Below are 57,671 nucleotides of genomic sequence, written 5' to 3'. Positions count from 1 at the left end.
AATGGTGTAGCAGGCCGGTCTTGGTTAATCCGATTTTGTCGGCGATGTCTTGGATGGATCCCGCCCGGTATCCGGACGTGGAGAAAACTTCGAACGCCGCCGTCAAAATTTCCTGGCGGCGCTCCTTTGTCTTGGCGTAGCTGCCGCGACGGCGCCGTTCGTTTGCGACACCACTTGTCGCTGTTTCAGTCATCTGGAAACTCTAACAACCTTGGCCGCAGGCCGGCTAAGCACGGCCTTGCCTCGTGTGGCACGTCACATTGGTCAATTTCCGGTTACCTCAAACAAAAACCTACCATGTGGTCTGTTTTCGTGCTACGGTCTTTCCCAATGGCAGTCCATGGTGGACGGTCACTGACCGTGAAAGGGACCAAAGATGTTCCGACCTAAGCGAATGGCTGCAGTTGTTGCCGCCGTTGCCCTGAGCCTCACCGGCTGCTCTGCCGGGGGAGACTCCTCTAGCGAGCAGACCTCGCAAACACTGACCCTGGGTACGCTCATGGCGCCCAAGTCCTTCGCGGCTGCTGACTCCGACTTCGCCAACGTGTCGCCGTTCTACCAGGCCGTTTACGACACCCTGCTTCGCATGGAGCCAGACGGCACACTGGTGCCGATGCTGGCCACTGAGTGGACGTACAACGAGGACAAGACCGTCCTGACCCTGAAGCTGCGCGATGATGTGAAGTTCACCGACGACACCGCATTTAGTGCGGATGCCGCCAAGCAGAACCTTGAACGGTTCAAGGCGGGAACATCAGCAGACGCGCAGTTCCTGGCCGCCCTGCAGACCGCTGAGGCAGTGGACGCCACCACGCTGAAGCTGACTCTGTCGGCTCCTGACCCGGCGTTCCTGGGCTACCTGTCCAAGGATGCGTCGTTTATGCAGAGCCCGGCTTCCTTCGGAAACGCTGATATCGCCACCAACCCCGTCGGCTCCGGACCTTACGTCCTGGACACCGCCGCCACGGTGACCGGCACGTCCTACACCTACAAGAGCAATCCTGACTACTGGGCCAAAGACCTCCGGCACTACGACAACCTGGTCCTGAACGTCTACCCGGAACAGACCTCATTGCTGAGCGCCGTCAAGTCCGGGACGCTCAATGGCTCCCTCATTGACATCGCAATGATCCAGGAAGCCGAAGCTGCTGGCTACAAGAACAATGCATTCGAAGGCAACTGGGTTGGGTTGATGCTCTTTGACCGTGCGGGTACAACCAATCCCGCACTCAAGGACGTCCGCGTCCGGCAGGCCTTGAACTATTCCTTCGACACAAAGTCCCTGTTGGATGCCGTGAACCAAGGTCGCGGCACGCCCACTACCCAGGTGTTCCCGCCGTCGTCGGACGCGTACGACGAGTCCCTGGACTCCCGCTACCCCTACGACCCCGCCAAGGCCAAGGCGCTCTTGGCAGAGGCCGGCTACGCGAACGGGTTTAACCTGCAAATGCCGTCCACACCGCTCGTCAATAGCTCGATTTTTGCGTTGATCACCCAGCAACTCAAGGATGTCGGAGTGAACGTCGAGACCATCGATGCAGGCAACAACTTCATTGCCGACCTGCTGTCAGCAAAATACGCCGCAAGTTACATGATTCTGGAGCAGCAGTCGGACTGGCAGCTGATCAACATGAAAATTGCTCCGAACTCGGCTTGGAACCCCTACAAATACGCCGATCCCAAGGTCGACGAACTGGTGAAGAAAGTCAACGTTGGTTCCGAGGATGAGCAGAAGTCGGCTGCGAAGGAACTGAACAAGTACATCGTGGAGCAGGCCTGGTTTGCTCCCTGGTACCGGCCGCAGAACAGCTTTGTGACTGACGCCAAGACCAACGTGGAGCTGCAGACGGGCAACGTCTACCCCTACATCTGGTCCTTCACCCCCGCCTCCTAGCGGACAGCTGCCGGACCGGGCCGCACAACTGCGGCCCGGTCCGGCAGCCTCAGGAACCCTCCCAAAGGATTTTCGAATGTACCGATTCGTGCTGCGGCGCCTGTTGTCCGGCGTCCTGTTGCTGTTCGTCATTACCACGGTCGCCTACCTGCTGCTCTATGCAGGGGGCGGAAATATCGCGCGCCGCCTCGTGGGCCCCACCGCCAGCGACGCTCAGGTTGCCCTGAAGGCCAGCCAGCTGGGCCTGGACCGCCCGCTCCCTGTCCAGTACTGGGACTGGCTGACCGGCGCCCTGACGGGTGACCTTGGCCGGTCCTGGTTCAACGGCCAGCTCGTCAGTGCAGGTGTCAGCAGCCGGCTCTCAGTCACCCTCTCCCTGGTCCTGGGCGCGGTGATCATTGCGGCTGTGATTTCCGTGGTCATCGGTGTGTGGGCTGCGGTCCGCCGCGGCTGGGTTGACCGGGTGGTCCAGTTTGTTGGAGTGCTTGGTTTTGCCATCCCCGGCTTCCTGATTGCACTGGGGCTGGTTTCCCTGTTCGCACTGAACCTCAAATGGTTCAAGGCCACCGGTTACGTGCCTATTACGACGTCGTTCGGCGGCTGGGCAGCGACTGTCACCTTGCCGATCATCGCCCTGTCCATCGGCTGCATCGCCGCCGTGGTCCAGCAGGTGCGCGGCTCGCTGATCGATGCACTCCGCCAGGACTACGTCCGGACGCTGCGGGCCCGCGGCCTGTCCTTCAACCGCGTGGTCTACAGGCATGTCCTGCGCAACGCCGGCGGCCCGGCCCTGGCCGTGCTCGCCGTGCAGTTCATCGGGCTCCTCGGCGGCGCCGTCATCGTGGAACAGATCTTCGCACTGCCCGGCCTCGGGCAGATCACCGTGGCCGCCACCGGCCAGGGTGACATCCCGGTCGTGATGGGAGTCGTCGTCGCCACGGCGGCAATCGTGGTGGCCGTCAACCTCATCATCGACCTCGCCCAGGGCTGGCTCAATCCGAAAGTTCGGCTGTCATGATCGAAACTCCCCTCGCACTGCCCGTCACGGCAGCCAAGGTTTCCCTTTTCCGGAAGCTCCTAACCCATCCCACGGGCGCAGCCTCCCTGCTTGTCCTGTTCCTGGTGGCACTGGCCTCGATCCTGGCGCCGTTGCTGGCAACCCACGACCCCAACACTGCAATCCTGAAGGATGTGCTGGCCAAAACCGGCTCCGAACACCTCCTTGGCGCCGACAGCGCAGGCCGCGACGTCCTCAGCCGGCTGCTGTTCGCCGGCCAGTTCAGCCTCGCCGGCGCCCTGCTGGCCCTCGCCGTGGCGCTGGTCCTCGGGGTCACTGCCGGCCTGATCGCCGGATATTACGGCGGCTGGTTCGATTCGGTCTCCTCCTGGCTCACGGGCCTGATGATGGCACTTCCGGGCATGGTGGTGCTGCTGGCAGCCCGCGCTGTGGTGGGCCCGTCCATGTGGCTGTCCATGATGATCTTCGGCGTCCTGCTCTCACCCGCCTTCTTCCGTCTGGTCTACGCCTCAGTCACCGCTGTCCGCAACGAGCTCTATGTGGACGCCGCACGGGTCTCCGGACTCAGCGACTTCAGGATCATCGGCCGGCACATCCTGTCCGTGGTCCGGGCGCCTGTCATCATCCAGTCCGCCATGGTCCTGGGCATTGCCATCGCCATCCAGGCCGGCCTTGAGTTCCTGGGCCTGGGGGACCGGAACATCCCCACCTGGGGAAGCATGCTCAACGACGGCTTCATCAATATCTTCAAGTCACCCACGCTGGTCCTGTGGCCCGCCCTGATCATCGGTCTGGTCTGCATCGCCCTGACCCTGCTCGCGAACGCGATGCGCGATGAACTGGAACGCAGCAGCGGCCCGGTCAAGAAGAGCCGCAAGGCTGCGGCAGCTGCTGCCATCGCTGACGCCGAGGGTGCGGCTGAGAAGCGCGGTGCTGCCGCCGTCGTCCATCCCGAAGAACCGGGCGCAGACAAAGGCGAGCTGCTGCTGGAAGTCACCGATCTTGGCGTCGGCTACGACCAGCCCGACGGTTCAACCACCCACGTGGTCAACCATGTGAACCTGACAGTTCGACGCGGCGAGGTGCACGGCCTGGTGGGCGAATCGGGTTCCGGCAAGACGCAGACCGCGTTTTCCATCCTCCGGCTCCTGCCGCAGGGCGGACGCATCACCGGTGGATCCATCTCCTTCGAGGGCAAGGACCTGGCACATCTCTCCGAAAAGGAAATGACCAAGGTCCGCGGGAAGCGCATCGCGTACATTCCGCAGGAGCCGATGTCCAACCTGGACGGCGCATTCACCATCGGCAGCCAGTTGATGGAGCCGATGCGGGTCTGCCTTGGCATCTCCAAGGCCGAAGCCCGCAAACGGGCCCTGGAGCTGCTAGCCAAGGTGGGCATTCCCAACCCCGAGCGCACCTTCAACGCGTACCCGCACCAGATCTCCGGCGGCATGGCCCAGCGCGTCCTCATCGCCGGCGCCGTCTCCTGCGAACCTGACCTGCTGATCGCCGACGAACCCACCACGGCCCTGGATGTCACCGTGCAGGCCGAGGTCCTGAACCTGCTCCGCGAGCTCCAGGACGAACTGAACATGGGCGTCATCCTGGTGACCCACAACTTCGGTGTGGTGGCCGACCTCTGCGACCGCGTCTCGGTCATGCAGTCCGGCCGCGTCGTGGAGACCGGACCCGTCCGGGCCATCTTCAACGATGCCCGGCACCCGTACACGCGCCAGCTGCTGGACGCGATCCTCGAAGATACCGCACCCCGCGGGCAGTACACCCTCAAGGAACTGAAAGATGTGGCGTCATGACCGAAACTTTGCTCAACGTCAAGGACGTGGTGGTCGAATACCCGCTCAAGGGCTTCCGCAAAGAACCGTTCAAGGCCCTCAAAGGCGTCTCCCTGGACATCCGGCCCGGCGAGACCGTGGGCCTGGTGGGCGAATCCGGTTCCGGCAAGACCACGCTGGGCCGCGCGGTCCTGGGCCTGGCTCCTGTGACCGGCGGCAGCATCAGCTACCGCGGCGAGGCAATCTCCAAGGCAAGCCGCGCCAAGCGCAAGGAACTGAGCCATGAGATCCAGGTGGTCTTCCAGGACCCGTACACCTCGCTGAACCCGTCGATGACCATCGAGCAGATACTCACCGAACCGCTCACCGTCCGCAAAGTGGACCGCCAGGCCGCGAACAAGCGGGTGGCCGACCTCCTGGACCAGGTCCGGCTGCCACAGGGCGCCGCCCACCGGCTGCCGCGGGAGTTCTCCGGCGGCCAGCGTCAGCGCGTGGCCATCGCCCGGGCCCTGGCCCTGGACCCGAAGCTCATCGTCTGCGACGAACCCGTCTCAGCCCTTGACCTCTCCACCCAGGCGCGCGTGATGGAACTCTTCATCGAGATCCAGGAACGCACCGGCGTCGCCTACCTCTTTGTCTCCCACGACCTCGCCGTGGTGCGGCACCTCAGCCACCGGGTCGCCGTGATGTACCACGGCGAGATCGTTGAATGGGGCGACGGCGAACAGGTCACCGGAGCACCCGAACACCCCTACACCCAACGGCTCTTCATGGCCGCGCCCATCCCGGACCCCGACCGGCAGGCCCAACACCGCACCGACAGGCTCCGGCTCCTGGAACTCCAGAACCAGCAGGACCTTCAGGCCGGCGCCGCCTGACCCCGCGTCCGCGACAGCGTCCAGCCGCCGCAGCACAACCAATCGATACGACAGCCGTCGGACCAGCCCAGAAAGCCACCATGGAAACCCTCACCACAGAAACGCGCACCACTGACGAGCGCGCCACCGACGCCCGGCTCCAAGCACTCCTGGCGGAACTGACCCTCGAAGAGAAGGTCCAGCTCCTGACCGGCCGGGATTTCTGGACCACCTGGCCGCTGGAGAAGATCGGCTTGCGCCGCATGCTGTTCTCCGACGGCCCCACCGGTGTCCGCGGCGAGGTCTGGGACGAACGCCAGCCGTCCATGAATTTCCCCTCCGCCGCGGCCATCAGCTCCTCCTGGGACCCGGCCATCGCGGACCGGCTCGGTGCCGCCTCCGCCGTCGAGGCCCGCCGCAAGGGCGTCGACGTCGTGCTCGGCCCCACCATCAACCTCCACCGCTCACCCCTGGGCGGTCGGCACTTCGAGGCCTTCAGCGAGGACCCGGTCCTGACAGCGGAACTTGCCGCCGCCTACGTCACGGGCGTGCAGCGCAACGGCGTGGGCGCCACCCCGAAGCACTACATCGCCAACGACTCCGAAACTGATCGCTTCACCGTGGACGTCAAGGTAGGGGACCGGGCCCTGCGGGAGCTCTACCTGCTCGCGTTCGAGAAGGCCATCGTCGAATCGAAGGCGTGGCTGGTGATGAGCGCCTACAACTCGATCAATGGTGCAACTGCCACCGAAAACGACCTGCTGGAAACCCCGCTGAACAGCGAATGGGGCTTCGACGGCGTGGTGATCAGCGACTGGACCGCCGTGCGCAGCGTCAACAGCGCCAACGCCTCCCAGGACCTGGCCATGCCCGGTCCGGACGGACCCTGGGGCGAAGCCCTGGCGGTGGCCGTGAAGTCCGGCCAGGTCCAGGAGGTCGCGATCGACCGTAAGGTGCTGCGGATCCTGCAGCTCGCCGCCCGCGTCGGCGCCCTGGAAGGCTTCGAGCCCGTGGCCGCCGAACCGGCGGACCGGGAGGACCCCATCGCCTTCGCCCGCGAGGTCTCCGCGGCCGGCACCGTGATGGTGAAGAACGACGGCGTGCTGCCGCTGGACCCTGCTGTGGTCCGGACGGTCGCGGTGATCGGCCACAACGCCCGCTATGCCCGCACCCAGGGCGGCGGCTCCGCCACTGTTGTCCCGGAAAAGATCATCACCCCGCTTGACGGGATCCGTTCCGCCTTCGGCGCCGACAACGTCACGTACAGTGTTGGCGCCGTGGTGCAGGAAGGCATCGCCGAGCTGCCGCTGGAACAGCTCACCAACCCGGTCACCGGAACCCCTGGACTCCGTGTCCGGTTTCTGGACGCGAACGGCGAGGAGCTCTTCGCCGAGGACCGCCGCTCCACCGCCCTGGTGTGGTTCGGCGGTGACGCACCTATTGCAGCGTCCTCCATGGTCCAGTTCCACACCATCTACACACCGGACGAAACGGGTACGGTCCGGCTGGGCTTCTCCACCGTGGGCCATGGCCGCATCTTCGTCAATGGAATCCTCGCGCACGAAGCGACGGTCGAGGCGGTAGGAACGGATTTGGGGGCCGCGTTGCTGGCCCCGCCCGCGGTTTCGGTGCCGGTGAAGGTGTGTGAGGGTATCCCGATGCAACTCCGTGTGGAGCTCACGACGGACAGCGTCGGCGCATTATCCAATACGCTCGGAATCACCATCGGTGTCGAAGCTTACGACGCCGACCCTGACTCCCTGATCAAGGACGCAGTGGAGGCTGCCCGCGCAGCCGAGATCGCCGTCGTCGTTGTGGGCACCAACTCCCGCGTCGAATCCGAAGGCTACGACCGGACCTCCCTGGAACTGCCCGGCCTGCAGGACCGCCTGGTCCACGCCATCGCCGCCGTCAACCCCCGCACCATCGTGATCGTGAACTCCGGCTCCCCGGTCCTGCTGCCCTGGCGCGACGAAGTCGCCGCGACCCTGATCGGCTACTTCGGCGGCCAGGAATTCGGCCACGCCCTAACCGACATCCTCACCGGCGCCACCGAACCCGGCGGCCGCCTGCCCACGACCTGGCCCGCCACCCAGGAAGACGTCCCCGTCATCAACGTCACCCCTGGCCAGGACGGGACCCTGACCTACGATGAAGGCATCCACATCGGCTACCGCGCCTGGCTCAAAGCCGGCACCACCCCGGCCTACGAATTCGGCTACGGCCTCGGCTACACCACCTGGACCACCGACAGCGTGGACGCACCCGCAGAAACGACCCCCGGCGCCGTCGTGCCCCTCAGCGTTGCCCTGACCAACACTGGGGCACGCGCCGGCAAAAATGTGGTCCAAGTCTACGCCGAAAAGCCCGGCTCCGCCGTCGACCGCCCGGTCCGTTGGCTCGTCGCATCCACCCCCATCTGGGCCGAACCCGGCGAAACCGCCACCGCATTCCTGGACGTCCCCACCCGGCTTCTGGCCTACTGGGACAACGGCTGGACCTACGAACCCGGCGTCTACACACTCCGCATCGGCACCTCAGTCAGCGAACTTCCGCTGCAGGCCACGCTGGAACTGGTCCAAAACTAGCTCCTGCTCAAGGAAGGAAAAGACGAGACAGATGCCCGAGACAGGCACGCAAAATTCAAGTACGTCGATCGCCAGTCAGCTGATTCGCGAGTTGGAGCTGAATGGCCCCCGCCCTGATCCTCGAACTGACACGGACCACCAGTCGCTTGTGTCCATATACCCCGAGCTTGGCGCAATATCGGCAGTCGATATTACTGTCCCGACTCCGGACGGAGGAGTTCCGGGACGTCTGTACCGAGCTCCCGGCGAGGCCCTTGCGGGCTTCGTCTGGGTGCACGGCGGCGCCTTCATCGCCGGAGACCTGGACATGCCCGAGGCTCACTGGGTGAGCTTGTACCTGGCGTCCCACGGCATTTCGGTTCTGTCACTTGACTATCGCAAGGCCCTTCACGGTTTGAAGTACCCCGCACCGTCGAATGATGTGCGGGCCGGGTGGCTGTGGGCCACTGAAAATCTCAGCGAGTTAGGATTGGCAACTGCTGATGACCTTCACCTGGGTGGTGCGAGCGCCGGGGCTGCCCTGACTGCCGCGCTCACCGCACGGCTCGGGGACGATGCCGGGCAGATGCCGGCATCGTTGTTGCTCGCTTATCCTCTCGTTCATGCAAAGCTTCCGCCGCTCAGCGAGGAGATTGTGAAGAAGATGGAAGGCGTTCCTTCTGACCTCGTATTCGGGCCGGACTTCATCCGCGACATCAATCTCAACTTCGCGGGGAGCGAGGACATCTTCAGCGACCCCCACGCATTCGCCGGAAGCGGCGACCTCAACGGGTTTCCGCCTGTCTACATCATCAATTCAGAGGCCGACACGCTTCGTGCCTCGGGCGAACTTTTCGCCGCCCAACTGGAGTCTGCAGGAGTGCACGTCCGTATCGAGATGGAACCGGGGAGTATGCACGGGCACCTGGACCACCCCCATTCAGTGCCAGCCAGGAATTCAGTTGAGCGGATGCGCCGCTGGCTCCATAACGATCGGCGACTCGGACTGGGCCCAATCGTTGGCACAATCCAGAACTAGAGAAAGGCCCTCAGTGATGTCAGCCGTCACGGCTCCCACGCACAACCATTCCACAGGCACCACCGCTCCCGGGTTCGAGGACGTACGCGCCGAGTTTGACGGCTACCTGGCCGACGACCCTAACTACAGCGCCCAGTTGGCCGTGTATTGGAAAGGCCAACTGGTAGTGAATCTGGCCGGAGGGGACGGACTAAGAAACGACACCCTGACTGGTACCTTTTCCGCAACAAAAGGCGTGGCGGCGATTGCCTTGGGCACTTTGATCCGATCCGGTGCGCTCGACCTGGATCAAACTGTGGTCCACTATTGGCCGGAGTTCGCAACCCATGGGAAGGAAAAGATCCTTGTCCGTCAGCTCTTGTCGCACCAGGCGGGGCTCGTAAATGTGGATGCCGGACTTGAAAATGAGGACATCCTGGACTCGCGGCGTGCTGCGCCCAAGCTAGCGGCACAACGGCCATATTGGCGCCCAGGGACAGCGTTCGGCTACCACGGCCTCACCATAGGAACCTTCATGGAAGAACTGGTGAGGCGCATAACTGGCCAGTCCCTGCAAGAACTCTATGAGGACAGCATCCGCGCACCCCGTGACATCGACTTTTGGCTCGCACTGCCGCCGTCACAGGAGGACAGGTACGAAGCTCTACGTCCAGCGCATCCCACCGCCGAACAGCTGGCAATGATCAGCCAAAGTCCGACGTCGCCGGACGGACTGGGCGCCCTGATGTTCAATGGTGTCAACAATCTCGTACCACCGAACCTCGGGCCCTACTCACCCAATCTGCGGGAAGTGCGCGCCGCCGGACCCGCCGCCCTTGGCGGCGTCGGATCGGCGAGGGGGCTCGCACAAGTTTATGCAGCAGCCATTGGACTGCTGGGGGAGGCTCTCCTTGACCCCGATACTGTCGCAGAGATGGGACAGCAGCAGGTGTGGGGAGTCGATCGTGTCCTGAATTTCCCGACGGCGTTCGGGGTTGTTTTCATGAAGCCTCATCCCGGCAGTGATTTTGGCAGCTTCCGGGCCTTTGGCCACGATGGAGCCGGCGGAGCGCTGGGGTACGCTGACCCCCTTTACGACGTCAGCTTCGGCTACATCCCGCTTCAAATGCAACTTCCAGGCGGCGCGGATACGAGGGCGCTGCATCTTTCGCAGACCGTGCGAACTGCCATACGCCAAAGCTAATGGCACGGGAGCCATGGCGGCCTGCGGACTTGGCTCCGCGGCATGTCAGGCACTCCCGTCGCTTGCGGGGAGCACTGCCGTGGCGTAGGCGTGGCTGGTCTGGACGATGCCGGTGACGGTGTCGAGTTCGGTCGCATTCCGTGGCCCGTAGATCATGACCATTCCGCGGGCGAGGCGGATGCCCGCGAGGGGGTGGGCGACGGCCCATCCCTTGGCGATTGCGTCGCGGCTCAGCGCCAGCGGCAGTGCCAGATGCAGAGAACCGTCGTAGTCGGGGTGGAGGTGTGCGAACTCGCCAACTTGTGGCACGAGGAACGCATCAAGCGGCGCCCCCGGGCCCCGTTCGACCATGAAGCCAGATGCGCCGGGTACGGAGATGGCTGACTGACGGGCGGTTACCCCTGGCAAGGCCGTGATGCTGCTATGGAGCTGCTCTCGGATATGGAGGGGGCTGTTGTCGGAGCGTTGCTCCTGGGGAATCGACCAGGAAACTTCGGGCCGGGTACCTTGGCGAGATGGAAGTTTGCCGTCTGGAAGGGTACTCCAGGTGCCGTGGCCAGCAGGCAGAATGCTGCGGGTGGCAAGGAAATTCAGACGTTCTGCGATCCAGCCGCCAAGCTCGGCAATGGTGGTGTTGGTGAGCCCGTGGCCGCCGGGGTCGCGGCGTGCGTAGGCGGGTGCGCCGGAATCGCCGAGCAGGTAGGTCCAAGTACGGTCCAGCAGTTCGCGGGGGATGACTGTGTCCGTGTCGCCTTGGGCTATAAAGACCGGCACTCCGGCCAGGCGCGCAGGTGAGGTTGGGACCCCGGCGTCGAACGGTAACGTTCCGTACAGGATTGCAGCGCCGGCGAAGCGCTGCGGATCGGCCAGAAGCAGACCACCGGCGAACGCGGCGCCGCCGCTGAAGCCAACGAGTATGACCTGGCGGCCCGCGGGCGCCACGTCGTCGAGCCACTCTCGGAACCAGGCCATGGTCTGAGTGAGGGACTCCGCGACCGGACGGCCGATTCCACGGTTGGCGAACCAGGCGTATCCGCCTCCGGCGGGGATCGGTGCGCGGACGGCTGCGTACGATGGTCCGGGTGGCAGGTGTCCCGCTAGGCCAATGATGCCGGTCTCGTCGGCGCCGCGTCCGTGCAATAGGACCACAAGGGGACGGTCGGGGGCGTCAGGGCTGTGCCAGACGACGGTAGGTTTGCCGAAATCGTCATTCATGAGTTGTCCTCCTCAGTGCTGGCTGTGGCGATGCGGCCGGCGGTGGGCACGCCGGACCATCGGGCCAGTTCGGCGTCGAGCTCCAGCGGCTCGACGGGAGCGGTGTTCTCGTACTCGCCCCAATGCTGCCGGGGAAGCATCCACATAAGTTCGAACTCGTTGCCGTCCGGATCTGCGCCGTAGATGCTCTTGGTGGCGCCATGGCTGACCGGTGTATGCGCCGGCGTCCGTCAAGGTCCCGCGGGCCTCGGCGAGCTCATCGATGGTGTCCAGCTGCCACGCGAGGTGGTAGAGCCCGACGCCGCCACGCACCGTAGGCGCCGCGGCGGCGCCTACGCCGAAGAGGCCGAGGTCGTGGTGGTTGCCGGAGCGGGGCAGCCGCAGGAATGCAGCGTTCGCAGCCGGTTCGCGGGCGACCACTTCCATGCTGAAGACGTGGGTGTAGAAGCGCTCGGCCCGGTCAAGGTCGGTGACGAATAGTACGGCGTGGTTCAGCCGGACGGGGGAGACTGGCATCGGAGGTAATTCTTTCTCTGTTTGGGGCCATGAGCGTGCCTCGGGAGCCGGCCAGAATGAAGGCGGGGGGCTCCCGGTGATGCGATGCTGCGGGGTTGGGCTGACCGTCGGGTCATGCCTGGACGGCGAATCCTCCAGTCCAAGAGATCTTCTCGCCGGCCGCGAGGGCGATCTGAAGGAAGCCCTTTGCCTCCAGCTCACGTGCCCGTCGCAGTGAGCCGGCATCAATGGCGCGCAGGCCGCCGGCAGTGATGACCTCCGCGAGCCGGGATTTCGCGTCGGCGTCGTCCCCGGCGATCAGCACAGTGGTGGGTTGCCCGGCGATCTCGCCCGCGGCCAGGGTGGCCGCGAAGGTGGTGTTGAATGCCTTCACCACGTGGGAGTTCGGAAGCGCGGCCTGGATCTCGGCAGCGGCCGAGGAATCAGCCGGCACGGTCAGGGAGTCGAAGGTTTCAAAGTTCAACGGGTTGGTGATGTCCACGATGATCTTGCCGGCGAGCTGGCCAGCACGTTGGGCCAGGATCTCCTGCACGGCGGGGTAGGGAACGGCCAGGACGACAATCTCACCGGTGACCGCCTGGGCAGTGTCCTCGCTGCCGAGGACCTGGACGGTGTTGCCGCCTTTTTCAACGATGCCGGCGATGGCCGTGCCCATGTTGCCTGTTCCGAGGATGCTTACAGTGGTCATTACGGTCTCCTTCGTTTCGAACCCCAGTTGGTTGAGGCTTCAACTAAATAGTAGCGGCTAAAGTTAGTTGTCGCAACAACAAACTTCGGAGAGAATGGAGCCATGGAAACGAACTGGCTTACAAAAGACGAATTGGCTGCCTGGGTGCGGCTGTATACGGTGGTCGAGCTGCTGCCCAATGTGTTGGACTCCCAGCTGCGCCGTGACGCGGACCTGACCAGTTTTGAGTACTACGTGCTCGCGATGCTCTCCGAAGCCCCTGACCGGACCCTGCGAATGACCGCCCTGGCGGCCCAGACCAGCGCCACGCTGCCCCGCCTGTCCCACGTCGTCAAGCGGCTCGAGGCGCGCGGTCTAATGGAGCGCTTTCCCTGCCCCGAGGACCGGCGTGCAACCAACGCCCGCATCACCAATGATGGATGGCGCATAATCCTGGAAGCCGCGCCGGGCCATGTGGCAAACGTCCGCAGTCACGTCATTGACGCCCTCACTCCCGAACAGCTCGGCCAGCTCCGGGGGATCGCCGATGCCCTCCTGGGGAAGCTGGATCCTGATGCGGCTATGGCGCCCCTCTATCGCCGTCATGACGTGACTGCATGAGCCCCCTCGCCAGTCCCGCTCAGAAAATACTGCGCACAGTCGACAAATTAGTTGACGCAACAAGCATTGACCCTTAGGGTGGTACTTGAAACATCAACTAAACTTCCGAAGGCCGGGCTTGAACCGCCCCCTTCAGGAAGCCAAGACAAAAGGAACGATCCCATGACTTCTCCGGTCTATCCCGCTGCCACGCAGTCCAATCTCGCCCGTACAGTCCTGCGCCTGGCCGTGGGCGTTGTCTTCTTTGCCCACGGCTGGCAGAAGATCTTCGAATACACCATCCCGGGCACGCAGGCCGCTTTCGTTCAGATGGGGGTACCGGCTGCTCAGCTGGTTGCTCCCGCCATCGGCTTTCTGGAACTCCTTGGGGGCGCCGCCATCATTCTTGGCGTACTGGTCCGCCCAGTGGCCGCCCTCCTGGCACTGGACATGCTCGGCGCCCTGTTCCTGGTCCACGCGCCGGCCGGCATCTTCGCTGACAAAGGCGGATACGAACTCGTGCTCGTCCTCGCGGCCGGCGCGGCAGCCCTCGCCATCGTCGGGGCAGGCCGGTTCTCCATCGACGCCCTGGTCTTCGGCCGCAGCCAGAACCGCACCATCGCAGCCCTGGCCTAAGCAGCAGGCAGCCTGAAGACAAAGCACGGCGCCCGGAACCCGCACAAACGGGTGCCGGGCGCCGTTCTTGGTTACCGACTCGATCGGATGATTCTGAGCGTGTCCTCCTTGCACCATGTGGAGCCGTGAAATGAGGCATGGAGGGATTTGGCTAAACTGCCTGGGCTCCTTTGATCGCCTGCATGACGCGGTCTGTTACCTCGTCGATGCCGCCGATGCCGTCAACCTGGGTCAGGATGCCGCGCTCGGCATACTTGGCCACAACGGCCTCGGTCTGCTCGTGGTACAGGTCCAGCCGGTGGCGGATTACAGCTTCGTTGTCGTCGCTCCGGACGGTCTCCTTGGCACGGCCGAGGAGCCGGTGGACGAGTTCCTCGTCGTCGGCAGTGAGCTGCAGGACGACGTCGAGCTTCTCTTCACTGTTGGCGAGGATCCCGTCGAGGTAGTCCACCTGCGCCGTGGTGCGCGGGTAACCGTCCAGGAGGAAGCCGCCTTCGACGTCGGACTCGCTGAGGCGGTCACGGACCATCTTGTTGGTGACGCTGTCCGGAACAAAGTCCCCGTTGTCCATGTACTTCTTCGCCTCGATACCAAGCGGAGTTTCGCCCTTGACGTTGGCGCGGAAGATGTCGCCGGTGGAAATGGCCACGACGCCGAGGCGCTCGGAAATGCATTCTGCTTGCGTGCCTTTTCCCGAGCCGGGAGGTCCAATAATTAGAATTTTCGTCATCGCAAAAGCCCTTCGTAGTGACGTTGCCGCGGCTGCGCCCTGGAGCTGCTAAATCCATTTCGGTGCCGGGGGCACCTCGGGCAACCCGAGCGGTGCCCCGGTCGCACTATTTGGTGCGCCGGCTGTGCCTGTTGCGGTGACGCCGTCTGTTCCGCGGCCTGTTGCCCAGCGGACCACGCCGGCAAGAGTTCCGGAGACCACCAGGGGTGCCTCGGGGCCGTCGCTGCCGAACTCCAGTTCCGGTTGCTGGTCCGTGACCCGGACCAGCAACCCGGTGTCGGTGCCGCGGGTTGCCCAGGCGGAGGTGATGTCCGTGAGCAGGCGTGTCAGGACCGGGACCGGGATGTCGGTGAATGTGGCGCCGTTGTCCAGGTCAACGGCGTGGGTCCAGACTTCGCGGGTGCGCATCCACACGGTTTCTTCGGCCGGGACGGTCCGGCCCTGGGCTGTTTTGACCTTGTGGAGCCATGCCTCGGCGGGCAGGTCGCGCCATTCCACGTTCAGGTGCACCGCTGAGTGGTCAAAGAGGTGCCGCAACGCAATCGGCGGCAGGGTTGCCCCGAAATTGATTTCGTGGTCCCGGATCTCGGGGGAGGCGTACATGGGTGTTTCCACCCCGGTGGCCGCCCACTCAATGAGCCGTGCGATGGCCCGGGCGTTGTAGCCGATGTGCGCGGTCACGTGGCGGCGGGTCCAGCCCGGCAGCAGCGAGGGCCCGTCGAGGTCCGCGTCCGAGAGCTCGTTGAGCTTTCGTGCGAAGAACGCGGTCCCGCGACGGGCCTGCAGCAGCGATTCGAGCAGCTGCGGGTCCGTCGTTTGGTCGTGGCGTGCGACCATCAGGATTCCTTGACCACGCGGTTGTTCAGCTGGCCCAGGCCCTCGATTGTGGTGACCAGGATCTGGCCTTCCTGCAGGTAACGCTTGGGATCCTGGGCGTGGCCCACACCGCCCGGGGTACCGGTTGCAATGACGTCGCCCGGGTTCAGCGTGATGATGGTGGAGATATAGGAGACCAGGAACTCCGGGGTGAAGACGACGTCGTTGGTGGGCGTGGACTGCTGGATCTCGCCGTCGACCGCGGTGGTCATGAGGCCGCCGCTGAACTCGTCCTTGGTGACTAGGGCCGGTCCGAACGGGGTGGACTTTTCCCAGGTCTTGCCCTGCAGCCACTGGATGGTGCGGAACTGGTAGTCGCGCATCGACACGTCGTTCAGCACGGCGTAACCGGCGATGTGGGCGGGCGCGTCGGCTTCGGAAATCCGGCGGCCCTTCTTCCCGATGACGACGGCGAGTTCGGACTCCCAGTCCACCGTGTCGGATTCCTGCGGGAGGGCCAGGTCATCGTCCGGGCCGATCAGGCATTCGGCGTACTTGGCGAACAGCGTGGGGTACTCGGGGACTTCCCGGCCCATTTCCTTGATGTGGTTGCGGTAATTGTGGCCCACGCAGATGATCTTGCCCGGTGCGGGAACAACGGCGTCCAGGTCAGCGCCCTCGACCGGGTGGGTGGCGCCTGTGGCAGCGGCGGCGATGGACTCCCAGGAGGGGTCCTTCAGCAGGGCTCCGACGTCGGAGAACCCTTCAATTTCGGTCAGCGTGTCGCCGTCCTGGCGGACAGCCTTGGTGCCGTTTTCAGTGCGGAGGGTGAGGAGTCTCATGCGTTCTTGCGTCCTTCGGTGTAGGTGCGGTTAAAGTTCAGCCGTTCAAAAATGGGGGCGTCGCTGAAGCGGAACAGATCGAACCCGGTCTCAGCCTGCAGGGACCACTCGGCCCAGGACGGGACCACGAACAGGTCGCCCTTTTCCAGGTTCCGGGTCTCGCCGTTCAGCACAACACTGCCACGGCCTTCGAAGACCTGCCAGACGCTGGAGCCGACCTCGCGGAGCGGCTCGGTGGAGGCGCCGTCACGGAAACGGTGGAATTCGGCCCGGATGGTGGGCATCACGTCCCCGCCGGTGGTGGGGTTGGTGAAACGCACGGCTGCGTGGCCCTGGGACACGGTGGCCGGGTGGCCCTCATCCTCAAGGAGCAGCTGCTCGGTCAGGGCCCGGTCGGTGTGTTCCCACCGGTACGCCGCGATGGGCGAGCTGGTGGTGTCATCCAGGCCCGAGAGCGGGCGCAGGCCCGGGTGTGCCCAGAGCCTTTCGGAACGGGAGATGTGCGGGGTCGCCTCGTCCGTGACGCGCTCAGTGCCGAACTCGAAGAACCCGGCGTCGGCGTAATGCACAAACGGGATGTCCAGGCCGTCGATCCAGGCCATCGGCTCATCCGTGTCGTTGTGGTGGCCATGGAAGTTCCAGCCCGGGGTCAGCAGGAAATCTCCACGCGACATCCGGACCGGGTCACCGTTCACGACGGTCCAGACGCCCTCGCCCTCGACGACGAACCGGAAGGCGTTCTGGGAGTGGCGGTGTTCCGGGGCGGTCTCACGGGCGCCAAGGTACTGGATCGCGGCCCACAGCGTCGGGGTGGCGTACGGGGTGTTTCCCAGGCCAGGGTTGGCGAGGGCAATGGCGCGGCGTTCCCCGCCGCGGCCCACCGGCACCAGATCGCCCGCGCGGGCAGCCAGCGGGTACAGGTCGCTCCAGCGCCACACATGCGGTACGGCTTTAGGCGACGGAACCATCGGCATGAGATCCCCGATCTGCGTCCACAACGGAATCAGGTTCTCGGTCTCGAAATCCGTGTACAGCTCTTTGAGCTGGGCAGCCTCTTCTGCGGTCGGTTCCGGAACAGGCTGGTTGGCGGCAACGGAGGCATGCGTAAGATTCTCGGTCATGACAGTCCTACTTTCCTTGGGAGCCGGCAGCCGCCAGGCGTTCGGCGATGTCGGCGCGGAGGTCCTTTTTGTTGATTTTTCCCACTTTGGTGGTGGGTAGTTCGTCTACGACGACGAGATGTTCAGGGATTTTGAAGGCTGCCACGCCGGTGCGGCGCAGCAGGTCCTGGATCTGTTCGAGGGTGACTTCGGTCCCGGGTTTGACCGTGATGTAGAGGCAGAGCCGTTCCCCGAGGACCTGGTCCGGCATCGCGATCGCAGCCGCCATGGTGACGTCTTCGATCCGGTAGACCAGGCTTTCGATCTCTTCGGCGGAGATCTTTTCGCCGCCTCGGTTGATCATGTCCTTGTCGCGTCCCTGGACAATCAGGTTTCCGTCGGGGCGGCGCTCTACGATGTCCCCGCTGGCGTACCAGCCGTCCGGGGTGAAGGCACGGGCGTTCGCTTCGGGCGCGCGGTAATAGCCGCGTGGGGTATAGGGACCGCGGGTCAGGATGGATCCGGGGACACCGTCGGGGAGGTCCTTACCGGACTCGTCCACAATCCGGACTTCGTCGGCTTCGGAGACGGGGCGGCCCTGTGTGGTGCAGATGACGTCTTCGGGGTCGTTCAGCCGGGTGGTGTTGATGAGTCCCTCGGCCATGCCGAACACCTGCTGCAGCGTGGCGCCTAGGACGGGCTTGACCTTCCGGGCGATTTCGTCCGGCAGCCGGGAGCCGCCCACCTGGAGGACCTCGAGGGTGGCGAGCTGGCTGCTGCCGGTTTCCTGCTGGTATTCGATCCACCGCTGGGCCACGGCCGGGACTGCGGTCGAAAGTGTCACTCCCTCACGTTCGATTGCGGCGAAGGCTTTGCGTGGTTCGGGGCTTGGCAGCATTATCACTCGGCCGCCGGCGAACAGGATGCCGAGGATTCCGGGGCAGGCCAGCGGGAAGTTGTGGCTGGCGGGAAGGGTCCCGAGGTAAACGGTGTCCTCGGTGACGGCGGTGGGGATGGAGCAGGCCTTGATGTTGTAGGCGTAGTCGTTGTGGGTCCTGGTGATGAGCTTGGGCAGGCCGGTGGTGCCGCCGGAGAGCAGGAACAGTGCGGGTGAGTCCGGTGAAGGAGCGGCGGCGTCCAGCCGTGCCCGGGTAGCCGAGACGTCCTTTAGTGGTGCCAAAATCTCCTCGAGCCGTACGTTGAGTGGCTTCGCCGTACCGGAAACGAGGATGATCTCCAGAGCAGGAATGGATGCCGCAAGTTCTTCGGCCATGGCCTGGTGATCAAAGTCCTTGATGACATCCGGGACGGCGATGGCCCGGGACTCAGAGAGTTCCGTCAGGAAGGACAGTTCGTATTGCCGGTGTGCCGGCAGCGCCATGACCGGGATGATGCCGGCGCGGAAGCATGCCAGGGTCAGCAGCGCGAACTGCCAGCCGTTGGGCAGCTGGACCATGATGCGGTCGTCCGCTTTCAGCCCCAACTGGAGGAGGCGTTCGGCGGCGGCATCCATTCTGTTGGCAAGTTCGGCGTATGTGAGCCGCACGTCACCGTCGACGATTGCGATCTTGTGAGGCAACCGGTCGGCTGTTTCGAGGATGTAGCTGCCCAGGGCGCGGTCCTCCCAGTAGCCTTTGGCGCGGAACTCCGCGGCCAGGTCGGCTGGCCAGGGGGTGGTGCCTTCGCTGGTGTGGCTTGTCATTTCTTGTCCTCCTCGACATTGATAACTACGGCATCGAGCGCCACGAGTCCGTGGTGGGTCAGGCGCAGGGGATTGATTTCGATCTCAGCGATGGCGTCATTGGAGACGAGGGCATCGCCGAGTTTGATCAAAACGCCAGCCAGTTCCGTTGTATCCAGCATTGGCCCGGAGCGGAAGCCATACAAGAGTTCGCGGGCTTGCAGATCGTTGGGCATGCCCTCTGCTGCCTGGTCCGAGAGGGGAGCGGAACGGATGGCGATATCGGCGAAGACCTCGGCCGCGGTGCCTCCCAAACCAAGAACCACGATCGGTCCAAACACGGGGTCACGGCGAACACCGACAACCAGGTCCACCCCGGACGGGGCCATGGCTTCGATCAGGAACTCGCGGGCTCCGGCGGCCTCAAGGCCGTCCAGGGCGCGGTCCATGGCCTCGGCGGAGTTGACCCCGAGGTGCACGCCGCCGATCTCGGTCTTGTGCAGGACGGCGGCATCGAGCAGCTTTACGGCGACAGGTGTCGCCAGTTCAGCCAGCGCCTCATGGGCAGCAGCACGGGTGCTGCAGCGGCGCCGAGCGGGCGTGGCGATGCCAAGGGCGCCGAGGAGCTCCTTGGCACGGTTCTCATCCCACGGTCCGTTCAGGTCCGGCCACGTGAAGTGACGCTGAGCTGACACGGCGCGGACGAACTGTCCCCGGGAGTCGTTCACGAGGGCGGTGAGGCCATGGGCCAGCGATGTTGGTCCCGAAATCAAAGGCAGCTCATGTTGTTGAGCTGACTTCCGTGCGCGTTCGAGGTCGCCTTCGGGCCCGTCCACACCGATCACGAAGGGCATCGTGCCGGCCACGCCGGAATTGGCGACGGCGAGTGGCAGGTCCGCTACGGGTTCGGTCAGCCCGTAAACGGCGACGACGTCAATGGCCGGGTCGTTGGCCACGGCCGCAACGATTTTCTCGTATCCGGGTCCCGGCCGGCCCGTGTCAACGGGGTTGGCCTGAAAGGTCAAAGGTGGCAGCAACGTGCCGATGATGTCCTGGCTGTGCTGCGCCAAACGCGGCAGCGTCACGCCCGCGCTGTGGAGGGCATCGGCGATCAGCAGGCCCGGTCCGGCCTGTCCGGTGATGAGACCGACTCCTGGGTCTGCAGCCGGCGCTAGCCGGCGCCCCGCGAGCGCGGTGACAGCAGCAACCAGCTGGTTCTCGTCGTCGACAATTACTGCGCCTGCCTGCTTGAGGACAGCACGTGTGGTGCGCCAGGACGTGGCCAGCGCTCCGGTGTGGGACTGTGCAAACTCGGAGACATCGTTGCGGCCAACCACCAGAGCGACAACAGGTTTGACCGCACTGAGGCGCGAGACGGCGTCGATGAGGGCAGGCCCGTCTGACACCGTTTCCAAGTGGAGTGCTACAGCCTTTGTTTGTTCGTCAGTGATCAGGTAGTCGAGGACGTCGGGTGCGGTGATGTCCGTGCCTGCACCTATGCCGACGGCGAGGCTGACTCCGGCGCCGGAGCGCTGGAGGTGGAATGCCAGGACGTGGTTCACACCGCCGCTGGCCGCGACGACTGCCACCGAACCCGGTTCCAGTTCGGCGACGCCGGGCACGAAGCTGGCGCGCAGGTTGCGGTGGGGAACGAAGAAGCCGGACGTGTTCGGGCCGAGCAGCCGGATGCCGGTGTCACGGACAGCCGCTTCCACCTGGTGTGCGAATTCGACGCCGGGACCGCCGGCTTCGGCGAAACCGCCGGCGCAAACCAATGCGGCCCTGGCGCCGTTGGCAGCGCTGTCACGCAGCGCTTGGGCAGTGGCGGCGGCAGGAACGCAGAGGACTGCCAGGTCGGGGCCGCCGGGGATGGCGGCTGCGGCGGCAGCGATGCTGGTGTGCATGCCGTTTTCGCCGCGGCTGTTCACGAGTTCCACGGGACCCGGGTAGTTAGAGAGTGATTGCGCCATGACTGCGCCGAGCTTCTCGGGGCTGGAGGAGGCGCCAACGACGATGATGCCGCTCGGGGCGAACAGGGGAGTCAGGCTATGCATCGGTGGCCTCCACGTTTGCGGTGGCAACAGCGTCAGCTCGGCCGGAGAGCACCAGTGTCAGGTTCGATGCCGGTCCGCGGTCATCGACGATGACAGTTGTCAGGCCGCGTTCAAGCCGGGCTTCCTCCGAAAGGAGGATGCGGGTGAATGGATTGCCGCCTTGGATGACAACGGCGGCAGCCTGGGCTGGCAATTGTGCAAAGGCAGTTGCCAAGTCCTCTTCAGTATCCGGTGCGGTCAGAAGCAGTCCTGTGGTGGCGTCGGCCGAGTCCGAGTTGGTGACCAGGGCGATACTGCCCCCCGTGCCGGTCAGGACGATCTGGCCATCCTGCTGGGTCAGAGAGAGTAGGCGCCCGCCGAACCGGATTGATCCGGCGTCGAGTGGTGTTTCCAGTGGTGTGTGGGCGTGCCGGGCCAGCCAGTCCTGCTCCGTGGACGCAACCAGTTTCGGGTCACGCAAGCGGATCTTGTCGATGTCGATGCTGCGGGAGAAGAAGTGGAAGGTGAACTGGGTGGGGGCGAAGGAGTCGTAGTATCTGCCGAAGTGTTCCCACCAGCTGAGTCCACCGCGTGCCTGGTTCTGGATTTTGGCAACCTGCGGCTGGCGCTCGGCTTCATAGTTGGTGAAGGCCGTTTCGAGGTCGTCTTGGTGTGCTGCCACTTCCCGGACGAGGGTGATGGCGTCTTCCATGGCCATTTTGGTGCCGGACCCAACGGAGAAGTGGGCCGTGTGTACGGCGTCTCCGAGCAGGACGACGTTGCCCTTGTGCCACGACAGGGTCCGGCGGGTGCGGAAGTTCGCCCAGCGGGAGCTGTTGGCGACCAGCGGTTCACCGGCAATGTCCTCGGCGAAGAGCTTTTCGAGGAACCGCTGCGTCTTCAAATCCGACGGTCCAGGGGGCTGGCTGACATCGAACTCGTCCAGGCCGGCCCGGCGCCACGTTTCCTCATCGGTTTCGACAATGAAGGTGCTCAGGTCCTTACTGATCGGGTAGCCGTGGACGGCGAAGTTGCCGAACTCGCTCTTCCGGTGGAGGAAGGTCATGCCCTTGAATTTGTGGCTGGTGCCAAACCAGATGAATTTGGCCGTGGCCGTCTCGGCTGTGTGGCCCAGGCCTTCGCCGAGTTGTTCGCGGGTCGATGAGTTGGCGCCGTCGGCGCCGACGATCAGGTCGAAGTCTGCGAGCTGTGACAGGTCCGGTACATACTGGCCAAAGCGCATGTCCACGCCCGCTGCCGCTGCCCGTTCCTGCATCAGCTGCAGGAGGGTCTTGCGGTAGATGGCGGCCATACCGTTGCCTGCAAAGGACTTCCGTTCACCCTTGAGCCAGACTTCGATGTCGTCCCAGTGCGTGCCGTGGTCCCGGAGTCCGTCCCGGACAACAGGATCGGCATCATTGATCCGATTCAGTGTTGCGTCGGAGAAGACCACGCCGAAGCCGAAGGCGTCCGTGGCCTGGTTCCGTTCAAAGAGTACGACGTCGGCGTCGGGAACGGTTTGCTTGAACAGGGTTGAGAAGAACAGTCCGCCGGGACCGCCGCCAATGCAGGCTACGCGAAGTGCCATCGATGCCACCTTCTAGTGTTTGGAAAATCGGTGAGAAAGGTCTCACTGCAATTATGTAACCAATATGCGCTGAACGTCAACTATTTGTTACATGTTTTTCGATGGCCGGCGGGGGTCGTGTCTACGACGCTACCTCCTGGCCCTGCCCCACGGACTGGCCGATGATGCTGGAGATGAATTCCGTGGCTGCGGGCCCGAGCTGGCGGTGCACGGCACCGAACAGGGTGTAGGCCTCACTGCTGGGCCAGCTATCGGGCTGCAGTTCGCGGGGCAGGTAAGGATCACGGAACGGGAAGCGGCGGAAGTCGCCGATGATATGCATCCGTTCGATGAGGGCCGTCCGACCGTCCTTGTCCGCATTTACACCCTCGTTATCCAGAGCGGCGTAGTTGTGGATGAAGTGCCGGTAGTCGGCGCCCAGCTGATCCAAATCCCAGCAGCGGGCGGCGAGCCCCCTGTCTTCCTGCAGATCGCCGGTTCCGCACCAAAGCGCATCCACCTTGGCCAGCGGGTTCTCGGCGGCGATTTCGCGGACCTCGGAGATGAGGTCGTGTGGGCTCAGCCAGGTTGACGGCGACAGCTGACCAAACCCGTGCCATGCGAGTTGCTTTCGGAGCTGGTCACGGACGGCACGTTCGGCTTCTGGGACTTGGTAGATGGCCATGGTCCAGCGCCCCTGCCAGGTCTCGTCCCGGCGTCGGAAGATCCGCTCTCGCCCCTCGTTGAGGATCTCAAGCATGTGGGGAGTCAGTGAGTAGACCGTTTCCCGCCCGATGCGCCGCGTAGTGAACCACCCCTCTTTGCGTAGGCGGGAAAGGTTGACGCGGACTGTGGCTGCTTCGATGTCAAAGACCGCTAGGAGTTCCGTGATGTCGGCAAGCCGAACTTCGCTGCCGGCATATCGAAGGTAGTCGCCGAACAGGTCCAGGATCAGGGCTCTTGGTTTCCACTGCATAAGACTCCTCTAAGTGTCAGCTGGGTGAGTCATGCATCCCTAAACGTGCAACACGTCTATTGACGAACGACATTTTCATGTTACATTCGATTGTGGGTCAGATCACAGATGGTCACCCACCTATCTCTGGCACATCACAACGTTGTGTATATCACCTGGAGCCCCTAATGACGTTCCCCCAATCATCATCGTCGGCCCGCCCGCGCAAGTCGCCCGCCGTCGTCATCTTTTTGTGTTTCCTTGCCATCGTCTTCGACGGCTATGACCTCGTTGTCTATGGCGCCATTGTTCCCAAGCTCCTGGCTTACGAGCCCTGGGGCCTGACCCCGGTGGAGACGGGCGCCATCGGCAGCTACGCGCTGGCAGGCATGTTCATTGGCGCCATTCTTATCGGATACCTCACCGACATCGTCGGCCGCCGGAAGGTCATGATGGTTTCCATCGCGGCCTTCTCTTCGCTGATGCTCTTGACCGCCTGGGCGCCGACCCCTGAACTCTTTGGTTTGTTCCGCTTCCTGGCAGGCCTCGGACTCGGTGGTGTCATCCCGACGGCCATAGCACTTACCGTGGAGTTCTCAAAGTCGAACCGACGCAACTTCAATAACGCCCTGATGTTCTCCGGCTACGCTGTCGGAGGCATTCTCGCCGCACTTCTTGCTCTCGCGTTCCTGCCGTCGCTGGGATTCCAGGGCATGCTCGCCTTGGGCGGTATTCCACTCGTCACCGTTGTCCCGCTGCTGTTCAAATACCTTCCCGAGTCCCCGGCCTTCCTCGCAGCGAAAGGTGACCGGGCCAACGCGGAACGCATCGTCGCCGAATACGGGCTGGAACTGCTGCCGCCGGCACGGGTTCACACCGACGCCCCCGAACCCGGCCGTTTCCGCACGCTCCTGACTGGACGCCTGCTTGGCGCAATGATCCTGTTCTGCCTGGCCGGAATCTGTGGCCAAACGCTCGTATACGGGCTGAACACCTGGCTGCCACAGCTCATGATCATCGCCAAGTACTCTCTGGCTTCTTCGCTGACATTCCTCCTCACCGTCAACATTGGAGCCGTCGTAGGTGTTCTGGTGTCCTCCCGTCTGGCTGACCGGTTCGGTCCCCGCCGGGTAACGGCCGTCGCCTTTGCCAGCTCCGGAATCGCCCTTGTCCTGATGGGAACAGGCATCATGCCTCTCGTGGCCATGTACGCCCTGGTGGCAGTTGTCGGCTTCGGATCAGTGGGAGCGCAAATACTGGTAAACGGCTTCGTTGCCACGTACTTCTCCGGCGCAACCCGAGCCACCGCCCTCGGAATCACGCTGGGCGTGGGGCGGATCGGCGCAGTACTGGCGATCTCCGGTGGTGGCGTCCTCGTGGCAGCTGCACTCGGCAACTTCATCAACTTCTCCGTGTGGGCCATCGCCGCCGGCATTGGCGTAGTAGCCGTTCTGACCGTACCGGGCCTACCCGACGCGGCAACGCGGGGAACTACTACTGGCGAGACCCCCGCGACTGATTCGACCAGCAACAATACCCATCACTAAGAACCAAAAAGCCGACCACACCGATGCCGGCCGGACCGGCATCAACTGAGGAGACCCCCTTGCAAACGCAACTCATCATTGACAACCAGGCTCGTGCCGGCCGCGAAGGCAAGACTTTTGAGCGGCGGGACCCGGTGACAGGCGCACTCGTGACCGAGAGCGCTGCAGCAGATGTGAATGACGCACTCGATGCTGTTGAATCTGCCTCGAAGGCATTTGCCACATGGTCCACCACCGGTCCCAGCGAACGACGCGCCGTGATGCTGAAGGCCGCCGAGATCATGGAGCGACGCGGCCCGGAGTTCATCGAAACGATGATGGCGGAAGTTGGTGCGGCACAGCTCTGGGCCGGATTCAATGTGTTCCTCACGGCGCAGCTGTTCCGCGAAGCCGCTGGACTTGCCACCCAGATTCAGGGTGAGACGCTTCCGACGGACAAGCCGGGCACACTCTCGATGACTGTGCGCCAGCCCGCCGGCGTGGTCCTCAGCATGGCACCCTGGAACGGGGCCGGCGTGCTCGCAGCCCGGGCCCTTGCCTATCCCATCGTTTGCGGCAACACGGTGGTCTTCCGAGCCTCGGAAACCAGCCCACGGACCCACGCAATCATTGCGGAGGTCTTGCACGAGGCCGGCGTACCCGCCGGTGTCCTGAACTTCCTGACAAGCACCGCTGAGGACTCTGACCGGGTGGTGGAAGCGATCATCGCGCATCCGGCGGTTCGCCGAATCAACTTCACCGGATCCACAGCAGTAGGACGCATCATTGCCGAAAAGGCTGCCCGCTACCTCAAGCCCGTACTTCTTGAACTCGGCGGCAAGGCACCGTTCGTCGTCCTCGATGACGCCGACATCGACGGCGCCGTCAATGCGGCTGTCTTCGGATCATTCCTCTACCAGGGCCAGATCTGCATGTCCACCGAACGGTTCGTAGTTGATGAGAGTGTTGCCGACGAATTTGTCGCGAAGTTCGCGGCACGCGCGGCGCAGCTGAGCGCCGGAGACCCCGTCACGGACGAGACCTGCATCGTCGGACCCATGATCCGCGAAGAGTCTGGCGCACGCATCAACGCACTCATCGATGACGCACTGGCCAAAGGTGCTGAGCTTGTAGTCGGTGACCGTGCCAACGGTGCTTCAATGCCTGCCACGATCATCGACAAGGTAAGCCCGGAAATGTCTATCTACGACCAGGAAACCTTCGGACCCATCACCACGGTAGTCCGCGTCTCTGGCATCGAAGAGGCGGTCCAGGTGGCAAATGACACCGAATACGGCCTTGCCGCCGCCGTTTTCGGCGCTGACAGCACCCGGGCCTTGCAGGTTGCCATGCGAATTCAGGCAGGACACGTCCATGTCAACGGGGCAACCGTCCAGAACGAGGCCCAGGCTCCATACGGCGGCATGAAGAACAGCGGCTACGGCAGGTTCGATGGCAGGGCCGTCATCAACGAGTTCACGGAACTGAAGTGGATCACCGTGGAGCAGTCCGACCAGCAGTACCCGTTCTGAATCAACAGCCGACGTATCCGAACAGGAAAAACATGACCATGCAGGTAACCGCAGCAGTAGCCCGTGAGCCGCGGCAGCCGCTCACGATTGAAAAACTTGAGCTGGACGATCTCCGCCCGAATGAAGTGCTCGTAAGGATGGTGGCCACTGGCGTGTGCCACACGGACGCCATCGTCCGAGACCAGGTCTATCCGACACCCTTGCCCGCCGTCCTTGGACACGAAGGGGCAGGAATTGTGGAGCAGATAGGGTCTTCCGTCACAACGGTGCAGCCGGGCGACCATGTACTGCTCGCGGCCGCATATTGCGGAAAATGCGACCGCTGCCGATCGGGCGAGATGGCGTACTGCGAGAACCTCTTCGCGGCAGACTTCGGCGGCAGGAGGCCTGACGGAAGCACGGCACTGAGCAAGGACGGCGAAGTGATTTCCTCCCACTTCTTCGGTCAGTCGTCATTCGCCACATACGCCAACGTCGTCGAGGAAAGCGTCGTTCGGGTCGGTTCCGACGTCCCGCTCGAGGTTGTTGCACCCTTGGGTTGCGGCATCCAGACCGGAGCCGGTGCGGTGCTCAACGAACTTAAGCCGGCGTTGAACAGTACGCTCGTGGTCATCGGCACCGGAGCCGTAGGATCCGGTGCCATCATGGCCGGCGGGGTGGCAGGGTGCGCACGCATCATTGCAGTGGACATCCACACCTCCCGGCTGGATCTCGCCAAGGAACTCGGAGCGACGGACGTCATCAACACGCAGGAAGCGGACCTCACGGACGAGATCCTTCGTCTGACGGATGGCCGCGGCGCCGATTACGTGATCGACACAACGGCCCGTCCGGAACTGCTCCGCAAAGCGGCCGATGCTCTTGCCCTCCGTGGAACCTTGGCCTTGGTAGGCGCCGCAAAACCCGGGACAGAGGTGTCCTTCGAAATCGGCCTCTCCCTGGTTAAAGGCTGGACGTTCAAGACCGTGATCCAAGGCAGCTCAGTGCCCCAAGTATTCATTCCCAAGCTCATCGAGTTGTGGAAAGAAGGCCGTTTCCCCATGGACAAGCTGATGCGCAGCTACGCCTTGAGTGAGATCAACCAGGGCTTCGAGGACTCCGCCAATGGAACGGTCGTCAAGCCTGTCATTGTCTTCTAGCAGTCTGGTAGTCACCTGACGGCGAGGATTCGTGAACCTCACGCAGGAAGAGGACGACGGCGGGTGCGTACCCGCCGTCGTCCTCTTCCTGTGTCCGGGGGCTGTCGCCCGGTTGAATTACTTGGTGACCAAGAGGCCAGTGTCCCAGTTGAAATCGGCGAACTCGGGGTTTGCCTGCATGGTCATGAGCACGAACTGGAAGCCCTCGAGTTCCCTTGCGCGTTTGAGTGGACCGACGACGAGCGGGCGCATGCCGCCGCCGCTGACGAGGTTGCTGACGGCCGCGTTGGCACCCGCATTGTCTCCGGCGATGAAGACATCCAGCGGCTGTCCACCTGACTCGCCGGCAACCAGGGTGCCCGCAAAGGTCGTGTTGAAGGCCTTCACGACGTTCGAACCTGCCGGCGTGAGTTGGGCGATTTCTTCGGCGGCTGAGTTGCCGGGTTCCACAACGAGGGAATCGAAGGTATCGAAGTTCACGGGGTTGGTGATGTCCACGATGGTCTTGCCGGCCAAAGCTTCGCCATAGGCGCTGACGACCGACTTGGCGGCGTCGAAGGGCACGGCCAACACCACGATGTCACCCTGGGGGGCATCGTCCGTCGTGCCGAAGGTGACGCCGGTGCCAAGCTCGGTGGCAAGCTTCCGCGCTTTGGTCGCGTCTTGTCCGAGGATCTCAATCGTGTGGCCGCCGGCGAGGGCGCGGGTGGCAATGCCACGAGCCATGGTGCCGTTTCCAATGATTGTCAGGTTCGTCATGTGGTTCTTCTTTCCAAATACGCGGGCAAGGAGGTTTTTCATCGGATTCTGTTCTTCTGGAGGATCGATACTTGAAGCTACAATTAAATATAGGGCAGGAAAGTTGAAGCGTCAAGTATCTTGCTGGGCCGATTGCCAGGCCATTTGCTCCGGGTAGCTGAGGGTGTCTAGTACGCGCCGTCGTCGAAAGCCAGCAGTTCACTGGCCCGCATGATGGCTGCGCGCCTGCGTCCCTCGTCCGGCTCGCCGGTAATAACGAGATGAACGTTCGGGGTCGATATCCAGGCATGGCACAGAGTGACGATTGTCAGCAGGAGGTCCTCGGCACCGGCTTCGCTTATCGCGGGGAGCGCGGCGCGGATCTCGGATACTTTGTTCGACGAATGGAGGGCCCGGCCCTCGGCGCCGACGGGGTGGCCCCGTTCGAGACCCTCCCAGAAAGTTAGTCGGGCGAGACTTGGCCGGCTTCTGGAAAAGTCAAAGTAGCGGCCCGCGAAATCGGCAATGGCTTCGGGGCCTGAGCCGATGACGGGAAGGTCGTCCAAGGCGGTGACGAGTTGGTGCGTCAATGCCGCTTCGAAGAGTTGGGTCTTGCCGCCGAAATAGAAGTAGATCCGTTCGCGATTACACGCTGAATTCTGGGAGATCTGATGGATGCGTGCACCGGAGAAGCCGCGTTCTGAAAACTCGGCAATAGCTGCATCAAGGATCTTCTTTCGTGTCGCTTCAGTGTCCCAGGCCATGCCGCCATTTTATCTCCAACCGTTCGTTTGCATTTGCACGGCAGTGCTCGGTAGTATCATCTCCAACCAAGCGTTTGGAGATTGAGTGGAGCACGACGGAAAGGCGCTTGCAGCGGACGAAATCGACGTGCATCATCACAGGGGCGTCGGTATGGCATCCGTGCATGTGAGGGCCGTCGTGACCTGGTTGGCGATATTTCCGCTGGCGGCCACGGGGATGTGCGCGCTGGGAGCATTGGTTCCGCAGTGGCATCCGGTCCTGCGAGCGTTCGTACTGACCCTTGTGGTGGTCCCGACTGCCGTGTACCTCGCGGTGCCGCGCCTCTTGTTGTTCCAGACTCGGATAGGACGGGCGACGCGCACCAGAGCGCAGCGCCGCGCGAAACGCAATTAGCGGTTTCGCAATCTCGGGGTGCTTGCTCATCCCGGCCATCATTGACAAGGAGATTGCAGTGCAGATATCTGCCGCTGTCGCGCGCAAGAACGGCGCACCATTCACCATTGAACAGCTTGAACTTGACGCCCTGCGACACAACGAAGTCAGAGTCCGCATGGTTGCGACCGGGATCTGCCACACGGACACCCTGGTCCGCGATGGGATCTATCCAACTCCGCTGCCCGCAGTCCTCGGCCACGAGGGCGCCGGGGTCGTAGAGGAGGTCGGCGACTCGGTTGTCTCCGTCGTACCTGGCGACCATGTGGTATTGGCAGCCGCCTACTGTGGCCATTGCAAGAGGTGCCGAAACGGCCAGATGGCCTACTGCGAAAACCTGATGGCTGCCGACTTCGGAGGGCGACGACTGGACGGCGCTACGGCCCTGAGCAAGGACGGCGAGGCAATCTCATCCCACTTCTTTGGCCAGTCGTCCTTCGCCACCTATGCAAACGTTGTCGAGGAATCGATAGTCCGCGTCGACAAAGATGTCCCCCTTGAGCATCTGGGCCCACTGGGTTGTGGCATCAACACGGGAGCCGGAACCGTCCTCAACGAACTCCAGCCTGAAATCGGGTCTTCGCTGGTCGTCTTCGGCACGGGCGCTGTCGGATGCGCTGCGGTCATGGCGGCTCGGGTTGCAGATTGTGCCACGATTGTTGCCATCGACATTCACGACTCCCGCTTGGAGCTCGCCCGCGAGCTCGGCGCCACGCATGTCATCAATTCGAAGATGGAAAATGTGGCCGAGCGGCTCCGCGAAATCACGGCTGGTGCAGGAGTTGACTACGTAGTGGACACCACGGGCATTCCAGCGCTCCTCCGTCAGGCAGCCGATGCGCTGGGCGTTCGCGGAACGGTCGCGCTGGTTGGCGCGGCAAAACCAGGTACAGAGGTCAGCTTCGAGATCGGCGCCTCACTTGTGAAGGGTTGGACCTTCAAAACCGTTGTCCAGGGAAGCTCAGTCCCACAGGTCTTTATTCCACGGCTGATCCAGCTGTGGAAAGAGGGCCGTTTTCCCTTCGAGAAGCTCGTCAATGACTACGCTCTTGACGATATCAACCAAGGCTTTGAGGATTCCAAGAGCGGGAAGACGATCAAGCCGGTCATCGTCTTCTAGCCAGCGGGACGCCCCCTCACTCAGCAAGCTTTGCCGCGTGAGGGGGCCGTACCTGCGGGGTCACTTTTGCCGCTAGACGTCCGCTCTGCCGTCTCGCCCACCAGGACTGCGTCCTTGAGGAAGATGTCTACGGATGCCGCGATGTCAGCGGTGTTCGTGTCGAGCATTCGGGGGGCCGTAATTTTCCAGCATCCAGGATCCTCCGGCGCCTCCCCTTACCGCGTCGAAAACCTTGCCGGTATCGAGGCCGAGCCGTTCGGCGAAGGCGAGGCCTTCCGCGGCTACTACCAGTTGGCTGGTGGCCAGGAGTTGGTTGACAATCTTGTAGGACTGTCTGTCGCCGACATTGGGCCCGGAAAGGACCACCTTCCCCATCGTCTCCAACACGGGTCGTATTTGAAAGGTCAGTCCCACTTGGCTGGTGATGTACGGGTGGGAAATGTATTCGCCCGATCCGATGCGGCGGTCCTCCTGCGTGGCCTAAGGTTCCTGCAGGTCGGTGATCCAGCGCGCGAGGGCGGTTGCGTCGTCTTGTCCTATGCTGTGGCCGCCGGCCGAACGGATGGCAATTGTCTGCGCATCTGACTCCTCAGTGAGATAGCTCCAGGTGGATCTCAGCAACTCGGCCGGTATGACCGAATCAGCGTCACCGTGCGCTACGAACATCGGAATGCCCTGGAGTCGGCCCGGCGTCGTCGGCACGCCAGCGTCGAAGGGAAGGGTTCCGTAGAGGATTGCCGCACCTGCGAAGCGGTCAGGATCGCTCAATACGAGCCCCCCAGCGAAGGCGGCACCCCCGCTAAAGCCAACAAGGATCACGGGCCGCCCGGCCGGCGCAACACCGTCCAGCCAGTCCGTAAACCATGCCATGGTCTCCGTGAGGGACGCAGATATAGGGCGGCCGATGCCACGGTTCGCAAACCAGGCAAACCCCGGGCCCTCTGCGAGAGGTGCACGCACAGCCGCGTAGGCCGGACCGGCCGGGAGGTGATTCGCCAACGCAATGATGTCCGTTTCGCGTGACCCGCGCCCGTGAAGCAAGACGACCAAGGGCTTGCGCGGATCGTCCGGGGACTGCCACGCGATGGTCGGTTGGGGTAGCGTACTCAAACGGCAGCCCCCGTAATTTCGCCGGTTGACTGGAATTCGGCGATGTTCGTCAAGGCGTAGCTGAGTGCGGCGTCGTGCCACTCTGCGTTGATGCTCGATGTTGCGTCCGTTACAACGATTGTGCGGTACCCGTGGTCCGCTGCGTCACGCACGGTATGTTCCACGGCCATGTTTGTCCAGACGCCTGCCACTATTACCGTGGTGACCCCGGTATTCCGTAACAAAATATCCAGTCCGCTGCCGTTGAAGCAGCTCATCCGATTGCGGATCAGGACAGGCTCGTCCGCCAGCGCCTCCAGCCCCTCCAGCGCGTCTGCACCCCAGGATCCGAGCTTTAGTGACTCCGGGCCGATCATCCGGAAGATGGGGGCATTCGTCCCGCCGAAGTCGCCGTCGGGGTAGAACACGATGCGGTTGTGGATGATCGGCATTGACTCGTTGCGTGCCCATTCGAGCAGTTGCCCCACGTGGGGGACCAAGCCCTGCTCAACTGCATGGGCGGCGGCACCGAAGGATGCGAACGCCCCGTCCTGATGGACATTGTCGTTCTGAAGGTCTATCAGTAACAGTGCAGTCTTACTGACATCGAGGGGTGTGTTGTCCATGGTGTCTCCTGTTTGGTGATTGCTGTGTTCGCCAGAATTACTTTAACCTACAACTAACGTTTCGAGGTATTTTATTCCCATGGCTGTCCACTGCGCCGCTTCCCCGAATAGCCAGGCCGCACACTGAAGGCTGGACCTGCGGTGGCAGGCCCAGCCTTATCGTGTGTCGTCATCGATTGCGTGTCCTCTGCTGGGATCAGCCGGCGGGATCGACCAAGAACGGTTCCGGTACGTCTTCGATTTCAAGTTTGTTTTTGCCGTAATAGACGGCTGCGCGCATGGAGTCTCCTGTTGTTGTGTCGGGCTTAGATGATGCGGATGAGTTTTTTGTTCGCGAACTCGTTGAGTCCGAATTTGCCGAGTTCGCGGCCTATGCCGGAGGCCTTGACTCCGCCGAACGGGAGGTCGGGGGCACTCTTGATGGTGGTGTTGATTCCCACCATGCCGACCTCGAGGCGGTCGGTGACGTAGGCGGCTTGCTTCTGGTCGTCGGTGAAGACCGCGCTGCCGAGCCCGTACGGCGAATCGTTGGCCAGGGTGATTGCCTCATCCACGGAATCCACGCGGTAGAGGATCGCCACGGGACCGAAAAGCTCCTCTCGGTAGGCGCGCATGTCGGGTGTGACGCCGGAGAGGACGGTCGCCGGGTAGTACGCGCCGCGGCCTTCCGGGACGGCTCCGCCCAGGTGGACGGTCGCTCCCTTGGACACGGCGTCGTCAACTTGTTCGGCCAGTTCTGCCCGGGCCTGGGCGGTGGACATGGGACCGAGGCGCGTGTCTTCGCTCATGGGGTCCCCGGTTTGCCATTCTGCGGCTTTCGCCAGGAACGCTTCAAGGAATTTGTCCCAGTTGGACGAGTCGATGATGAGCCTTTTCGGCGACGTGCAGGCTTGGCCTGCGTTCCCGAATCGGCCTGCCGCTGCCGCGCTGGCGGCCTTGTCGATATCGGCTGCGGGAAGTACGAGGAACGGGTCGGAGCCGCCGAGTTCGAGGACGCACTTCTTCAGGTATTGGCCGGCGAGTGCGCCTATGGCACTGCCTGCACGCTCTGATCCGGTGAGGGAAACGCCTTGGAGTTTGGGGCTGGCGATGATGTCCGCGACCTGTCCGGAGGTGGCGAAGAGGTTCTGGTAGACGCCTTCCGGGGCCCCGGCCGCGTGGATGATTTCGGCAATGCGCAGGGCTTGTTGCGGGCAGTTGCTGGCGTGCTTGAGCAAGATGGTGTTGCCCAGCAGCAGGTTGGGGGCGACGAACCGTGCCATCTGGTAGTACGGGAAGTTCCACGGCATGACGCCCAGGAGTGGTCCGATGGGAGCTGTCCGGACGATTGCCCGGCCCGCACCGGCGATGTCGAGTTCTTCGTCGGCGAGCAACTGTTGGCCCGACGTGGCGTAGTACTCATAGATGGCAGCGGATAGCTCGACTTCGGCCTTGGCCTGGGTGATTGGCTTGCCCATCTCGAGCGTCATCAGTTTGGCAAGGTCGATGGCGTGCTGCCGGTGGAGGTCGGCGATGCGCTGCAGGAGCGCGCAGCGTTCTGCGAGGTCCTTCGTGTGCCAGGACCGGTAGGCAGCGTGGGAGCGCGTCAGGGAAGCGGCCACCTCTGCGTCTGTCATGCTGTCAAATTCCTGCACTACATTGCCGTTGGTGGGGTCGACGGTTGCATATTTCTTCATTGAAAACCTTCATCGTACTGAGGGCGGCCCGGGAAGGATGGCTTGGCGGGCTGTCCTTCCCGGGCCCGGCGGTGGTGGTGCTGATCAGGCCGGGGTCAGGATGTCGGCGTCGGTTGCGAAGTTCGGGTACTTGTTGGAGGCCTCGTCGGCGAGGATGGACCGGTACTGCTTGATGCCACCGAGGTAGAACATGACCGTGCGCTTCTTTCCGGGGATGTTGGCGCCAAAGATCCACGAGGCAGCCTGTGGGAAGAGTGTCTGGTGGGCGATATCCGAGCACGTCTCCGTCCAGTCGGACTCAGTTTCGGATTTGGCCTCGATCCAGCCCGTGCCGGAGGTCAGGACGTGGCTGATGGTTTCGCTGATCCACTCGACCTGCGTTTCGATTGAGGGCGGAAGGTTGGTGAACGGCCCGTTCGGGCCCAGGATCATGAACATATTGGGGAAGCCGCTGGTTGCCATGCCGAGATAGCTGGTTGGCCCGTCAGCCCAGTGCTCTTTCAAGGTTTCGCCATCGCGGCCGCGGATATTGACGCGGACATAGTTGCCGTCCACGGCGTCGAACCCGGTCGCGCAGATGAGCACGTCCAGTTCATGCAGGGTGCCGTCGGCGGTGACGATGCCCTGTTCGGTCACCGACTCGATCGGGTTTTCCTTGACGTTCACGAGGGAGACGTTTGGACGGTTAAACGTCTCGTAGAAGCCCGAATCGCACAACGGCCTGCGAGCGTACAGATCGGTCGGTGTCAGTTTCCGGCGCGTTTCGGGGTCCGTGACGATCTCGGCGATCTTGCGACGGATGAACTTCGCAGCCTCTTCGTTGGCGTCCTGGTCCGTGGCGATATCCGAGAAAGTCTCGAACATAAAGCGGAATCCCCCGCCTTCCTCCCAGGTCCGCTGGTAGATCCGTTCGCGTTCCTGGGGGGAAACGCTGAACGTTGGAACGGCGCTCTCCTCGAAACCCATGGCCACCGAGGAGTTCTTGACCTGTTCCCAGTTCGCCTCAAAGTTCTCCCGATGGGCACGGTGTTCCTGCGCCGTAAGCTGGCGGTTGCCTGCCGGCACGCTGTACTGCGGTGTGCGCTGGAAGGAGGTCAGATGGGCCGCTACCGGGGCTGTGGCGGTGATCACCTGATTACCGGTTGAACCGTTGCCGATAACACCCACCCGCTTGCCCGCGAGGTCCAGGTCTTCCGGCCAGGCACCCGTGTGGACCAGCCGGCCCGCGAAGGTCTCCATGCCGGGGAACTTCGGAAGATTGGTGGCCGAGAGCAGGCCGAGGCCCGTGACCAGAAAGCGGGACTGGAACGTGACTCCGCGGTCGGTCCGCACGGTCCAGGTGCCGGAGGCCTCGTCGAACTCAGCCTCAGTCATGCCAGTTTCAAGCCGGACGTGCTCCCGCAGGTCGTAGCGGTCCACGACGCCATTCAGGTACGCCAGGATCTCGGCCTGGGGCACGTACTTCGTGTTCCACGGAGTCTGTTCGTAGAGGTCGCGATCGAAAGAGTACTGGTAAACAAAACTCTCAGAATCCGAAAGCGCGCCCGGATACTTGTTCCAGAACCACGTTCCCCCAACACCCCCGGCCCGGTCAATCGCTACGGCGTCGAGACCGAGCTCGTTGCGCAGCTTATGCAGCATGTAGATACCACCGAAGCCTGCTCCAACAACGAGCGCATCGAGCTGATAGGTCTTCCCCGGGACGGCGTTGTCCATGATGTCTTCCTCCGACTAGTAGAGCACTGTGAGATAATTCACTTTGTAAACACCAGTCTGTAGTGGCAGAACCACGACCCGGTGTCCCAATTTGGAACACGGCAACGGCGCTTGCGATTGGGGGTTTGATACCCGGAGGGCAATAATCCGAACTGCCCGGTCCCCTCGGAAGGCGAACACTCAGACGTACGAACGAACATTGCAAGGGTGCACAAATGACCGATCCCGTACGGGAAGCGCGCGAGCAGCTGATTCGCGTAGGACTCACCGGCATCTACCACGCTGACACCGTGCCGGATCTCATCGTGCGTAGCTGGCGCAGATCATTAAGTAGCTCGGTGGAAGCTTCGGCACCTCCGCAGCGCTTCCGGGACGTGGATACGGACACGTTGCTTGGCAGGGCCGCCGTGCCTGTTTTAGACCGTTGGCAGCACCAGTTGGCAGACACTGGAACCACACTCTTCCTAAGCGATCGCGGCGGCAGCATCGTGGATAGGCGGACGAGCGACGGCAGTGAGCGTCGGCGCCTCGACAACATGCATGCGGCCGAGGGCTTTGACTACTCCGAAGACTCGATCGGCACCAACGCCTTGGGAACCTCCATGGTCGAGAAACGGCCGGTGTTCGTCAAGGGCAGCCAGCACTATAGTGATGCGCTGGCCACAAATGCCTGCGCGGCGGCGCCCATTTATACGCCAGCAGGCCTAGTTGTGGGTTCTATCGCTTTAGGCGGACCCATGGAGGATGCCAATCCAATCATGCTCTCGCTCACGCGGGAGATCAGCCAACAGATCGAAGAGAGGCTTCGCACCTCTTCCAGGCCCCAAGACCTTGCACTTGCGATGTCTTTCATGCGCTTTTCCAGTTCCCAGCGACCCACGGTCGTTCTGGATCACGAATCCATTCTCGCCAACACGCCCGGACTGCCGTACGTAAATGTCGCTTCGCACGTGATGCTGTGGGAAGTGCTCAACACCCACAACTGGTCGTCTGCGCCCATGCTTCGTCGCGAACTTGAGGGGACAACGATTGAGATTACGGCCCGCAGGGTCACCGATGGCCCACGCGGTCATTTCGTGGTGCACTTTTTCGAGCCGGATGCGCTGCCTCACGGCGGGCGCCATGAAACGGGCGTATTGGGCCGCGGTGAAAATTCTCTTGTGGCACCGCCAAGGACAAAGGCGTTCGGGGTGGCTGTCGCTGTCGTCGAGGGGCCGCCTGGTTCCGGGAGACTGACGGCGGCCGCGGACCTGCGTGCAAGCTGGGGCAGTACTGGAACGCCGGAAATGTTTGTGATCGCATCCGAGTCCCGAGTTCCGTGGAACCAGGTGCAAGATCTGTTGGAGCGCGGCCTGGACGTCATCGTGCGCCGCGTCGAGGAGATCAGCACGGACGAATTCCTTGCATTTACCACTGTGTTGAAGGCAGCCGGGAAGAGACTGGGCTCTGACGGCCGTTCGGGACGCCTGTTCGTTACTGTTTCGCGTGAACAAGCCTCTCCGGATGTTCAAGTTCTCATGGACAGCATCGGCGCAACGGCACGAACGTTGCCCCTGAGTCAGGCCCCTGAACGAATTCCGGGTTTGGTGACGCGAATACTCAATGAGGTGGATCAGGATTCACGGCACACCATGTCTCCGGCCGCGCTACAGTCACTGCTCCAATGGAACTGGCCCGGTAACATTGCCGAGTTGGCGGAGACTCTTTCCCAGCTCGTGCGTACGGTAAACGCTTCCGTGATTGAGAGACGGCATCTGCCTAAGCACCTACAGCAGGCTCCTCCGCGGCGTCACTTGTCACTCCTCGAATCCGCTGAGCGGGATGCCATCATCAGGGCGTTAGACGCTGCTGGCGGGAACAAATCTGAGGCCGCGGAATTGCTGGGGATGGGAAGGACCACACTTTACCGCCGCCTCCGGCAGCTTGGACTCGAGTCGGGGGAAGCGACCCTATAAACCGACGTCACTCGTATGAGGGCTGAATGCGGAACGCTTCATCGAGATTCATGACTTCATGGAGTACGGCCTTCACAGCCGGATTCGTGTCATTCCGGCGCCAAGCCGCCCTGAGATCTACATCGGCGGTCGTATCGTCCAGCGGAATAAAGACGATGTGGGGATCGGTTGCGTTGACTGCTACTGAGGCCAATGTTAGGTGGCATCCGACTTCAGCGCTGACGAGGGCCAATGCCGTCTGCGTGTCGGGTGCCACCTGAACGATACTAGGAACGAATCCGTTGTCCCGCGCGAGACGTCGGAGCCGGTCGGGAAGGACAGCACCCTCATAAGAAGGGAGCGAAACAAAGCCCTCCGCCGCCAGCTGGACGATCGCCAATCGACGGGCTCCCGCCAGTCGGTGGGTGTCGGGGAGAGCGATGACCAGTGAATCCCGCGACACCACCTTGGAAGCGACTTCTGCCGGGATCACGTCCCAGCGTCCGAAGGCGATGTCCGTGTCACCCTGCACAAGCTTGGTCATTGCGGGCTGCGCGAAATTCTGGCTGGAAAGGTCCAACTGAATCCCTGGGCGTTGGGACCTCACCAAGCGGGCAAGCCGCGCAACGAGTTGGTGCGTTGAGACACCGGCGAAAGCTATGCGAACAAGGCCCGACTCGCCGCCATCAGCCGAACGGACCGCATCCTCCGCGCGACGCAGGGCTTCGAGGACTTCGGTGGCTGGCCCTATCAACGCCCGACCGCTGGACGTCAGTTTCACGGATCGAGTTGTCCGGTCGAGGAGGCGGGAACCCAGCTCAGTTTCAAGTTGCTTGATGGTCCTGCTGAGCGGCGGTTGGGCAACGTGCAGGCGTTCCGCTGCGCGGCCGAAATGCAGTTCGTCCGCGACAGCAAGAAAGGCAACAAGTTGGTTGATTTCCACTGCATCTCCTCCGCACATTATTGACGCAAGCGTATCACTGGGGTCCTTGTTTCGGAGTAAGGGGTAACAATCGACTTGGCTATTCGGGCGACTGCGTCCAGTCGAAGAAGCCCTTGCCGGTCTTCCGGCCCAGTTCGCCGCGGGCCACTTTGTCGCGCAGTATCTGCGGGGGTGCGAACCGCTCACCCAGCGTCTCGTGCAGGTACGTGGCTATGCCTAGGCGCACGTCCAGGCCCACGATGTCCGTGGTGCGCAGCGGCCCTGTGGGGTGTTTGTAGCCGAGGACCATTGCGTTGTCGATGTCCTTAGCGGAGGCGACGCCTTCCTCGACCATCCGCATCGCTTCGAGGGCGATCGCCACGCCCAGCCGGGAGGACGCGAAGCCCGGGGCGTCATTGACCACGACGGCGGTCTTGCCCAGTCCGTGGACCCAGCTTCGGGCCTGCTCAACGAGTTCGGGGCGGGTCTGCTTGCCGATGACCACCTCTATCAGGGTGGAGGCGGGGACCGGGTTGAAGAAGTGCATTCCGAGGAAGTCCTGGGGCCGTGCCAATTCCTCGGCCAGCCCGGACACGGACAGTGAGGAGGTGTTCGAGGCCAGCACCGTGCCCGGCGTGAGCTGCTCCTCGACCCGGCGGAGCGCTGTGACCTTCAAATCCCAGTCCTCCGGGACGGCTTCCACCACCAGTTCGCGGTCCGCGAAGGCCGCGTAGTCCACGGAAACGGAGAGGCGGGAGACCATCTCGTCGAGATTGCCACCCGGATTGCGCTCGATGGATTTCGCGGCGGAGGACTTGACCCGCTCCCGGCCTGCCTGGGCGGAGGCTTCGTCGCGTTCCACAACCACCACGTCGGCCCCAATGATGAGGAACGCGTGGGCGATGCCGGCACCCATTCGGCCGCCGCCGAGGACGCCTACGCGCGCCGGGAATCCGGCCGGCACTAATGGGTTGTTCATTACTTCTTCTTCCTGTCGAGGAACGCCTGCATACGGTCGAACTTGGCCTGGGACTCAAAAAGCATGCCCTGGGCCAGGGTGTCGATGACGGGATGGGCTTCCCGCGGAGCGTGGAACACGGCCTTAGTGATGCGTACTGCGAGCGGATCCTGCGCCGCGATGGCGTCCGCCAGGGCGTGCGCTGCGTCAAGCAGCGTCTCCGGGTCCACGAGCTCGCTGATCAACCCGATCGTGAGGCAGTCTTCGCCTGTGAGAACTTTGCCGGCCAGCAGGATCTGCTTGGCCATCGGCTCCCCGACGAGTTCCTTCAGCCGCCAGGTGGCACCGGCCGCGGCGAGGATGCCCAGGTTGGTCTCGGGATTCCCCATCCGCAGGGCCGGGGTGCCGATGCGGAAGTCGGCCGCATAGGCCAGTTCCGCGCCGCCGCCGAGCGCAAAGCCGTCCAGCGCGGCGATGACCGGCATGGGCAGTTTCGCGATCCGGTCGAAGATGCCGGAGTTGATTCCCGCCAGCGCGTCGGCACGGCGCCGCTCGCGCAGTTGCGCGATGTCGGCGCCGGATGCGAAGACGGCTTTGGCTCCGGTTTCGGGGTTGGCGGGCGTGCCGGAGAGGATCAGGATTTTCGGTGTGCGCTCGAGGTGCGCGCACACGGCGTGCAGCTCGTCCACCATTGCCTGGTCGATGGCGTTCTTGACTGCGGGCCGGTGCAGCCGGACCGCCAAACGGTCCTCGCGCTCCTCAACCAGCAGCGTGACGAATCCCGAGGTATCAAGGCGCGTTCCGGCGTCGTTCATTACTTCTGTCATCAGATGCCTTCCAGCAGCAGTGCTGTGCCTTGTCCGACGCCGACGCACATGGTGGCGAGGCCGAGCTTGCGGCCCTGTGTGGCTTCGCGTTCGAGGCGCCCGAGCAGGGTGATGACCAGTCGGGAGCCGGAGGAGCCGAGCGGGTGGCCGAGGGCGATCGCGCCGCCGTCGTTGTTAACGGTGTCGGGTTCGAGCTTAAGTTCGCGCATGCAGGCCAGGGCCTGGGAGGCGAAGGCCTCGTTAAGTTCGACGGCGGCCAGATCGGCTACCGCGATTCCGGCGCGGGCCAGGACTTTGCGGGTGGCCGGGACGGGGCCGATGCCCATGATTTCCTGTGCCACGCCGGCGGACGCGCCGTCGAGGATGCGGGCGCGGGGGGTGAGGCCGTATTTCTGCACGGCGGCTTCGGAGGCGACGATGATCGCCGAGGCGCCGTCGTTGAGCGTCGACGAGTTCCCGGCGGTGACCACGCTGCCGCCCTTGACTACCGGGCGCAGGGCGCCGAGGACGTCCGTGGTGGTTCCGGGGCGTGGGCCTTCGTCGGTGTCCACGATGGTTTGTGTGCCTTTGCGGCCTTTGACCGGGACGGGGACGATCTCATCCGCGAACCGGCCGGCCATGATGGCTGCGAGGGCGCGTTCGTGGGAGCGAACGGCGAAGGCGTCACAGTCTTCACGCGAGATGTTGTAGGCGCGTGCCACTTCCTCGGCGGTTTCGGGCATGGAGTAGGCGGCTTTGCCGTCGCGGGAGAGTTCCCCGGACAGGAAGGCGGGGTTGGCGAAGCGCCAGCCGATGGAGGTGTCAACGACGGCTCCGGGTTTGGCGAAGGCTTTGTCGGGTTTTTCCATGACCCAGGGGGCGCGGGACATGGACTCGACGCCGCCTGCGACGACGATGTCCGCGGCGCCGGCCTTGATCATGTGCGAGGCCATGATGATGGCGGACAGGCCGGAGGCGCACAGGCGGTTGACGGTGATGCCGGGGACGGTGTCGGGGAAGCCGGCGAGCAGCCAGGCCATGCGGGCGACGTTGCGGTTCTCCTCGCCGGCACCGTTGGCGTTACCGAGGATCACCTCGTCCACGACGGACGGGTCAATGCCTGCGCGTTCGACGGCGGCGCGCACCGTGAGTGCCGCTAGATCGTCCGGACGCACGGAAGAGAGCGAACCGCCATAGCGGCCCACGGGCGTGCGGGCGCCGCCAATTAGAAAGGCCTCAGCCATGTTTTGCATTCCTTTGTTCGTGTCGCTGGCGTTCTGCCGCGGTCATTTGTCGCGATCCGCGATGGCGGACCGGGAAGCTTAGTTGAAGGCGGAGATACCGGTGATGTCGCGGCCCACGATGAGAGCCTGCATGGAGTCGGTGCCCTCGTAGGTGGAGACGACTTCCATGTCGGTCATGTGGCGGATGACGTGGTTCTCCAGCAGCAGGCCGTTGCCGCCGAGCAGCTCACGTGCCTCGTTGCAGATCCATTTGCCTTTTTGGGCGGTTGCCATTTTGACCATCGACGCCTGTGCGACGGTGAGCTGGCCCCGGTCCGCGAGTTCGGCCATGCGGTTGCACAGCAGCTGCATGGTGGTGAGTTCGCTGAGCATGTTCGCCAACCGTGACTGCACCAGCTGGTACGACGCGATCGGTTTGCCGAACTGGATGCGGGTCTGCGCATAATCGGAAGCAATTTCGAAGGCAGCCATGGCATGGCCAACCGCCTCCCAGGCTGCGCCGCCCCGGGTTGCCTGAAGTACGCGGGACACGTCGCGGAACGAGTGGCATCCCTCAAGCCTGTTGGCCGCGGGCAGGCGCATTTCCTCGATGACGATGTCGGCCTGGAGGATGGCACGTTTGCCCACCTTGCCGGTGATCACGGTGGGGGAGTAGCCCGCCGGGTACCGGCCGTCGTCGTCCTTTTCGATGACGAACGCGTTGACGTTCCCGTCCTCGGTGTTGCGGGCGAACAGGACAATGACGTCCGCGACGTGCCCGTTGCCGATCCACCGTTTGTGGCCGTTCAGGACCCAGTGGTCCCCGTCGCGGCGGGCGCTGGTCTCCAGGGCGACGGAGTCCGAGCCGTGGTCCGGTTCGGTCAGGGCGAAGGCTCCTGTTTTTTCAATCCGGGCCAGGGCTGGGAGCCAGCGTTCTTTTTGCTCGTCGCTGCCGAGAATGTTCAGGGCCCCCATACAGAGATTCGAGTGGATGCCGAGGAAGGTGTTGAGGCTGCCGTCGGCGCGGGCCATCTCGCGGGCCACCATGCCGGCGGCCTTACGGCTCATACCCGGGCATCCATAGCCCTGGATGATGGTGCCGATGATTCCCAGCTCGGCTAGCGGCGGGAGCAGTACGGTGGGGAACTCGGCCTTCTCCCAGTACTCGTTGATGACCGGCAGGACACGCTGCTCGGCGAACGCACGGACCTTGTCCCGGATGCCGATCTCCTCGGGGGTGAGGTCGTCATCCAAACGGAAGTAGTCGGAGAGCGTTGTGCGCTGATCAACTGTGGTTGTCATGATTGAACTTTCTGTTCTTAAATTTGCTGGAACTGTGGTGATGCTGCGGCGGGGACTGCTTCTCCTGGGGACGCTGAGCGTAGCCACGCGAGAATGGGCTCTCGGTGGGCATTGTGATCCGGCGGGGCCATGTCGTAGCTGACCGGAGTTTCGGAGAAGGTGATGGGGTTGCGGATCCCCGGCAGAGCAGAGTCGCCGCTACCTACTTTGACGACGGGCTCCAGGCCGATCCGTTCGGCGAATTCAAGGCCCTGGCGGACGTCGTTGATCGGCGCGCAGGGGATCTGAGCCTCTGTGAGGACCTCGAACCATTCGGCGGAACTTCGGCTGCGGAGGGCCTCCAGCAGCAGTGGCCTCAGTGCCTTGCGGTTGAGGCTGCGCTGGGGAGCCGTGGCGAAGCGGTCATCGCCGGTCAGGGCCGGCGTGCCTAGCGCCTGGCAGAGCCGGCGGAACTGGGGGTCGTTGCCGATGGCGATCACAATGTCGCCCTCGCCCGTGGCCAGCGGCTCATAGGGGTAGATGCTGGGGTGTTCGTTCCCGAGCCGGGTGGGCACACTGCCGCTGAGGAGGTATCCAGCGGACTGGTTGACCATGCCGGACAGGGCGGAGGACATCAGGTTGACTTCGATCCGCTGGCCTTTTCCGCTGCGCTGGCGTTCCTGGAGGGCGGCCAGGATGCCGATGGCCGCGTGCAGGCCGGTCATCACGTCAAACACGGCCACGCCGGACCTGTATGCGGGAGTCTCGGGCGAGCCGGTCACGCTCATGAGTCCGGACATGGCCTGGACCAGGAGGTCATAGCCGGGGAGGGACGCGCCGCCTGCCGTCCCGAATCCGGTGATGGATGCGTAGACAACGCCGGGGTTTGTTGCCGCGACAGTGTCATAGTCCAAGTCAAACCTGTTCAGGCCGTTGGGCTTGAAGTTCTCCACCACTACGTCCGCCTGACCGGCGATCTCCTGGGCAATGCGCCGGTCCTCGGGGTCCTGGAGATCGAGGGCGATGGAGCCTTTGTTCCGGTTAATCGAGAGGTAGTAGGTAGACTGGCCGTCCCGGACGGGAGGCTTCCATGCCCGCGTTTCGTCGCCGTCGGGGCTTTCGATCTTCACCACCGTGGCGCCCATGTCAGCCAGCAGCATGGTGCAGTACGGGCCAGCAAGCACGCGGCCGAAGTCGGCCACGAGGAGCCCGGCAAGGGGTCCGCTGCCGGTGCGGCCGAACATGTCAGAGCCGAGCGGCGCGTCTGGTGCCGCGAACTCTGCGGCCCTATGCCTTGCACTGGGGGGGCTTGTTTCAATCGTCACGATGCTCCTCGAAGTCTTCGTCGCAGGATCTATGCCTTGGGGATCCGGACGAGCTTTTTATTGGCAAATTCGTTGATCCCGTACTGGGCGAGTTCACGGCCGACGCCTGAACGCTTGACGCCGCCAAAGGGCAGGTCGGGGGCGCTGCGGCTGATGCTGTTGATCCACACCATGCCGGTTTCCAACTGGTCGGCGAGCTGCTGGGCGTAGTCGACGTCGGCGGTGTAGATGGAGCTGGACAGGCCGTAGGGGGAGTCGTTGGCCAGGTCGATGGCAGCCTCGGGGGAATCCACATGGAAGACCACTGCTGCCGGGCCGAAGATCTCTTCCGAGTAGGCGCGCATCTGGGGTGTCACGCCGGTCAGCACCGTGGCAGGGTAGTAGGCGCCCGGTCCGTATGGGCCGGCACCGCCGGTGTAAGCGGTTGCGCCCTTGGTGACGGCGTCCTGGACCAGCTCGTCAATTTCTTCGACGGCGGACTGGGAGGACAGGGGACCGAAGGTCGTTTTTGCATCCGTGGGGTCACCGGGCGTGATCCTGGACATGGCATCGGTGTAACGCTTCAGGAATTCGTCGTAGATGTCGCCGACGATGATAAAACGTTTGGACGCTGTGCAGGCCTGGCCGCCGTTGTACATGCGGCCGGAAACGGCGCCGGCCACGGCCTTGTCCAGGTTGGCGTCCGGCAGCACGATGAACGGGTCTGAACCGCCCAGCTCCAGCACGTACTTCTTCAGGTGGCGTCCGGCGACCTCTCCGACGGCGGATCCGGCCTTCTCCGATCCCGTCAGGGAGACGCCCTGCACCCGCGGGTCCGCGATCATTGTGGCGATCTGGCCGCTGGTGGCAAACGCGTTGATGTAGACGTCGGCCGGCAGCCCGGCATCCCGGAAGACCGATTCGATGGCCAGCGCCGACTGCGGGCAATTGCTGGAGTGCTTCAGGATGACGGTGTTGCCGAGCGCGATGTTGGGCGCGGCGAACCGGGCCACTTGGTAGTACGGGAAGTTCCACGGCATGATGCCAACGAGGGGTCCGATGGGTTCGGTGCGGACCACAGCCCTGCCGGTCCCCTTGACGTCCAGGGGCTCCTCGCGGAGGAAGCGTTCGGCATTGTCCGCGTAGTAGTCATAGATGGAGGCGACGAGGGCAACCTCGCCCTTGGCTTCCGCCGTCGTCTTTCCTACTTCAAGGGTCAGCACGGCGGCCAGCTCGTCGGAGCGTTCGCGGTGCAGCTCGGCAACCCGGCTGAGGATGGCAGCTCGTTCGGCGAGCGGGACGGCGCGCCATTCACGGTATTGCGTGAATGAGCGCTTCAGTACGTCCTGTACGTCCTCGTCGCTGAGGGACGGGAACTCGGCAACGCGTTCTCCGGTTGCCGGGTTGGTGGTTGCGTAATTGCTCATCGTCCTGAACTCTTTCTGAAGGCAGTTTGTCTTAGGGACTACGATCCCAGCTGTCGGCTATACAGTCCAATACTTATTAGGGCGCTTATTGATGACAATTTCGTAATAGTCATCAAGGGGAGTGCACGCTGCAATGACAAGATATTTGCAGCGAACTGCATAAATCCTCCGTGAAATAGGTATTGGACGGCAGGTGGCCTGGACGCCACTCTGATTCGACGGACGTCGTCTGCAGCCTCCTGATCCGCGGCGGTACGTTATCCATTGGCCTGGCGCTCATCGTCCTGGCCAAACGCCGCGGAATCACCGTCCTCGCCACCACCCGGAACCCCACGAAGGCGCAGGCACTACTCGACGCTGGGGCAGACCACGCCATCATCGACACCGGAAGGATCGCCAAAGAGATCCGGGAGATCTTTCCCGATGGTGTGGGCGGCGCTGTTGAGCTCGTTGGAACGCCGACCTTGCACGACACACTTCGGGCCACCGCGGTGCACGGGACCGTGTGCTTTACAGGCATGCTGTCGGACGAGTGGACGGTGCCGGACTTCTACCCCATTGATTACATCCCCAACGGCGTGCGGCTCACCGCCTATTCGGGCGGTGCCCAAGACCTCCCTGGTGCCGTCCTGCAGGAATTTCTTGACGCGGTGGCAACAGGGGAGGTGCGTGTTCCGATCGGGAACGTCTATCCCTTTGAGGACATTGTCCAGGCGCACCAGGACATGGAGGACGGCTCGGTGACCGGCAAGCTCGTGGTCATGATCGGCGGATAGACCTGAATCTTCTTGTTGGCGAACTCGTTGAAGCCGAACCGGCCCAGTTCCCGGCCGAAGCCGGAGCGCTTGACGCCACCGAAGGGCAGGTCCGCGGCGCTCTTGCTGGTGCTGTTGATCCACACCATTCCGGTCTCCAGGGACGCCGCGATCTGCTGGGCTTTCTCGTCGTCTTCGGTGAACACGCTGGAAGACAGGCCGTAGGGGGAATCGTTAGCCAGCTCGATCGCGTCCTCGAGGGTCTCGAAGCGGTACACGACGCCCGCCGGGCCGAAGAGCTCCTCGCGGTAGACGCGCATCCCGGGGGTGACGCCGCCCAGGAGGGTCGGCCGGTAGTAGGCACTGTCCCCGTCCGTCCTGCAGCCGCCGAGCAGCACCTCGGCGCCCTGGGAGATGGCATCCTTCACGAGCTCGTCCAGTTCCTCCGCTGCGGACGCCGAGGACAGCGGCCCGATCTTGGTATCGGTGCTCGTGGGGTCGCCCGGAGTCCAGGAGGCCATCTGGTCCACGAACTTGCGGACGAACTCCTCGTACACGCCCGCCTGCACCAGGAAGCGCTTGGACGCGCTGCAGGCCTGGCCTGCGTTGGTGAGCCGGCCGGTGGCGGCGGCGGCGGCCGCGGTGTCCAGGTCCGCATCGTCCAGGACGATGAACGGATCCGAGCCGCCGAGTTCCAGCACGCACTTCGTCAGGTTCCGTCCGGCCACCTCGGCGACTGCGGCGCCGGCCTTCTCCGACCCGGTCAGGGAGACGCCCTGGACCCGCGGATCGGCGACAGCGTCGGCCACCTGGGCGGACGAGATGAACGCGTTGAGGTACACCCCGTCCGGCAGCCCGGCCTCGGTCAGCACCTGCTCGATGGCCAGGGCTGACTGGGGGCAGTTGCGGGAGTGTTTGAGGATGATCGTGTTGCCCAGGGCGATGTTCGGGGCCGCGAAGCGGGCCACCTGGTAGTAGGGGTAGTTCCACGGCATGATGCCCACGAGCGGGCCGATCGGCTCGGTCCGGACCACGGCGGTGCCGGGACCGGAGATCTCCAGGTGCTCATCGGCCATGAACTCCTGGACGTGGTCGGCGTAGTACTGGTAGATCGAGGCGACCAGACCGACCTCCCCCTGGGCCTGGGCGGCTGGCTTGCCCATCTCCAGGGTCAGCAGCGCGGCGAGCTCCTCGGCCCGCTCCCGGTGGATCTCGGCGGCCCGGGTCAGGACGGCCCGGCGCTGATCAAGGGAGGTGGTCCGCCAGGAGCGGTAGGCCGCTTCGCTACGCGTGATCAGCTCCCGCAGCCCGGCGTCCGAGATCTCCGGGAAGGTTTTGACCGTTTCCCCGGTGGCCGGGTTGGTGGTGGTGTACACGCCCATGGCGGGTGCCTCTTCTTCGGTAGTGGTGCGGGGCGCCACCGTCGTGATGGCGCCCCGTCGGCGGCGGTGTGTCGGTGCGTCAGGCCGTGGCCGGTTCCCCGGCCCTCGTCAACTCGAAGCCGCGGTAGCCGTTCTCGGCGACGTCACCCAGGATGGAACGGTAGTTGCCCAGGCCGCCCAGGTAGAACAGCACTGAGGGCTTCTTGCCCGGGATGTTCGCGCCGAAGATCCACGAGTCGACCTTGGTGAAAACGGTCATGTTGGCGAGCTCCGTGCAGGTGTCGCCCCAGTCGGACACGGTCTGCTCCGTGGGCTCGATCGCCTTCAGTCCGTTGTCCTCGGAGTACCTGACCAGCTCGGTGATCCACTCGACCTGGGTCTCGATGCTCGGCGGCAGGTTCGTGAACGGGCCGTTCGGGCCCAGCACCATGAACCAGTTGGGGAAGTTGTCAGTCGCCACGCCCAGGTAGCTGGTCGGCTGGCCCTGCCAGTGGTCGTTGATGTGCAAACCGTCGCGGCCGCGGACCTCCATGCGCCGGTAGTTGCCGTCCACAGCGTCGAAGCCGGTGGCGAAGGCCAACACGTCCAACTCGTGCAACCGGTCGTCCTCGGTCACCACTCCCGATTCGGTGATCACGCGGATGGGGTTCTCCTTGATCGCGACGACCTCCACGTTCGGCCGGTTGAAGACGGCGTAGAAGCCGTCGTCGCACAGCGGGCGACGGGCGTAGAGCCCCGTCGGCATCAGCTTGCGCGCTGTCTCCGGGTCTTTGATGATCTGGGCGATCTTGGAGCGGATGAAGGCGGCGGCGGTCTCATTGGCCTCCTCGTCGGTGGCGATGTCACCGAAGGTGCCGAACATGAAGCGGAAACCCCCGCCCTTCTGCCAGGCCTCCTCGTAGATGCGGTTGCGCTCTTCCTCGGAGACGGACATGACCGGGGTGGTGGACTCCTCGAAACCGAAGGCCAGGGCGGAGCCCTTCACCTGATTCCAGATCCCGTCCCAGTTTGCCTTGACCTCGGCGAGATCCTGCTCGCTCACCGGGCGCTTGCCCACGGGCACGGAGTACTGGGGGGTACGGATGAAGTGCGTCAGGTGCTTCACCTTGGAGCCCAGGTCGGTCACCAGCTGGGTGCCGGTGGAGCCGGAGCCGATGACGCCCACGCGCTTGCCGGTCAGGTCCTTGCCCTCGGGCCAGGCACCCGTGTGGAAGACCTCGCCCTGGAACGTGTGCAGACCGGGCAATTGCGGGAAATTGATGGCGGAGAGCAGCCCGACGGCGTTGACCACATACTTGGCGCGGTACACGTCGCCGCCCTCCGTGGTCACCTCCCACAGGGCCGCGCTGTCGAGGTAGATGGCGGAGGTGACCTGGTTTTTTGCGCCGAACCGGAAGTGGCGGCGCAGGTCGAAGCGGTCGACGACGCCCTCGAGGTACTCGAGGATCTCCGGCTGGGTCAGGTAGGTGTTCTTCCACTTGTCGTCCTGCAACAAGTCCTTGTCGAACGAGTAGCGGTACAGGTAGCTCTCCGTGTCCGAGAGGGCGCCGGGGTAGCGGTTCCAATACCAGGTCCCGCCGGGCCCGTCTGCCTTGTCGAAGCCGATCACGGACAGGCCAAGCTCGTTGGCGAACTTGTGGACGGAGTAGATGCCGCCAAAGCCCGCGCCGATCACGATGGCGCCCACGGTCTGCGGGTGGAGCTGGCTCTGGGGATGGGTCTGCGTGGTCATGGTTTCCTCGGTCGTGGGTGGATGGATAATTGGTCGGCGACGCGGGGCCGCAAATGGTCAGCGGCCCTGGTGGTACCAGTTGCTGATGCGGGATAGCTCCTGATCCACCAGCTCGGACCGGCCGGCCAGGAACGGGTAGACGTGCTGCTGGCCCTCGCCGATGGCGACGGTCACGTCCACGCCGGCGGCCTTGGCACGCTCCCCCACGCGGGTGGCGTTGTCGAGGAGCGACTCGGCGCGCTGCCGGCCGTCATGTACAGCGGCGGGAAGCCGGTGAAGTCGGCGTACAGCGGGTTGGCGAGCGGGGTCGTCGGGTCGATGTTTCCGCCCAGGACGCCGGCGATCATGCCCTCGAGGAGTTCCGGGGTGATGAGGGCGTCGGTGTCGTTGTTGGTGACGAGGGTCTCGCTCTTGTTCTCCATGTCGAGCCACGGGGAGAAGGCGATCACGTGGCCGGGGACCTCCTTGCCCTGTTCCTTGAGGGCCAGGGCGATGGCGATGGCGAGGTTGCCGCCGGCCGAGTCACCGATGGTGGTGATGTCCTTCGGGGCGATGCCGGATGCGACGAGCGCGTCGGAGGCGGCCACGCCGTCCTCGATCTGGGCCGGGTGCTGGAACTCGGGGGCGCGGCGGTAGTCCAGCACGAAGCTCACGACGCTGAGCGCCTTGGCGACGTGGGCGGCGAGCTTGCGGTGGCTCGCCGCCGAGCCGACGGCGAATCCGCCGCCGTGCGTGTACAGGAGGACCTTGGTCTTGTCCGCCCCCTGGGGCAGGCACCAGATGCCCGGGACTCCGCCAACGGTGTCCTCGCGGTACGTGACGCCCTCGGGCTCGACAGTTGGCTGGTGCCACTCGTCGAACATGGAACGGAACAGGCGCATGCTCAGGTCAGGCGTCGTCGCCATGATCCGGGACCAATCGGCGTAGAGGTCGCGCAGCACGTCCTGGCCCTCGGAACCGGCAGGATCGGTGCCAGGGATTCCGGAGATGTTGGTGGTCATGGGGTCATCCTTCAGCTGGTCGCAGACCGGCTCCGGACCAGAATGATTGGTGCCGCGTCTGAGCTCTGTTTTCTTATTGCCAGGACCGCCCCATGTGATGGCCGCCACGGCGTCTAAGTCCAACAATAGCGATGTGATCCAGAGCACACGTGTTCCAATGTGAAACAGTCAGCGCCGCCGCGCAGTGATCGGCCTTTAGCCTGGCGTTTTCGGCCAAAGCTGCCTGGCACTCGTCCCACGGCACAGGGCCCCGGTCCTCAGCTGGCACAGCGGCCACCTGTTCCTTGTCCCTGTACCGCGGGGTCCAGTTCCCCAGCGTGCTTTCCTTGACCCCGATCTCCTCGATGATTTCCTTCACCGGCCGGTCCGAGGACAAAACCAGCCGAACCGATTCCTCACGGAAGGCGGCATCGTATTTCTTCCTGCGCGTGGTCATCTGAACGCGAGGCTCCCATCAAGCTGTCTCACAAAACCATACGGCCGCACAGCCGCTCGCAAGGCCCTTCATCCGGCGCCGGCGCTCTGATGAGGCGACGCTGAACAGCTGGACGTAACGTGTTCAAGTTCTGTACACGGAGCGGGTCGCGCCGGTTTCTAAGCAAGAATCCAATAACTCGGGCAAGTCCTGGGAACAGGTCAGGAACACGCCCACTTGCCCAATGAGGCTCTGATGGACGTGAAATGAACTGGCGTTGCCCACAACACAAAACTCTTGATACCTCTCCTGCATTTCGAGCCCGAACCCACTCTATTCAAAGGAGCATAGAAAATGCATCATCCGTATCTGGCTACATGGAGAAAAATCGCTGCCGCGGTTTTGGCTGCCGGTCTAATTACCACTACTGCCGCTTGCGGCACTAACGGCAATCCTTCTCCGGGCGCCAACGTCGGCACCCAAGCTGCCGGCACTGGAAGCATAGATGGCGGTGGCGCTCTTTTGAAGGTTTTCATGCCTTCGACCTCGAACGTTTATCTGGCGGCTGCCTCCCAGTCAATCAAGGACGAAGCAAAGTCCCTCAATTACACCGTCAACATTGTGGAGAATAACTGGGACCAAACTGAGCAGGATCAGCAGGTCCAGGAGTGGCTCGCCACCGGTGAGCGTGCGGCCGCAGTCTTGATGTGGCCGGCCGGCGCCGCGGCCGCAACGAACTCAATTCGCCTGCTTTCTGCGCAGGCACCGGTCATCCAGTTCAACAACCTGGTCACCCCCGAGGCGTCCAAATACGTGAAAGCATACGCGGGGGTCTCGGACACGGGCATCGGCAAGGAAGCCGCACTAAACGCTCTTGCCGCCGTCGAGAAGCTCAAGGCTGAAGCGGTCAAATTTCACGGGCCCGATGGCAAGCCTAACGTGGTAGAGATCCGGTTCACTGCCGGGTACGCCGCTGGTGACGACCGAGAGAAAGCCTTCGCGGAAGCCACGCCCGGCGCGTTCAATGTGCTCGCCGTCGAACCCACCCCGACCGTTGACGCTCAGGGCGGTTTCAAAGCAGCCAGCCAGGTCATTCCGCGCTTCCTTGGACAGGGCATCGACATCGTGTATGCACACAGCAATGACGTAGCCAATGGTGTCGTGCAGGCGCTGGAGCAAAACGGGCTGAAGCCGGGAAAGGACGTCATCCTGATCACCGGAACCTCTTCCGGCGACATGACGAACCTGCGCAGCGGCAAGATCTGGTCGGCTACCCTGCAGTCTCCCGTGATCGAGGGCGCACTCGTCGTTCGGACCGCTGCCCAGTACATCGCCACAGGTCAGGTGCAGCCCGGCGAAGTCACCATTGAATCCTCGTCGAACAAGCCCGAACTCAAGGTCGAGGCCCCGCATACGGCCACGTACATGATGAACCCCCAGGTGACAGCCGAAAACAACGCCTCCTTCGACATCTGGGGCCTCTCGTTCGACAAATTGATGGGCAAATAGGACCTCACAACTGGAGTCCGTTTCCAACCGCGGAGCCTCGGATACCTCCCTCAAACGGAGCTATCCGAGGCTCCGCACCTATCCGGTGTGTGCATTTATGCACCACCCATGTAAACCGAGGAGAAACCAATGACTGGAAGCACTCCCCTCCGCCTTAAGGCGAGCGGCATCTTCAAGTCTTACGGAGCAGTGAACGCCCTGTCGGACGTGCACTTCGAGCTCCGAGCCGGCGAGGTCATGGCCCTGTTGGGCGAGAACGGCGCAGGCAAGAGCACGATCGTCAAGGTCATCTCAGGCCTCGTCTCACCCGACAAGGGTTCCATCGAGATCGACGGAACGCCAGCAAACATCTCAAGCGTCTCGCTGTCACAAGCCGCGGGAATCGCCGTCGTCCAGCAGGAGTTCAGCACGGTCGGAACGATGACCGTGGCACAGAACCTCGTGCTCGGTCAGCTAGCCGCGCCCTGGTGGTGGAGCCCCCGCAAGCTGAATGACAACGCCGTGGCGGTTCTTGAGCGCGTCGGGCTGGCGGGCCTGAACCCGTCTACGCCGGTTGAGGAACTCTCAGTTGCTGAGATGCAACTTCTTGAGATTGCGCGCGTGCTTGCCAGGGATGCCAAGGTCATCATCTTCGACGAGCCGACCGCCGCCCTCTCGGATGCGGAGATCGTCCGAGTGCTTGGTGCCGTCAAACGTCTTGCGTCGGAGGGGCGGAGCGTTGTATATGTCACCCACAGGCTGGGTGAGGTTTTCGAGATTGCTGACCGCGTCACCGTTTTCCGTAACGGCATGAGCGAGGCCCCTCTCGAGGTCAAAGAGCTCGACGTCGAGACGATTGTCGCCAAGATGATCGGCAGGGAACTGGGCCACCTCTATCCCGGAAAGGCCGCCGCAGTGGGTGAAGTTGTGATGGAGGCACGCGGACTCCGGATTCCCGAGCTCCGATCGGAGATCAATTTGACTCTCCGAAGGGGAGAGATCCTGGGGCTAACGGGGCAGCTTGGCTCTGGAACATCTGAGCTGATGGAGGCATTTGCCGGCGTCGGCGAAATTGTGTCCGGTGAAATAATCGTCGACGGCCAGGCACTCAACACTCGCGGGCGGCAGAACGGCATCTCCGCGGGCGTCGCGTACTGCTCCGCTGATCGCAAGAAGGACGGGATCTTTGCAAGAGTTCCGATCCGCCGGAACCTATCGTCGCCCTGGCTGCACCGGTTGTCCGCAGTAGGGTTTGTAAGCGCACGGGCGGAGGTCGACGAGACGAATCGCTATGCAGGTCATTTCGCTATCGACCTCAAGCGCATGAACTCGAACGTTGGAACGCTTTCCGGTGGGAACCAGCAGAAGGTGGCCCTCGGCAAATGGCTGGGAATCAACCCGCGGGTCCTCCTCGTTGAGGAGCCTACCCGCGGCGTGGATATCGGCGCGCGCGCCGACATCTACGCGCAGCTTCGACGACTCAGCGACTCCGGGGTAGGCGTAATAGTCAGCTCCTCGGACACCAACGAGGTTCTGGGTCTCTCTGACACAATCGCCACCTATTTCCGCGGCGAACAAACATCAATCCGCCCAGCCGAAGAGTGGACCGAATCCGCCCTCGTTCGCGAAGTAATGCATCGTGAGGAAGTGAATCATGACTAGTACAGCAGCAACCATTGCCGCCAATTTCACAGCGCCATCACACCGGGGCAGCTTGGTGCGCTTCATCAACAACTACACGCTCCCGCTTCTTCTGGTGGCAGTGTTTGTTGTGTCGGCACTCAGCACGCCCGACTTCGCAACGTTTGCGAACGTCCGAGCCATTCTCATCAACACCTCAATCGTCGGGATCATCGCTGTCTCGATGACCGCTATCACGATTTCCGGCAACTTCTTCTCGTTAGGCATTGCATCGTCCACGGTGCTCGCCGGGATCATCTTCCTCGCAGTTTCAGGATTGACCGGATCGGCGCTCGCGGGGCTCGGCGCCGCCGTCCTGCTCTCGGTCGCACTCGGGGTCATGCAGGGCCTCATCGTTGGAGCGGGTCTCAACCCCGTTATCACCACCCTCGCCGTGGGTTCGGTTATCTATGGTCTGGTGGCCATCACCACCAAAGGTGCGGTGGTCACTGCGGGCAGCGTTGACGTGGCGTGGCTGGCAACCTGGACCTTCCTGGAAATCCCGCTGCCTGTCTACATTTTCGTGCTCTTCACGGCCGTTGCCTGGTTCCTCACCGAACACACACTTATCGGCCGCAACATCCACTTGCTCGGCGCCAACCGCGCCACAGCGAGGAACAGCGGCATTTCTCCACAAGCGACTACCATCTGGGCTTTCATCTCGTTTGGGGTGGGGCTCGGAGTCGCCGGAGCACTGAATGCCTCACAACTGCATCAGATGCAGGCGAATGACCTTGCCGGACTCACCATGGACGTCATCGCGGCGGTTCTGGTTGGGGGCACGGCAGTATCCGGCGGTGAAGGATCACCCACCCGGTCTGCGCTCGGTGCGCTGCTCATTGTGGCCCTGGGAAACATCATGCTCCTGCATGGTCTCGACGCCGGCTGGCGCGTGTTCCTTGTCGGCGGCATCGTCGTCGTACTCGTCGTAGTTCTTCATGTTCTTAGAAAGGTCAGTACTCGATGAATGCAGCCAAGGAGTTCTCCTTCAAGTACGCGCTCCAAATCCTCGTTCTCATCCTGGTTGTCGGCATCATGGCGGTGGTCTCACCCAGCTTCCGTGGCGAGGCTGCGCTCTTCTCGTCGCTTGAACGGCTCATCCCCCTGGGTGTCATCGCGGCCGGGCTGGCGTTCACAATGATCGCGGGGGAGTTCGACCTCTCAGTTGCGTCGATGGCCGCCTTTGCAGGGGCTATTGCGGTACAGCTCGGTGGCCTTGGCCTGATCGCGAGCATTCTCATCGCGACAGTCGTGGGTGTGCTGCTCGGCTCGCTCCAAGGTTGGGTGATTGCTCGACTGGGAATCAGTTCGCTTGTGTTCACTGTCGGAACGCTGATCCTGCTCCGTGGCGCAACCTGGTTGGCGACCGGCGGCGTCCCGGTCACCCTCACCGACTACAACCTGAGCGACGCACTCATGGTCCGGATCTGGGTCTTCACGCCCCTGTCCCTGACAACCATCGTGGTGCTCGCCGTTCTTGGCATCTTCCTGGCGCGGACACGATGGGGCCGTGAGGTATCTTCGATCGGCGGAGCCCGTCAGGAGGCTGTCGCGTCGGGGGTCAAGCTCAAATCGCGTTTGGTGCTCGCGTTTGCCATTTCGGGCGGCTGCGGCGCCTTGGCAGGCGCGCTATCGTCCTTCCGCGGCGGGTCTGCAACGCCGGATGGACTGGCCAACATGCTGCTTCTAGCGCTGGCCGCAGTCCTCATTGGCGGAGTCAGCCTCACCGGTGGGCGCGGAGGCATGATAAACGTCGCGTTCGGCATCGTGATCACTGCCGTCCTCGCCGCGGGGATGTCGTCGATCGGTGTCAAGGCCTTCGTCACCGAGCTCTTCACGGGTGTCCTGTTGCTGGTGGTGATCCTTTTGGAGTTCGCCATCGCTAAAGTGGTCGCCCACAACGCCTCTGTGAGGCGGCGCCAGCCTCACCTAGCCGTCACCTGAGAGAGAACCTTCTCACCCAAAAAGGGACAGCATGGTTGCCGGGGCGCTCCTGTCTTGCGCGCGGAGCGCCCCGGGAAATCCACCGGCGTGGTCGACCGAGGACCTGGTCCCAGAGAAATCTGGAAGATCGGGAGCCTTCCTTGGAAGGCACAGCGATAGATGCGTGAAGCGTCAAAACCGTGGTCTGCGTGGGGGAGTGTTTGCGACCCCGGCCCGGGTAAGCCCTGTGACGGGTCAAACGGCACCACCGCCGTATTGGCCTAAACGACGCCAGGCAAGATGTCCGAGTGGGAACGGCGTGAGCGCTTCGGGGGCGTGGCACCAGTGGTCGCTACAACAACTGTGCGCATTGGGAGTTGCAATTTTGGCAGAGATGAAAGGACCCGGGAAGTCCCGGGCGCCCCGTCGGTTTCTCGGCAACGGCGTGCGCTGATCTCCGCCCAGTCTCTCTCCGAGTCGGAACGGATTAAGATAGCGGACCTGATACGTGCCCGCCGCCCGTATCCAGTGCAATTGCCGCGGAGCTCGGGAGGAGTCCGTGGACTGCGAGCAGGGAGATCCGCTGCAAGGTTCAAAAAGCCTTCTGGCAACGACCGTCCACGCCGTGCCAAGCGGCAGAAAAGGGCCGTCGGTGAATCGGGGAGAGTCGCCCGCGACCTGGAGCTGCGGGGTTTCCTGCAGGCACCCAGAACAAAGCCGGCGCCCCGCCAAATTAGCAAACGACACGCTCCGCTGTTCCGGACAACCGGACGTGCGCCTCGCGCCTGAACCGTCTATCGGGCCCTAAACGGGCGCGGAAGCCTGGATGCAGCGGTGGTTCCTGCCATCTGTCGCAGCCTGGTGCCGGCCATGTCGTGGAAAGGAGCTTTGGACGCGGCGCTCCCCGGACATTGTCAGGATCCGTGACTGCCTCGCGGGAGTATCGGCGGCTGAGTACCAAAGCCGTGGTACGCCAATTTTCAGTCAAGCAGCTTGAGCGCTGATGCCTCGAGCTGGTTCCGTAGACGGTGTGGGCGCAGAGCAGGTCCATCGGAAGTGGATGCGGTGCCGAGTCCAAAACACCTTGCCAGGGGTCGTCGCTGAAAATCCAGGAAGGCCGCGCTTAGTTCCGGGGCGCTGAGTATCGTGGAAGGCTTGGCTGGACTACTCATCCACGCTAGAAAGCAAACGTCTCGTGAGTCCGGACTGCGCTTCGTCGAGGTTGCTAAGAATGGTCGCCGAACCCATAAACCATGAGCCTTCCGCGGAGGCACATGAGCTCACCGAAGGTGCTCTGCCCTAGAACGGGACAGCGCCGATCGAGAAGTTCGATCTCCTCGTGCGGCGCTGGCCCCTTCGAAGCATCCAAGCA

At 63.3% G+C, this 57,671-nt stretch carries 50 protein-coding genes and 1 pseudogene (1 of these 51 only partly in view); 19 read left to right on the top strand and 32 right to left on the bottom strand.

What is annotated here, in order from left to right; all coding sequences use genetic code 11:
- On the bottom strand, nt 1-193 hold the beginning of the coding sequence (locus AU252_RS00495; RefSeq protein WP_083510171.1) for a TetR/AcrR family transcriptional regulator. Its footprint begins 437 nt before the window's first position; only the first 193 of its 630 coding nucleotides appear in the window; its start codon is at nt 191-193; its stop codon lies beyond the left edge, outside the window.
- A gap of 201 nt (nt 194-394) precedes the next feature.
- On the opposite strand from AU252_RS00495, the gene AU252_RS00490 reads away from it, so the two are divergent.
- From AU252_RS00490 to AU252_RS00460, 7 genes are all read left to right on the top strand, one after another.
- On the top strand, nt 395-1,894 hold the full coding sequence (locus tag AU252_RS00490; protein WP_240484278.1) for an ABC transporter substrate-binding protein: 1,500 nt from the start codon (nt 395-397) through the stop codon (nt 1,892-1,894).
- Nucleotides 1,895-1,970: 76 nt separating this feature from the next.
- A complete protein-coding gene (locus AU252_RS00485; RefSeq protein WP_058929043.1) occupies nt 1,971-2,912 on the top strand; it encodes an ABC transporter permease in 942 nt (313 codons plus the stop codon).
- Nucleotides 2,909-4,726: a dipeptide/oligopeptide/nickel ABC transporter permease/ATP-binding protein gene (locus AU252_RS00480; protein ID WP_058929042.1), complete on the top strand. Its 1,818-nt coding sequence runs from the start codon at nt 2,909-2,911 to the stop codon at nt 4,724-4,726. Before AU252_RS00485 ends, AU252_RS00480 begins: the two co-directional genes overlap by 4 nt.
- Complete coding sequence (locus AU252_RS00475) at nt 4,723-5,583, top strand: ATP-binding cassette domain-containing protein (protein ID WP_058929041.1); 861 nt, start codon at nt 4,723-4,725, stop codon at nt 5,581-5,583. The genes AU252_RS00480 and AU252_RS00475 overlap by 4 nt, the downstream gene beginning before the upstream one ends.
- An 80-nt stretch (nt 5,584-5,663) precedes the next feature.
- Nucleotides 5,664-8,150: a beta-glucosidase family protein gene (locus tag AU252_RS00470; protein WP_058929040.1), complete on the top strand. Its 2,487-nt coding sequence runs from the start codon at nt 5,664-5,666 to the stop codon at nt 8,148-8,150.
- Between the two features lie 148 nt (nt 8,151-8,298).
- Nucleotides 8,299-9,168, top strand: a complete 870-nt coding sequence (locus AU252_RS00465) for an alpha/beta hydrolase (RefSeq protein ID WP_157768899.1) — start codon at nt 8,299-8,301, stop codon at nt 9,166-9,168.
- Between the two features lie 16 nt (nt 9,169-9,184).
- Nucleotides 9,185-10,351 (top strand): serine hydrolase domain-containing protein, encoded by a 1,167-nt coding sequence (locus AU252_RS00460; RefSeq protein ID WP_058929038.1) that lies wholly within the window; start codon nt 9,185-9,187, stop codon nt 10,349-10,351.
- A 45-nt stretch (nt 10,352-10,396) separates the two neighbouring features.
- Here the strand turns inward: AU252_RS00460 and AU252_RS00455 are convergent, their stop codons facing one another.
- From AU252_RS00455 to AU252_RS00445, 4 genes and pseudogenes are all read right to left on the bottom strand, one after another.
- Nucleotides 10,397-11,566 (bottom strand): luciferase family protein, encoded by a 1,170-nt coding sequence (locus AU252_RS00455; protein ID WP_058929037.1) that lies wholly within the window; start codon nt 11,564-11,566, stop codon nt 10,397-10,399.
- A complete protein-coding gene (locus AU252_RS24345; protein WP_240484276.1) occupies nt 11,563-11,706 on the bottom strand; it encodes a hypothetical protein in 144 nt (47 codons plus the stop codon). Before AU252_RS24345 ends, AU252_RS00455 begins: the two co-directional genes overlap by 4 nt.
- A gap of 112 nt (nt 11,707-11,818) precedes the next feature.
- Nucleotides 11,819-12,082: pseudogene (locus AU252_RS24925) on the bottom strand (VOC family protein); the annotation flags it as partial.
- Nucleotides 12,083-12,194: 112 nt separating this feature from the next.
- The gene (locus AU252_RS00445) at nt 12,195-12,770 is read right to left on the bottom strand and encodes an NADPH-dependent F420 reductase (protein ID WP_058929036.1); all 576 of its coding nucleotides are present in this window, start codon (nt 12,768-12,770) and stop codon (nt 12,195-12,197) included.
- Nucleotides 12,771-12,872: 102 nt separating this feature from the next.
- On the opposite strand from AU252_RS00445, the gene AU252_RS00440 reads away from it, so the two are divergent.
- The gene (locus tag AU252_RS00440) at nt 12,873-13,370 is read left to right on the top strand and encodes a MarR family winged helix-turn-helix transcriptional regulator (protein WP_058929035.1); all 498 of its coding nucleotides are present in this window, start codon (nt 12,873-12,875) and stop codon (nt 13,368-13,370) included.
- A 162-nt stretch (nt 13,371-13,532) separates the two neighbouring features.
- Nucleotides 13,533-13,985, top strand: a complete 453-nt coding sequence (locus AU252_RS00435; RefSeq protein ID WP_058929034.1) for a DoxX family protein — start codon at nt 13,533-13,535, stop codon at nt 13,983-13,985.
- 151 nt (nt 13,986-14,136) lie between these two features.
- Here AU252_RS00435 and AU252_RS00430 read toward each other — a convergent pair whose 3' ends face one another.
- The 8 genes from AU252_RS00430 to AU252_RS00395 all read right to left on the bottom strand — a co-directional run bounded on the left by AU252_RS00430 (nt 14,137) and on the right by AU252_RS00395 (nt 23,730).
- A complete protein-coding gene (locus AU252_RS00430; RefSeq protein WP_058929033.1) occupies nt 14,137-14,715 on the bottom strand; it encodes an adenylate kinase in 579 nt (192 codons plus the stop codon).
- A 48-nt stretch (nt 14,716-14,763) separates the two neighbouring features.
- Complete coding sequence (locus tag AU252_RS00425; RefSeq protein ID WP_058929032.1) at nt 14,764-15,552, bottom strand: maleylpyruvate isomerase family mycothiol-dependent enzyme; 789 nt, start codon at nt 15,550-15,552, stop codon at nt 14,764-14,766.
- Nucleotides 15,552-16,373: a fumarylacetoacetate hydrolase family protein gene (locus tag AU252_RS00420; protein WP_058929031.1), complete on the bottom strand. Its 822-nt coding sequence runs from the start codon at nt 16,371-16,373 to the stop codon at nt 15,552-15,554. Before AU252_RS00420 ends, AU252_RS00425 begins: the two co-directional genes overlap by 1 nt.
- Nucleotides 16,370-17,494, bottom strand: coding sequence for a cupin domain-containing protein (locus AU252_RS00415; RefSeq protein ID WP_058929030.1), 1,125 nt, complete (start codon nt 17,492-17,494; stop codon nt 16,370-16,372). Before AU252_RS00415 ends, AU252_RS00420 begins: the two co-directional genes overlap by 4 nt.
- 7 nt (nt 17,495-17,501) lie before the next feature.
- Entirely contained in the window at nt 17,502-19,175 is a 1,674-nt protein-coding gene (locus AU252_RS00410; protein ID WP_058929029.1) for a (2,3-dihydroxybenzoyl)adenylate synthase, read from the bottom strand.
- On the bottom strand, nt 19,172-21,208 hold the full coding sequence (locus AU252_RS00405; RefSeq protein ID WP_058929028.1) for an acetate--CoA ligase family protein: 2,037 nt from the start codon (nt 21,206-21,208) through the stop codon (nt 19,172-19,174). Before AU252_RS00405 ends, AU252_RS00410 begins: the two co-directional genes overlap by 4 nt.
- Nucleotides 21,201-22,775 (bottom strand): FAD-dependent monooxygenase, encoded by a 1,575-nt coding sequence (locus tag AU252_RS00400; RefSeq protein ID WP_058929027.1) that lies wholly within the window; start codon nt 22,773-22,775, stop codon nt 21,201-21,203. The genes AU252_RS00405 and AU252_RS00400 overlap by 8 nt, the downstream gene beginning before the upstream one ends.
- Nucleotides 22,776-22,896: 121 nt before the next feature.
- Nucleotides 22,897-23,730 (bottom strand): PaaX family transcriptional regulator, encoded by an 834-nt coding sequence (locus tag AU252_RS00395; protein WP_058929026.1) that lies wholly within the window; start codon nt 23,728-23,730, stop codon nt 22,897-22,899.
- A gap of 167 nt (nt 23,731-23,897) precedes the next feature.
- On the opposite strand from AU252_RS00395, the gene AU252_RS00390 reads away from it, so the two are divergent.
- From AU252_RS00390 to AU252_RS00380, 3 genes are read left to right on the top strand one after another with little or no spacing between them, the layout of a single operon-like run.
- Entirely contained in the window at nt 23,898-25,256 is a 1,359-nt protein-coding gene (locus AU252_RS00390; protein WP_058929025.1) for an MFS transporter, read from the top strand.
- A gap of 59 nt (nt 25,257-25,315) precedes the next feature.
- Nucleotides 25,316-26,767 carry an aldehyde dehydrogenase gene (locus tag AU252_RS00385; protein ID WP_099093358.1) on the top strand — a complete coding sequence of 484 codons (1,452 nt, stop codon included), beginning with the start codon at nt 25,316-25,318 and terminating at the stop codon, nt 26,765-26,767.
- Between the two features lie 32 nt (nt 26,768-26,799).
- Nucleotides 26,800-27,906: an NAD(P)-dependent alcohol dehydrogenase gene (locus AU252_RS00380; protein ID WP_240484274.1), complete on the top strand. Its 1,107-nt coding sequence runs from the start codon at nt 26,800-26,802 to the stop codon at nt 27,904-27,906.
- A gap of 117 nt (nt 27,907-28,023) precedes the next feature.
- On the opposite strand, the gene AU252_RS00375 is transcribed toward AU252_RS00380, so the two are convergent.
- The gene (locus tag AU252_RS00375; protein ID WP_058932670.1) at nt 28,024-28,665 is read right to left on the bottom strand and encodes an NADPH-dependent F420 reductase; all 642 of its coding nucleotides are present in this window, start codon (nt 28,663-28,665) and stop codon (nt 28,024-28,026) included.
- A 167-nt stretch (nt 28,666-28,832) separates the two neighbouring features.
- Nucleotides 28,833-29,408, bottom strand: coding sequence for a TetR/AcrR family transcriptional regulator (locus AU252_RS00370; protein WP_058929023.1), 576 nt, complete (start codon nt 29,406-29,408; stop codon nt 28,833-28,835).
- Between the two features lie 452 nt (nt 29,409-29,860).
- Here AU252_RS00370 and AU252_RS00360 point away from each other — a divergent pair, with 452 nt between their 5' ends.
- A complete protein-coding gene (locus AU252_RS00360) occupies nt 29,861-30,961 on the top strand; it encodes an NAD(P)-dependent alcohol dehydrogenase (protein WP_058932669.1) in 1,101 nt (366 codons plus the stop codon).
- Nucleotides 30,962-31,105: 144 nt separating this feature from the next.
- Here the strand turns inward: AU252_RS00360 and AU252_RS00355 are convergent, their stop codons facing one another.
- The 5 genes from AU252_RS00355 to AU252_RS00335 form a co-directional block, all read right to left on the bottom strand.
- Nucleotides 31,106-31,348: an NAD-binding protein gene (locus AU252_RS00355; protein WP_157768897.1), complete on the bottom strand. Its 243-nt coding sequence runs from the start codon at nt 31,346-31,348 to the stop codon at nt 31,106-31,108.
- 93 nt (nt 31,349-31,441) lie between these two features.
- On the bottom strand, nt 31,442-32,152 hold the full coding sequence (locus AU252_RS00350; RefSeq protein ID WP_240484273.1) for an alpha/beta hydrolase: 711 nt from the start codon (nt 32,150-32,152) through the stop codon (nt 31,442-31,444).
- A complete protein-coding gene (locus tag AU252_RS00345) occupies nt 32,068-32,676 on the bottom strand; it encodes a cysteine hydrolase family protein (protein ID WP_058929019.1) in 609 nt (202 codons plus the stop codon). The genes AU252_RS00350 and AU252_RS00345 overlap by 85 nt, the downstream gene beginning before the upstream one ends.
- A gap of 305 nt (nt 32,677-32,981) precedes the next feature.
- Nucleotides 32,982-34,352 (bottom strand): NAD-dependent succinate-semialdehyde dehydrogenase, encoded by a 1,371-nt coding sequence (locus AU252_RS00340; RefSeq protein WP_058929018.1) that lies wholly within the window; start codon nt 34,350-34,352, stop codon nt 32,982-32,984.
- A gap of 84 nt (nt 34,353-34,436) precedes the next feature.
- Nucleotides 34,437-36,068 carry a flavin-containing monooxygenase gene (locus tag AU252_RS00335; protein ID WP_058929017.1) on the bottom strand — a complete coding sequence of 544 codons (1,632 nt, stop codon included), beginning with the start codon at nt 36,066-36,068 and terminating at the stop codon, nt 34,437-34,439.
- A 215-nt stretch (nt 36,069-36,283) separates the two neighbouring features.
- Here AU252_RS00335 and AU252_RS00330 point away from each other — a divergent pair, with 215 nt between their 5' ends.
- Nucleotides 36,284-38,023 (top strand): helix-turn-helix domain-containing protein, encoded by a 1,740-nt coding sequence (locus AU252_RS00330; RefSeq protein WP_058929016.1) that lies wholly within the window; start codon nt 36,284-36,286, stop codon nt 38,021-38,023.
- Between the two features lie 7 nt (nt 38,024-38,030).
- Here AU252_RS00330 and AU252_RS00325 read toward each other — a convergent pair whose 3' ends face one another.
- The 7 genes from AU252_RS00325 to AU252_RS00295 all read right to left on the bottom strand — a co-directional run bounded on the left by AU252_RS00325 (nt 38,031) and on the right by AU252_RS00295 (nt 45,923).
- The gene (locus AU252_RS00325; protein ID WP_240484272.1) at nt 38,031-38,963 is read right to left on the bottom strand and encodes a LysR family transcriptional regulator; all 933 of its coding nucleotides are present in this window, start codon (nt 38,961-38,963) and stop codon (nt 38,031-38,033) included.
- A 61-nt stretch (nt 38,964-39,024) separates the two neighbouring features.
- Complete coding sequence (locus AU252_RS00320) at nt 39,025-39,903, bottom strand: 3-hydroxyacyl-CoA dehydrogenase family protein (protein WP_058929014.1); 879 nt, start codon at nt 39,901-39,903, stop codon at nt 39,025-39,027.
- Nucleotides 39,903-40,709 carry an enoyl-CoA hydratase/isomerase family protein gene (locus tag AU252_RS00315; RefSeq protein ID WP_240484271.1) on the bottom strand — a complete coding sequence of 269 codons (807 nt, stop codon included), beginning with the start codon at nt 40,707-40,709 and terminating at the stop codon, nt 39,903-39,905. The genes AU252_RS00320 and AU252_RS00315 overlap by 1 nt, the downstream gene beginning before the upstream one ends.
- Nucleotides 40,709-41,932, bottom strand: a complete 1,224-nt coding sequence (locus AU252_RS00310) for an acetyl-CoA C-acyltransferase (protein WP_058929013.1) — start codon at nt 41,930-41,932, stop codon at nt 40,709-40,711. Before AU252_RS00310 ends, AU252_RS00315 begins: the two co-directional genes overlap by 1 nt.
- A 78-nt stretch (nt 41,933-42,010) precedes the next feature.
- A complete protein-coding gene (locus AU252_RS00305; protein ID WP_058929012.1) occupies nt 42,011-43,213 on the bottom strand; it encodes an acyl-CoA dehydrogenase family protein in 1,203 nt (400 codons plus the stop codon).
- A 17-nt stretch (nt 43,214-43,230) separates the two neighbouring features.
- Entirely contained in the window at nt 43,231-44,517 is a 1,287-nt protein-coding gene (locus tag AU252_RS00300) for a CaiB/BaiF CoA transferase family protein (RefSeq protein WP_240484270.1), read from the bottom strand.
- A gap of 29 nt (nt 44,518-44,546) precedes the next feature.
- The gene (locus AU252_RS00295; RefSeq protein ID WP_058929010.1) at nt 44,547-45,923 is read right to left on the bottom strand and encodes an NAD-dependent succinate-semialdehyde dehydrogenase; all 1,377 of its coding nucleotides are present in this window, start codon (nt 45,921-45,923) and stop codon (nt 44,547-44,549) included.
- Nucleotides 45,924-46,105: 182 nt separating this feature from the next.
- Between AU252_RS00295 and AU252_RS00290 the strand changes: the two genes are divergently transcribed.
- Nucleotides 46,106-46,699, top strand: a complete 594-nt coding sequence (locus tag AU252_RS00290; RefSeq protein ID WP_058929009.1) for a zinc-binding dehydrogenase — start codon at nt 46,106-46,108, stop codon at nt 46,697-46,699.
- Here the strand turns inward: AU252_RS00290 and AU252_RS00285 are convergent.
- The 5 genes from AU252_RS00285 to AU252_RS24920 form a co-directional block, all read right to left on the bottom strand.
- Nucleotides 46,612-48,099 (bottom strand): NAD-dependent succinate-semialdehyde dehydrogenase, encoded by a 1,488-nt coding sequence (locus AU252_RS00285; protein ID WP_346425585.1) that lies wholly within the window; start codon nt 48,097-48,099, stop codon nt 46,612-46,614. The two genes, AU252_RS00290 and AU252_RS00285, sit on opposite strands and share 88 nt — an antisense overlap.
- 40 nt (nt 48,100-48,139) lie before the next feature.
- Nucleotides 48,140-49,792, bottom strand: a complete 1,653-nt coding sequence (locus AU252_RS00280; protein ID WP_058929008.1) for a flavin-containing monooxygenase — start codon at nt 49,790-49,792, stop codon at nt 48,140-48,142.
- 57 nt (nt 49,793-49,849) lie between these two features.
- A complete protein-coding gene (locus AU252_RS24735) occupies nt 49,850-49,972 on the bottom strand; it encodes a hypothetical protein (protein ID WP_276203731.1) in 123 nt (40 codons plus the stop codon).
- A complete protein-coding gene (locus AU252_RS00275; RefSeq protein ID WP_205630613.1) occupies nt 49,963-50,793 on the bottom strand; it encodes an alpha/beta hydrolase fold domain-containing protein in 831 nt (276 codons plus the stop codon). Before AU252_RS00275 ends, AU252_RS24735 begins: the two co-directional genes overlap by 10 nt.
- A 73-nt stretch (nt 50,794-50,866) precedes the next feature.
- A complete protein-coding gene (locus AU252_RS24920) occupies nt 50,867-51,169 on the bottom strand; it encodes a hypothetical protein (RefSeq protein ID WP_430929490.1) in 303 nt (100 codons plus the stop codon).
- A 393-nt stretch (nt 51,170-51,562) separates the two neighbouring features.
- On the opposite strand from AU252_RS24920, the gene AU252_RS00265 reads away from it, so the two are divergent.
- From AU252_RS00265 to AU252_RS00250, 4 genes are all read left to right on the top strand, one after another.
- Nucleotides 51,563-52,717: a sugar ABC transporter substrate-binding protein gene (locus AU252_RS00265; RefSeq protein ID WP_083510169.1), complete on the top strand. Its 1,155-nt coding sequence runs from the start codon at nt 51,563-51,565 to the stop codon at nt 52,715-52,717.
- A gap of 129 nt (nt 52,718-52,846) precedes the next feature.
- Complete coding sequence (locus tag AU252_RS00260; RefSeq protein WP_058929005.1) at nt 52,847-54,358, top strand: sugar ABC transporter ATP-binding protein; 1,512 nt, start codon at nt 52,847-52,849, stop codon at nt 54,356-54,358.
- Entirely contained in the window at nt 54,351-55,343 is a 993-nt protein-coding gene (locus AU252_RS00255) for an ABC transporter permease (protein WP_058929004.1), read from the top strand. The genes AU252_RS00260 and AU252_RS00255 overlap by 8 nt, the downstream gene beginning before the upstream one ends.
- Nucleotides 55,340-56,320: an ABC transporter permease gene (locus AU252_RS00250; protein WP_058929003.1), complete on the top strand. Its 981-nt coding sequence runs from the start codon at nt 55,340-55,342 to the stop codon at nt 56,318-56,320. The genes AU252_RS00255 and AU252_RS00250 overlap by 4 nt, the downstream gene beginning before the upstream one ends.
- Nucleotides 56,321-57,671: the final 1,351 nt, after the last annotated feature.

It is taken from the genome of Pseudarthrobacter sulfonivorans (assembly GCF_001484605.1).
In the GTDB taxonomy this organism is placed as follows: Bacteria; Actinomycetota; Actinomycetes; order Actinomycetales; family Micrococcaceae; genus Arthrobacter; species Arthrobacter sulfonivorans_A.
Note: the sequence above shows the minus strand (reverse complement) of the source record. Positions and strands in the feature narration are given on the sequence as shown.

Coding starts and splice junctions, on each gene's coding strand:
- AU252_RS00490 (WP_240484278.1), top strand. CDS start 395: ATGGCTGCAGTTGTTGCCGCCGTTGCCCTGAGCCTCACCGGCTGCTCT.
- AU252_RS00485 (WP_058929043.1), top strand. CDS start 1,971: ATGTACCGATTCGTGCTGCGGCGCCTGTTGTCCGGCGTCCTGTTGCTG.
- AU252_RS00480 (WP_058929042.1), top strand. CDS start 2,909: ATGATCGAAACTCCCCTCGCACTGCCCGTCACGGCAGCCAAGGTTTCC.
- AU252_RS00475 (WP_058929041.1), top strand. CDS start 4,723: ATGACCGAAACTTTGCTCAACGTCAAGGACGTGGTGGTCGAATACCCG.
- AU252_RS00470 (WP_058929040.1), top strand. CDS start 5,664: ATGGAAACCCTCACCACAGAAACGCGCACCACTGACGAGCGCGCCACC.
- AU252_RS00460 (WP_058929038.1), top strand. CDS start 9,185: ATGTCAGCCGTCACGGCTCCCACGCACAACCATTCCACAGGCACCACC.
- AU252_RS00455 (WP_058929037.1), bottom strand. CDS start 11,566: ATGAATGACGATTTCGGCAAACCTACCGTCGTCTGGCACAGCCCTGAC.
- AU252_RS24345 (WP_240484276.1), bottom strand. CDS start 11,706: ATGCTTCCCCGGCAGCATTGGGGCGAGTACGAGAACACCGCTCCCGTC.
- AU252_RS00445 (WP_058929036.1), bottom strand. CDS start 12,770: ATGACCACTGTAAGCATCCTCGGAACAGGCAACATGGGCACGGCCATC.
- AU252_RS00440 (WP_058929035.1), top strand. CDS start 12,873: ATGGAAACGAACTGGCTTACAAAAGACGAATTGGCTGCCTGGGTGCGG.
- AU252_RS00435 (WP_058929034.1), top strand. CDS start 13,533: ATGACTTCTCCGGTCTATCCCGCTGCCACGCAGTCCAATCTCGCCCGT.
- AU252_RS00430 (WP_058929033.1), bottom strand. CDS start 14,715: ATGACGAAAATTCTAATTATTGGACCTCCCGGCTCGGGAAAAGGCACG.
- AU252_RS00425 (WP_058929032.1), bottom strand. CDS start 15,552: ATGGTCGCACGCCACGACCAAACGACGGACCCGCAGCTGCTCGAATCG.
- AU252_RS00420 (WP_058929031.1), bottom strand. CDS start 16,373: ATGAGACTCCTCACCCTCCGCACTGAAAACGGCACCAAGGCTGTCCGC.
- AU252_RS00415 (WP_058929030.1), bottom strand. CDS start 17,494: ATGACCGAGAATCTTACGCATGCCTCCGTTGCCGCCAACCAGCCTGTT.
- AU252_RS00410 (WP_058929029.1), bottom strand. CDS start 19,175: ATGACAAGCCACACCAGCGAAGGCACCACCCCCTGGCCAGCCGACCTG.
- AU252_RS00405 (WP_058929028.1), bottom strand. CDS start 21,208: ATGCATAGCCTGACTCCCCTGTTCGCCCCGAGCGGCATCATCGTCGTT.
- AU252_RS00400 (WP_058929027.1), bottom strand. CDS start 22,775: ATGGCACTTCGCGTAGCCTGCATTGGCGGCGGTCCCGGCGGACTGTTC.
- AU252_RS00395 (WP_058929026.1), bottom strand. CDS start 23,730: ATGCAGTGGAAACCAAGAGCCCTGATCCTGGACCTGTTCGGCGACTAC.
- AU252_RS00390 (WP_058929025.1), top strand. CDS start 23,898: ATGACGTTCCCCCAATCATCATCGTCGGCCCGCCCGCGCAAGTCGCCC.
- AU252_RS00380 (WP_240484274.1), top strand. CDS start 26,800: ATGACCATGCAGGTAACCGCAGCAGTAGCCCGTGAGCCGCGGCAGCCG.
- AU252_RS00375 (WP_058932670.1), bottom strand. CDS start 28,665: ATGACGAACCTGACAATCATTGGAAACGGCACCATGGCTCGTGGCATT.
- AU252_RS00370 (WP_058929023.1), bottom strand. CDS start 29,408: ATGGCCTGGGACACTGAAGCGACACGAAAGAAGATCCTTGATGCAGCT.
- AU252_RS00345 (WP_058929019.1), bottom strand. CDS start 32,676: ATGGACAACACACCCCTCGATGTCAGTAAGACTGCACTGTTACTGATA.
- AU252_RS00340 (WP_058929018.1), bottom strand. CDS start 34,352: ATGAAGAAATATGCAACCGTCGACCCCACCAACGGCAATGTAGTGCAG.
- AU252_RS00335 (WP_058929017.1), bottom strand. CDS start 36,068: ATGGACAACGCCGTCCCGGGGAAGACCTATCAGCTCGATGCGCTCGTT.
- AU252_RS00330 (WP_058929016.1), top strand. CDS start 36,284: ATGACCGATCCCGTACGGGAAGCGCGCGAGCAGCTGATTCGCGTAGGA.
- AU252_RS00325 (WP_240484272.1), bottom strand. CDS start 38,963: ATGTGCGGAGGAGATGCAGTGGAAATCAACCAACTTGTTGCCTTTCTT.
- AU252_RS00320 (WP_058929014.1), bottom strand. CDS start 39,903: ATGAACAACCCATTAGTGCCGGCCGGATTCCCGGCGCGCGTAGGCGTC.
- AU252_RS00315 (WP_240484271.1), bottom strand. CDS start 40,709: ATGACAGAAGTAATGAACGACGCCGGAACGCGCCTTGATACCTCGGGA.
- AU252_RS00310 (WP_058929013.1), bottom strand. CDS start 41,932: ATGGCTGAGGCCTTTCTAATTGGCGGCGCCCGCACGCCCGTGGGCCGC.
- AU252_RS00305 (WP_058929012.1), bottom strand. CDS start 43,213: ATGACAACCACAGTTGATCAGCGCACAACGCTCTCCGACTACTTCCGT.
- AU252_RS00295 (WP_058929010.1), bottom strand. CDS start 45,923: ATGAGCAATTACGCAACCACCAACCCGGCAACCGGAGAACGCGTTGCC.
- AU252_RS00280 (WP_058929008.1), bottom strand. CDS start 49,792: ATGACCACGCAGACCCATCCCCAGAGCCAGCTCCACCCGCAGACCGTG.
- AU252_RS00275 (WP_205630613.1), bottom strand. CDS start 50,793: ATGACCACCAACATCTCCGGAATCCCTGGCACCGATCCTGCCGGTTCC.
- AU252_RS00265 (WP_083510169.1), top strand. CDS start 51,563: ATGCATCATCCGTATCTGGCTACATGGAGAAAAATCGCTGCCGCGGTT.
- AU252_RS00260 (WP_058929005.1), top strand. CDS start 52,847: ATGACTGGAAGCACTCCCCTCCGCCTTAAGGCGAGCGGCATCTTCAAG.
- AU252_RS00255 (WP_058929004.1), top strand. CDS start 54,351: ATGACTAGTACAGCAGCAACCATTGCCGCCAATTTCACAGCGCCATCA.
- AU252_RS00250 (WP_058929003.1), top strand. CDS start 55,340: ATGAATGCAGCCAAGGAGTTCTCCTTCAAGTACGCGCTCCAAATCCTC.